The sequence below is a fragment of the Cryobacterium sp. M25 genome (genome assembly GCF_002929635.1).
Classification (GTDB): Bacteria; Actinomycetota; Actinomycetes; order Actinomycetales; family Microbacteriaceae; genus Cryobacterium; species Cryobacterium sandaracinum.
Window position 1 is genome coordinate 1 of the sequence record NZ_PJJU01000033.1, and the last position, 50,463, is coordinate 50,463.

The 50,463-nt window shown below is 68.1% G+C and carries 49 protein-coding genes, 1 tRNA gene, 2 pseudogenes and 1 riboswitch; of the genes and pseudogenes, 30 read left to right on the forward strand and 22 right to left on the reverse strand.

All coding sequences use genetic code 11. From position 1 onward, the window contains the following. Positions 1–241: 241 nt before the first annotated feature. Positions 242–1,459 carry an MFS transporter gene (locus CXY81_RS02320; RefSeq protein ID WP_233193931.1) on the forward strand — a complete coding sequence of 406 codons (1,218 nt, stop codon included), beginning with the start codon at positions 242–244 and terminating at the stop codon, positions 1,457–1,459. A gap of 97 nt (positions 1,460–1,556) precedes the next feature. Further along, positions 1,557–3,017, forward strand: coding sequence for a DUF222 domain-containing protein (locus tag CXY81_RS02325; RefSeq protein ID WP_158251981.1), 1,461 nt, complete (start codon positions 1,557–1,559; stop codon positions 3,015–3,017). Positions 3,018–3,265: 248 nt separating this feature from the next. Here CXY81_RS02325 and CXY81_RS16555 read toward each other — a convergent pair whose 3' ends face one another. From CXY81_RS16555 to CXY81_RS02340, 3 genes are all read right to left on the reverse strand, one after another. Beyond that, positions 3,266–3,556, reverse strand: coding sequence for a hypothetical protein (locus tag CXY81_RS16555; protein ID WP_104193844.1), 291 nt, complete (start codon positions 3,554–3,556; stop codon positions 3,266–3,268). 82 nt (positions 3,557–3,638) lie between these two features. Continuing rightward, entirely contained in the window at positions 3,639–3,995 is a 357-nt protein-coding gene (locus CXY81_RS02335) for a YrdB family protein (RefSeq protein WP_233193932.1), read from the reverse strand. A 28-nt stretch (positions 3,996–4,023) separates the two neighbouring features. Beyond that, the gene (locus CXY81_RS02340) at positions 4,024–4,896 is read right to left on the reverse strand and encodes a formyltetrahydrofolate deformylase (protein WP_104171818.1); all 873 of its coding nucleotides are present in this window, start codon (positions 4,894–4,896) and stop codon (positions 4,024–4,026) included. Positions 4,897–5,062: 166 nt separating this feature from the next. Between CXY81_RS02340 and CXY81_RS02345 the strand changes: the two genes are divergently transcribed. Further along, the gene (locus CXY81_RS02345) at positions 5,063–6,379 is read left to right on the forward strand and encodes an MFS transporter (protein ID WP_104193846.1); all 1,317 of its coding nucleotides are present in this window, start codon (positions 5,063–5,065) and stop codon (positions 6,377–6,379) included. Between the two features lie 81 nt (positions 6,380–6,460). Here the strand turns inward: CXY81_RS02345 and CXY81_RS02350 are convergent, their stop codons facing one another. Both CXY81_RS02350 and CXY81_RS02355 read right to left on the reverse strand, forming a co-directional pair. Next, complete coding sequence (locus CXY81_RS02350; protein ID WP_104100180.1) at positions 6,461–6,880, reverse strand: GreA/GreB family elongation factor; 420 nt, start codon at positions 6,878–6,880, stop codon at positions 6,461–6,463. A 106-nt stretch (positions 6,881–6,986) separates the two neighbouring features. Continuing rightward, positions 6,987–8,582: an amino acid permease gene (locus CXY81_RS02355; RefSeq protein WP_104193847.1), complete on the reverse strand. Its 1,596-nt coding sequence runs from the start codon at positions 8,580–8,582 to the stop codon at positions 6,987–6,989. Positions 8,583–8,701: 119 nt separating this feature from the next. Between CXY81_RS02355 and CXY81_RS02360 the strand changes: the two genes are divergently transcribed. The 8 genes from CXY81_RS02360 (at position 8,702) to CXY81_RS02395 (ending at position 17,437) form a co-directional block, all read left to right on the forward strand. Continuing rightward, positions 8,702–11,617 carry a Na+/H+ antiporter subunit A gene (locus CXY81_RS02360; protein ID WP_104193848.1) on the forward strand — a complete coding sequence of 972 codons (2,916 nt, stop codon included), beginning with the start codon at positions 8,702–8,704 and terminating at the stop codon, positions 11,615–11,617. Continuing rightward, on the forward strand, positions 11,614–12,102 hold the full coding sequence (locus CXY81_RS02365; protein WP_104193849.1) for a sodium:proton antiporter: 489 nt from the start codon (positions 11,614–11,616) through the stop codon (positions 12,100–12,102). Before CXY81_RS02360 ends, CXY81_RS02365 begins: the two co-directional genes overlap by 4 nt. Beyond that, positions 12,099–13,658 carry a Na+/H+ antiporter subunit D gene (locus CXY81_RS02370; protein WP_104193850.1) on the forward strand — a complete coding sequence of 520 codons (1,560 nt, stop codon included), beginning with the start codon at positions 12,099–12,101 and terminating at the stop codon, positions 13,656–13,658. Before CXY81_RS02365 ends, CXY81_RS02370 begins: the two co-directional genes overlap by 4 nt. Beyond that, positions 13,655–14,281, forward strand: coding sequence for a Na+/H+ antiporter subunit E (locus tag CXY81_RS02375; protein ID WP_104193851.1), 627 nt, complete (start codon positions 13,655–13,657; stop codon positions 14,279–14,281). The genes CXY81_RS02370 and CXY81_RS02375 overlap by 4 nt, the downstream gene beginning before the upstream one ends. Continuing rightward, positions 14,281–14,544, forward strand: coding sequence for a monovalent cation/H+ antiporter complex subunit F (locus CXY81_RS02380; protein WP_104100174.1), 264 nt, complete (start codon positions 14,281–14,283; stop codon positions 14,542–14,544). The genes CXY81_RS02375 and CXY81_RS02380 overlap by 1 nt, the downstream gene beginning before the upstream one ends. After that, entirely contained in the window at positions 14,541–14,879 is a 339-nt protein-coding gene (gene mnhG / locus CXY81_RS02385) for a monovalent cation/H(+) antiporter subunit G (RefSeq protein WP_104171824.1), read from the forward strand. Before CXY81_RS02380 ends, mnhG begins: the two co-directional genes overlap by 4 nt. A gap of 6 nt (positions 14,880–14,885) precedes the next feature. Then, positions 14,886–14,975, forward strand: a riboswitch (ZMP/ZTP riboswitch). 42 nt (positions 14,976–15,017) lie between these two features. Then, entirely contained in the window at positions 15,018–16,316 is a 1,299-nt protein-coding gene (glyA, locus tag CXY81_RS02390; protein WP_104171825.1) for a serine hydroxymethyltransferase, read from the forward strand. Between the two features lie 236 nt (positions 16,317–16,552). Next, positions 16,553–17,437: a bifunctional methylenetetrahydrofolate dehydrogenase/methenyltetrahydrofolate cyclohydrolase gene (locus CXY81_RS02395; protein WP_104171826.1), complete on the forward strand. Its 885-nt coding sequence runs from the start codon at positions 16,553–16,555 to the stop codon at positions 17,435–17,437. A 172-nt stretch (positions 17,438–17,609) separates the two neighbouring features. Here the strand turns inward: CXY81_RS02395 and CXY81_RS02400 are convergent, their stop codons facing one another. Beyond that, positions 17,610–18,158 (reverse strand): gamma carbonic anhydrase family protein, encoded by a 549-nt coding sequence (locus tag CXY81_RS02400; RefSeq protein WP_104100170.1) that lies wholly within the window; start codon positions 18,156–18,158, stop codon positions 17,610–17,612. A gap of 49 nt (positions 18,159–18,207) precedes the next feature. On the opposite strand from CXY81_RS02400, the gene CXY81_RS02405 reads away from it, so the two are divergent. After that, on the forward strand, positions 18,208–18,684 hold the full coding sequence (locus CXY81_RS02405; RefSeq protein ID WP_104171828.1) for a YbaK/EbsC family protein: 477 nt from the start codon (positions 18,208–18,210) through the stop codon (positions 18,682–18,684). 200 nt (positions 18,685–18,884) lie between these two features. Next, on the forward strand, positions 18,885–19,781 hold the full coding sequence (locus CXY81_RS02410) for an ABC transporter substrate-binding protein (protein WP_104171829.1): 897 nt from the start codon (positions 18,885–18,887) through the stop codon (positions 19,779–19,781). A 178-nt stretch (positions 19,782–19,959) separates the two neighbouring features. Here the strand turns inward: CXY81_RS02410 and galK are convergent, their stop codons facing one another. Together galK and galT are read right to left on the reverse strand one after the other, a co-directional pair. Then, complete coding sequence (gene galK, locus CXY81_RS02415) at positions 19,960–21,120, reverse strand: galactokinase (protein WP_104193852.1); 1,161 nt, start codon at positions 21,118–21,120, stop codon at positions 19,960–19,962. Then, positions 21,117–22,328: a galactose-1-phosphate uridylyltransferase gene (galT, locus tag CXY81_RS02420; RefSeq protein ID WP_104193865.1), complete on the reverse strand. Its 1,212-nt coding sequence runs from the start codon at positions 22,326–22,328 to the stop codon at positions 21,117–21,119. Before galT ends, galK begins: the two co-directional genes overlap by 4 nt. An 84-nt stretch (positions 22,329–22,412) precedes the next feature. Here galT and CXY81_RS02425 point away from each other — a divergent pair, with 84 nt between their 5' ends. Beyond that, complete coding sequence (locus tag CXY81_RS02425; protein WP_104193853.1) at positions 22,413–23,327, forward strand: DeoR/GlpR family DNA-binding transcription regulator; 915 nt, start codon at positions 22,413–22,415, stop codon at positions 23,325–23,327. A gap of 9 nt (positions 23,328–23,336) precedes the next feature. After that, positions 23,337–24,320 (forward strand): aldose 1-epimerase family protein, encoded by a 984-nt coding sequence (locus CXY81_RS02430; protein WP_104171833.1) that lies wholly within the window; start codon positions 23,337–23,339, stop codon positions 24,318–24,320. Positions 24,321–24,408: 88 nt separating this feature from the next. On the opposite strand, the gene CXY81_RS02435 is transcribed toward CXY81_RS02430, so the two are convergent. Both CXY81_RS02435 and CXY81_RS17355 read right to left on the reverse strand, forming a co-directional pair. Next, positions 24,409–25,761, reverse strand: a complete 1,353-nt coding sequence (locus tag CXY81_RS02435; RefSeq protein ID WP_104193854.1) for an APC family permease — start codon at positions 25,759–25,761, stop codon at positions 24,409–24,411. 11 nt (positions 25,762–25,772) lie between these two features. Beyond that, positions 25,773–26,616, reverse strand: a pseudogene (locus CXY81_RS17355) (aldehyde dehydrogenase). Positions 26,617–26,644: 28 nt separating this feature from the next. Here CXY81_RS17355 and CXY81_RS02445 point away from each other — a divergent pair. The 3 genes and pseudogenes from CXY81_RS02445 to CXY81_RS02455 form a co-directional block, all read left to right on the forward strand. Then, a pseudogene (locus CXY81_RS02445) lies at positions 26,645–26,967 on the forward strand (histamine oxidase); the annotation flags it as partial. Positions 26,968–27,036: 69 nt separating this feature from the next. After that, positions 27,037–28,371, forward strand: coding sequence for a DUF445 domain-containing protein (locus tag CXY81_RS02450; protein ID WP_104193855.1), 1,335 nt, complete (start codon positions 27,037–27,039; stop codon positions 28,369–28,371). A gap of 64 nt (positions 28,372–28,435) precedes the next feature. Further along, on the forward strand, positions 28,436–29,194 hold the full coding sequence (locus tag CXY81_RS02455) for a GAF domain-containing protein (RefSeq protein ID WP_104193856.1): 759 nt from the start codon (positions 28,436–28,438) through the stop codon (positions 29,192–29,194). 8 nt (positions 29,195–29,202) lie between these two features. On the opposite strand, the gene CXY81_RS02460 is transcribed toward CXY81_RS02455, so the two are convergent. After that, positions 29,203–29,640, reverse strand: coding sequence for a hypothetical protein (locus CXY81_RS02460; RefSeq protein ID WP_104171837.1), 438 nt, complete (start codon positions 29,638–29,640; stop codon positions 29,203–29,205). Positions 29,641–29,809: 169 nt separating this feature from the next. Continuing rightward, positions 29,810–29,882 (reverse strand) — tRNA-Lys (locus CXY81_RS02465). A 119-nt stretch (positions 29,883–30,001) separates the two neighbouring features. Here CXY81_RS02465 and CXY81_RS02470 point away from each other — a divergent pair. The 4 genes from CXY81_RS02470 to CXY81_RS02485 all read left to right on the forward strand — a co-directional run bounded on the left by CXY81_RS02470 (position 30,002) and on the right by CXY81_RS02485 (position 33,273). Further along, on the forward strand, positions 30,002–30,631 hold the full coding sequence (locus CXY81_RS02470) for a DNA-directed RNA polymerase subunit beta (protein ID WP_104100162.1): 630 nt from the start codon (positions 30,002–30,004) through the stop codon (positions 30,629–30,631). A 246-nt stretch (positions 30,632–30,877) separates the two neighbouring features. Next, entirely contained in the window at positions 30,878–31,462 is a 585-nt protein-coding gene (gene sigK / locus CXY81_RS02475) for an ECF RNA polymerase sigma factor SigK (protein WP_104193866.1), read from the forward strand. Beyond that, on the forward strand, positions 31,459–32,301 hold the full coding sequence (locus tag CXY81_RS02480; protein ID WP_104193857.1) for an anti-sigma factor domain-containing protein: 843 nt from the start codon (positions 31,459–31,461) through the stop codon (positions 32,299–32,301). Before sigK ends, CXY81_RS02480 begins: the two co-directional genes overlap by 4 nt. A 69-nt stretch (positions 32,302–32,370) precedes the next feature. After that, positions 32,371–33,273: an aminodeoxychorismate lyase gene (locus tag CXY81_RS02485; protein ID WP_233193934.1), complete on the forward strand. Its 903-nt coding sequence runs from the start codon at positions 32,371–32,373 to the stop codon at positions 33,271–33,273. A 178-nt stretch (positions 33,274–33,451) separates the two neighbouring features. On the opposite strand, the gene pstB is transcribed toward CXY81_RS02485, so the two are convergent. The 8 genes from pstB to CXY81_RS02525 all read right to left on the reverse strand — a co-directional run bounded on the left by pstB (position 33,452) and on the right by CXY81_RS02525 (position 42,480). Continuing rightward, positions 33,452–34,231: a phosphate ABC transporter ATP-binding protein PstB gene (pstB, locus tag CXY81_RS02490; protein WP_104193859.1), complete on the reverse strand. Its 780-nt coding sequence runs from the start codon at positions 34,229–34,231 to the stop codon at positions 33,452–33,454. A 41-nt stretch (positions 34,232–34,272) separates the two neighbouring features. Beyond that, positions 34,273–35,373, reverse strand: coding sequence for a phosphate ABC transporter permease PstA (gene pstA / locus CXY81_RS02495; RefSeq protein ID WP_104171841.1), 1,101 nt, complete (start codon positions 35,371–35,373; stop codon positions 34,273–34,275). Continuing rightward, the gene (gene pstC, locus CXY81_RS02500; RefSeq protein ID WP_104100157.1) at positions 35,373–36,317 is read right to left on the reverse strand and encodes a phosphate ABC transporter permease subunit PstC; all 945 of its coding nucleotides are present in this window, start codon (positions 36,315–36,317) and stop codon (positions 35,373–35,375) included. The genes pstA and pstC overlap by 1 nt, the downstream gene beginning before the upstream one ends. A 144-nt stretch (positions 36,318–36,461) precedes the next feature. Continuing rightward, positions 36,462–37,550 carry a phosphate ABC transporter substrate-binding protein PstS gene (gene pstS, locus CXY81_RS02505; RefSeq protein ID WP_369828329.1) on the reverse strand — a complete coding sequence of 363 codons (1,089 nt, stop codon included), beginning with the start codon at positions 37,548–37,550 and terminating at the stop codon, positions 36,462–36,464. A gap of 176 nt (positions 37,551–37,726) precedes the next feature. Next, positions 37,727–38,665: an NUDIX hydrolase gene (locus tag CXY81_RS02510; protein ID WP_104171843.1), complete on the reverse strand. Its 939-nt coding sequence runs from the start codon at positions 38,663–38,665 to the stop codon at positions 37,727–37,729. Further along, a complete protein-coding gene (locus CXY81_RS02515; RefSeq protein WP_104100155.1) occupies positions 38,662–40,836 on the reverse strand; it encodes an RNA degradosome polyphosphate kinase in 2,175 nt (724 codons plus the stop codon). Before CXY81_RS02515 ends, CXY81_RS02510 begins: the two co-directional genes overlap by 4 nt. 56 nt (positions 40,837–40,892) lie before the next feature. Further along, a complete protein-coding gene (gene mshD / locus CXY81_RS02520) occupies positions 40,893–41,813 on the reverse strand; it encodes a mycothiol synthase (protein ID WP_233193935.1) in 921 nt (306 codons plus the stop codon). Beyond that, positions 41,788–42,480: a response regulator transcription factor gene (locus CXY81_RS02525; RefSeq protein WP_104193861.1), complete on the reverse strand. Its 693-nt coding sequence runs from the start codon at positions 42,478–42,480 to the stop codon at positions 41,788–41,790. Before CXY81_RS02525 ends, mshD begins: the two co-directional genes overlap by 26 nt. A 74-nt stretch (positions 42,481–42,554) precedes the next feature. On the opposite strand from CXY81_RS02525, the gene CXY81_RS02530 reads away from it, so the two are divergent. From CXY81_RS02530 to CXY81_RS02545, 4 genes are all read left to right on the forward strand, one after another. Beyond that, positions 42,555–42,818 carry a hypothetical protein gene (locus CXY81_RS02530; protein ID WP_104171846.1) on the forward strand — a complete coding sequence of 88 codons (264 nt, stop codon included), beginning with the start codon at positions 42,555–42,557 and terminating at the stop codon, positions 42,816–42,818. 206 nt (positions 42,819–43,024) lie between these two features. Continuing rightward, positions 43,025–43,639, forward strand: a complete 615-nt coding sequence (locus tag CXY81_RS02535; RefSeq protein WP_104171847.1) for an FABP family protein — start codon at positions 43,025–43,027, stop codon at positions 43,637–43,639. Between the two features lie 66 nt (positions 43,640–43,705). Beyond that, a complete protein-coding gene (locus CXY81_RS02540; protein ID WP_104193862.1) occupies positions 43,706–44,893 on the forward strand; it encodes a folate-binding protein YgfZ in 1,188 nt (395 codons plus the stop codon). A gap of 67 nt (positions 44,894–44,960) precedes the next feature. Further along, on the forward strand, positions 44,961–45,713 hold the full coding sequence (locus CXY81_RS02545) for a phosphoglyceromutase (RefSeq protein WP_104100149.1): 753 nt from the start codon (positions 44,961–44,963) through the stop codon (positions 45,711–45,713). An 86-nt stretch (positions 45,714–45,799) separates the two neighbouring features. On the opposite strand, the gene phoU is transcribed toward CXY81_RS02545, so the two are convergent. Continuing rightward, the gene (gene phoU, locus CXY81_RS02550; RefSeq protein ID WP_104193863.1) at positions 45,800–46,456 is read right to left on the reverse strand and encodes a phosphate signaling complex protein PhoU; all 657 of its coding nucleotides are present in this window, start codon (positions 46,454–46,456) and stop codon (positions 45,800–45,802) included. A 180-nt stretch (positions 46,457–46,636) separates the two neighbouring features. Here phoU and CXY81_RS02555 point away from each other — a divergent pair, with 180 nt between their 5' ends. Both CXY81_RS02555 and CXY81_RS02560 read left to right on the forward strand, forming a co-directional pair. Beyond that, the gene (locus CXY81_RS02555; RefSeq protein ID WP_104171849.1) at positions 46,637–47,791 is read left to right on the forward strand and encodes a cell wall metabolism sensor histidine kinase WalK; all 1,155 of its coding nucleotides are present in this window, start codon (positions 46,637–46,639) and stop codon (positions 47,789–47,791) included. Further along, positions 47,788–48,468, forward strand: a complete 681-nt coding sequence (locus tag CXY81_RS02560) for a response regulator transcription factor (RefSeq protein ID WP_104100146.1) — start codon at positions 47,788–47,790, stop codon at positions 48,466–48,468. The genes CXY81_RS02555 and CXY81_RS02560 overlap by 4 nt, the downstream gene beginning before the upstream one ends. 70 nt (positions 48,469–48,538) lie before the next feature. On the opposite strand, the gene CXY81_RS02565 is transcribed toward CXY81_RS02560, so the two are convergent. Continuing rightward, positions 48,539–49,015 (reverse strand): hypothetical protein, encoded by a 477-nt coding sequence (locus tag CXY81_RS02565; protein WP_104193864.1) that lies wholly within the window; start codon positions 49,013–49,015, stop codon positions 48,539–48,541. 165 nt (positions 49,016–49,180) lie between these two features. On the opposite strand from CXY81_RS02565, the gene CXY81_RS02570 reads away from it, so the two are divergent. Together CXY81_RS02570 and CXY81_RS02575 are read left to right on the forward strand one after the other, a co-directional pair. After that, positions 49,181–49,663, forward strand: coding sequence for a CarD family transcriptional regulator (locus CXY81_RS02570; protein ID WP_104171851.1), 483 nt, complete (start codon positions 49,181–49,183; stop codon positions 49,661–49,663). Between the two features lie 198 nt (positions 49,664–49,861). After that, positions 49,862–50,463 (forward strand): 2-C-methyl-D-erythritol 4-phosphate cytidylyltransferase (locus CXY81_RS02575; protein ID WP_158251982.1); only part of this gene is annotated, 602 nt, incomplete at its 3' end.

The window sequence follows — 50,463 nt, forward strand, 5'->3', positions numbered from 1 at the left end:
ACCACAGACCCCATACCGGCATCGGCGGCAAATCACCCATCAACCGTGCTCACAACGTCAGTGGGAACAACAACTAGCCCGCTGCGTCCGGCGTCGAACCAATTCGACGGAGATTTTGCGACACGAGGCCGCTTGCGAGCTGTTTCGAACCCGTTTTGGGCAAAATCTCCGTCGAATTCGTCAGGGGTGCGGTTCTGGGCGGGCGGCGGACGGACACCGAGCGAAGGCTTACCCTGAGGTAATGCGATTCGCACGAATGCGCCGAGGCGGCGAGACCCTCGGCGTGAGCCGGCCGCGGCTGTCCCGAGAGGTCTACGTGCTCGGCGTGATCGCGTTCTTCGTGATGGTGGGCTTCGGCGTCGTCGTGCCGGTGCTGCCCGTCTACGTGCGCAGCTTCGGGGTCGGCTACCTGGAAATCGGCGCCGTCGTCTCCGCGTTCGCGCTGATGCGCTTCGTCTCCAGCCCGTTCACCGGGCGCCTGATCGACTGGGCCGGCGAACGCGTGATCCTCGCCTCCGGCATCGGGATCGTCGCCGTTTCCAGCGGGCTGGTCGGCGTGGCCCAGAACTATCCGCAGCTGCTGCTCCTGCGCGGAGCCGGCGGCGTCGGTTCGGCCATGTTCACGGTTGCGGCCATGACTCTCCTGCTCGGCTCCACGGCACCGGGATTCCGGGCCAGGGCCATCGGGTTCTACCAGGGTGGGTTCCTGCTCGGCGGGATGGCCGGCCCCGCGCTCGGCGGACTCCTCGCCACGATCTCGCTCACCGCGCCGTTCTTCTTCTACGCCGCGACGCTCGCCGTTGCCGGCATCCTCGGGCTCGTGCTGCTGCGCCCGGTGCGGGGTGGGGTCGTCGCCGCGGCCGGCCCGGCGCCCGAGCGCATCCCGTTCCGAACGGTGCTGCGGGACACCCGGTTCCGCGCGGCGTGCATCGCCAACTTCTCCACCGGCTGGAACTCGTTCGGCGTGCGCAACGCGCTGATCCCCGTGCTGGTCGTCGAGGTGCTGCGGGGTCCGACCGTCTGGACCGGCATCGCCTTCGCCTTCGCGGCCGTCGCCCAGACGGTGGCACTCGCGCCGGCCGCGCGGTTCGTCGACACTGTGGGCCGTCGCCCGGCCATCATCGGGGCATTCCTGGTTGCCGGGCTCACCATCCTCGCGGTCCCGTTCGCGCCGAACATCATCGTGCTCACGGCGCTGCTTTGCCTCTACGGCGTGGCCTCGGCGTTCATGGGCACCGCCCCGGCCGCATCCGTCGGCGACGCGGCCGGCGCCGGTGGCGGTCGACCCGTGTCGGTCTTCTCGATGTTCTCCGACCTGGGTGCCATCGTCGGCCCGCTCGCGGCCGGCTTTCTTGTCGACAGCGTGTCCTATCCGGTAGCCTTCGGCGTCGGCGCCTTGCTGTTCTTCGCGACCTCTGTCTACGCGCTGCGGATGCCGCGGCAGGCCCACCCGGCGTAGTCCCGCCCCGAGAGGGGTCGAATGCAGCTACGAAACTGTCACCAATAAATAGTGACAGACACTCGACTTCATGTGCGCAACGAGGTATCCTCGTAACATGACGAACCTCGCGGAAGACTTCAGGCAGGCGGCCGACGCCGTCGCGCTGTTGGGTTCCTCGAGCGCCGACCTCGCAGCCCTTCCCGACGCCGAGGCGCTGGCCGGTCAGAAGCGAATCGCATGCGCCCGCCGTCTGCTCGACACCTATGCCGCGTTGATGGCCGCAACCATTGCTGACCGTTCGCGGCCGGAGCTCGGCCATTCGGGGTTGGCCGCGCAGCAGGGGTACTTGTCCCCGGAAGCCCTGATCCAGAACTGGACGGGCTCGTCCAAAGGTGACGCCTACAAACTGGTCGCAGTCGGCACGATGATGGCCGACACCGAGGCGGCCGAGAAGCTGGTCGAGGAGGTGCTCTCGTCGCCCGACACGGATGCCGTCGAGGTCGCCGAATTCGTCGCGAAGGTGCCGTGGCAGGCGCCGATCGCCCGGGCCGTCACCGCCGGCACGCTCTCGGTCGACGCGGCCGAGTCGATCCGCGCCGGCCTCGGCCAGATCGACGCCGCCGTCACCGCCGAGAAGCTCGGAGCGGCGCTGGAGTCCCTGCTGGCCGAGGTGTCAACGTTGAACGCCGACGAGGTCTTCAAACGCGCAAGACGGATGCGTGACCACCTTGACGAGGCCGGCATCGCCGCCCGGGAGAAGCAGGCCCACGACGACCGCTACCTGAAGGTCTACCGGTTCAGCAACGGGAACGTGCGCCTGAACGGCCTCTTCGCCCCCGAAGACGGCGAGTTCGTGCTTTCGACCTTTGACTCCATCACCGGCCCGCGCCGCGGCGGGGTGCGATTCGTCGATAAGGAGCGGGCCGCCTGGGCCGAGAAGATGCAGGACGACCCGCGCAGCAACGCGCAGATCAACGCGGACTCGCTCGTGCAGCTGCTCACGATCGCCGGCGAGGCCGACCCCGGCCGCGTGTTCGGCGGGCGACGCCCCTCGGTGCGCGTGATCGTGACCGAAAAGGCGCTCAAGACGGGGCAGACGGTGCAGGCCGGGCAGACCGGGCCGGATCAGGCGGCCGAACCCGCCGCGCACGGGCAGATCGAGGGCAACCCCGTCCCGATCTCGCAGGACACCATCGACCGGTTGCTCTGCGACACCGGCACCCGTGGCATCAAATTCGACGAAGACGGTCAGATCATCAACGTCGGCCGTGACGAACGACTCTTCACCGAGGCACAGCGCGCCGCGATGGCAGTGCGTGACGGCGGATGCCTTTGGGTCGGCTGCGACCGATCACCGGCCTGGAGCGAGGCCCACCACATCAGTGAGTGGCTCACGGACAATGGGTACACCGACCTCGCCAACGGAGTGCTGCTGTGCCACCCGCACCATTTGCTGCTGCATAATCAGCACTGGAAGATAACCCGCACCAAAACCCAGTACTGGCTGCGTCCACCGGCGGAAGTCGACCCGGAGCAGACGCGTATTGTGTTACAGAGCAAGAGAACAGGGCTGTAGGGCGGGGGTCTGGCCTTTGGTCTCGACAGGCTCGATCAGCGTCGCGGGAACCTCCGGAGGACCGGTCGCCGGGTCTTGACAAGCTCGACCAGCGTCGGGGAACCTTGGGAGGGTTCGTCACCTGGTCTGACAAGCTCGGCCGGCGTCAGGGGAACTTTGGGGCCGGGATCCTCCCGGCTCAACCCGGCTCAACCCGGCTCAACCCGGCTCAACCCGGCTCAACCCGGTTCAACCCGGCTCAACCCGGCTCAACCCGGTTCTGCACGGTCCTGCCCGATGCGGCCGCCAGCGCCAGCGCACCGACTCTCCCCGAGCAGTTCCCGGTGCAGCATCGCGGTTGCCACGTTATCCTTCGGGAACCTCATCTCGGCCACGGCGCCGAGCACGACCAGGGAGACTCCGGTCCTCTCGGCAAGCAGGATGGTGCCCAGCGGGAGGGCGGCGAACTTCGCCAGGAGCAACTGGCAGCGCCCGATCGGGTTAGAGACCAGGAGGTCAATGGTGCCTCGGGCATCGGCGCCTGCCCGGACGTCGGCCACGGCATGCCCAACAGCAACCGGATGGTCGTCGTCTTTCCGGCGCCGTTCGAGCCAAGGCAGCCTGACTGTGCGGCGGCCGTCCTCAGCGCAGTTCTGCGCGGCCCGAGATGACGCCGCTGACCGTGGCCACCAGGGCGAAGATCACGGCGACCAGCGGCAGGCCGAGGTCCCACCAGGCCAGCGCGGCGGCCCCGAAGACGCTGATCTCGACGATGGCCTTGCCGAACGGGTCGAGGCGGAAGACCGCCTTGGGCGAGCGGAACAGCGCCCAGAGCACAATGGCGAAGGCAGGGGCGAGGATGCCCATGAGCACGCCCGGCCACGGCAGCGGCCACGCGGTGAAGCCCCAGATGCCCAGGCTGATGAACGCGAACAATTCGAGCAGGAAGCGCACGATGTCGTTGGGGCTGGTGCTGGTCGTCGCGCTCGTATCGGTCACTCGCCCCATCCTACCGAGAGGCGGGAGGCTACCTGAAGATGATGGTGCGGGCGCCGTCGAGCAGGACCCGGTGCTCGGCGAACCAGGTGACCGCCTGGGTCAGGGTGCGGCTCTCCTCGTCCTGTCCGATGGCGACGAGTTCGGCCGGGCTGCGCGAGTGGTCCACCCGCACGACGTTCTGTTCGATGATCGGACCCTCGTCGAGGTCGCCCGTGACGAAGTGGGCCGTCGCCCCGATCAATTTCACCCCGCGGGCGTGCGCCTGCTTGTAGGGGTTGGCGCCCTTGAACCCGGGCAGGAAGGAGTGGTGGATGTTGATGGCGCGGCCTTCCAGCAGCGTGCAGAGTGCGGGGGAGAGGATCTGCATATACCGGGCGAGCACCACGAGCTCGATGTCGTGCTCGGTGATGGCATCGACGACGCGAGTCTCGAAGGCCGCCTTGCCGGCGGCATCCGTCACCGGACGCGACTCGAACGGCACCCCGTAGAAGCCGACCAGGTCGCGCAGCGTGCCGTGGTTGCTCAGCACCAGCGGAACCTCGATGGGCAGCTGGCCCCCGCGCTGGCGGAAGAGCATGTCGTTGACGCAGTTTCCGGCGGTCGAGGCCAGGATCAGGGTGCGCTTGGGACGCCCGACGACATCGATGACGGATTCCATGGCGTATCTGCGCACGACCGGGGCGAGCTCGTCCTCGAGATCAGCCTGGCTCGCCGCGGATTCCACCTGCAGCCGCATAAAGAACCGGCCGGTGTCGGCGCTGGTGAACTGCTGGCTCTCGGTGATGTTGCCGCGCGCCCGCACGATCGCGCCGCTGACCGCGTGCACGATACCCGGCTGGTCGACGCAGACGAGAGTGATCACCCAATGGTGGCGCGGGTTCGGTGCAAGGGAAGAGGTCATCGGACTAGGTTACCGGCCCCCTGCCGCACACTCGGCCCGTCGGCTAGGCTGGATAGCGGTCGGCGCAGCACGCCGGCCCCGGGCGCGCACGTCGGCGCGCAGTCGATCCGGACCGGCCCGCGGCACACCCGCGCTGCCCCTGTTCCCGTCTGTGAGCCACAGAGCCATGTCATTCACCGCACCTATCAACCTGCCCTCGCTGGAAGCGGCGGAAGCGCCGCACGCGCCGGAGAGCATCGCGGCCGCCGCCCGACCCTTCCCCTGGGTGGGCCTGCTCGCCCTGGCCGCCGCCGTCTTCCTCTCCGTCACCTCCGAGATGCTTCCGACGGGCCTTCTACCCGACATGAGCCGGGCGCTCGGGGTCACCGAGGGACAGGTCGGCCTGCTCGTTTCCTGGTTCGCGTTCACCGTGGTGCTCACGAGCACCTCGCTCGCCCACCTCACCCGCCGCCTGCCGCGGCACGGTCTGATTGTGCTCGTGCTCGTGGTGCTGGCGATCAGCAATGTGCTCACCGCCATCGCCCCCAACTACGCCTTCATGGTCGGCGGGCGCATCATCGGCGGAATGGCCCACGGCCTATTCTGGGCCGTCGTCGGCGCCTACGCCGCGCACCTCGTGCCGCGGGAACAGATCGGCCGCGCCGTGGCCATCACCGTCTCGGGCGGCACGCTCGCCTTCGTGTTCGGGGTGCCCATCGCCACCGCCGCCGGGCACCTGCTCGGCTGGCGGCTGTCGTTCCTGGCCCTCGCCGCCCTCATGCTGATCGGCGCGGTCGTCGTCTGGCGGTTCCTGCCGCCGGTGTCGCACTATGGTGCTCGCGTGACGGATGCCACGGCAAGCGATCCGACCGCGGCCGGCAACGCGGGGGCCGCCGCCGCACATACCGCCACTGCTATCGCTGAACCGCGTCGCGACCCGACCATGCGCTCCGTGATCCTGCTTTCCGTGATCACCGGCCTGACCATGGTCGGGCATTACACGTTCTACACGTACATCGCCCCATTCCTGATCGACGAGATGGGCGTGGACTCCGGCGCGGTCGCCCCGCTCCTGTTCGCCTATGGGATTGCCGGCGCGGTCGGCCTGGTGCTCTCCGGCACGGTCTTCGGCCCCCGGCCGCAGCTCGGGCTCGTCATCGGCATCGCCGTGTCGGCGCTGAGCGTGACCGTGCTGGCCCTCTTCGCGGCGACGCTGCCGGTTGCCATCACCGCCTTCGTGCTCTGGGGTCTGGCCTTCGGCATGCTGCCGCCGCTGCTGCAGACGCGGCTGCTGCGTACGGCCTCGCTCCGCATCCGTGACACCGCCAGCGCCATCTACACGACCGCGTTCAACGCCGGGATCGGCGGTGGCGCCCTTCTCGGCGCCGCGCTTCTCGGCTCGGCCGGAATGCAGGCCGTGCCGCTGGTCTACGTCGGAATCCTGGTGCTGGCCTTCGTGCTGGTGATCGTCAGCGACGTCGTCGTGCGCCGCCGGGCGGCCTGACCGACGGCGTGTCGACCTGAAACGGCTGAGACGACACGATTGAGGGGCGCGGAAGCATCCGCACGCCTCAAGCGTGTCGGTTCACCGGCCGCCGGTGTACGGGACCGCTGCGAGGATCTCGATCTGGATGCTGACGTTGGTCGGCGTCGTGTACGCGACGGTGTCGCCGACGTGGGTTCCGATGATGGCCTGGCCGATCGGTGACGAGGGGGAGTACACGTCTACCTTCACCTCAGGGTCGAGGGAGACAAGTTCACGCTCGCCGAGGAGGAACACGGTCGCCCGGGTGTCGCCGGAGAGCATCGCGGTGATCCTCATCCCGGGCTCGACCAGGCCGTCGTCCGGTTTGACCGAGGCCTCGGCCTGGCGGAGGGTCGTGCGCAGCTCCCGGATTCGCTCGGACGTGGCCGCGTTCGGGGTGGGGTCGCTGCCCAGCACAGCGAGTTCCTCGATCAGGAGGGCGAGCGAGCGGGGTGGCAGCCACACCGATTCGGTGGTCATAGAGTTCTCCGTAAATCGCGAGGCAATCTGCCGCGCAGTGATCAATCGGCCATGCTAGCCGCCCCGGCTCCACGCATGGGGGAATCGGCGATCGGTGGCGTGGCGGCTACTCCTCGCGGTCGGTGTCCTTCCGGTCGGCGCCCCGCAGCTGGTCCGACAGCGGGCGGCTGGGGAGGATCGGCACCTGGCCGGTGAACCCCTCGCGGGCGCTCGCGATCTCGAGAATGCGGCCGCGGCAGGCGTACCAGCCCACGATCAGCAGCGGGATGATGATCACGAGCGAGCTGATCGTGAGCGTGCCGACCGGCCAGTCGAAGGCCATCAGCACGAGCACGGCGACGAGGAAGACCAGGCTGGCGTACCCCGTATACGGTGCTCCGAACATCCGGAACGCCGGTCGCTGCAGGATGCCGAGCTTCGACCAGGCGTGCAGGCGCAGCTGGCAGAGCACGATCATGCCCCAGGCGCTGATGATGCCGATGGCGGCCATGTTCAGCACGATCTCGAAGGCCTTGTCGGGCACGACGGCGTTCAGGGCGACGCCCAGCAGGGTGACCACGCCGGTGAGCAGGATGCCGCCGAACGGCACACCCGTGCGGCTCACCTTGCCGGCGAAGCGCGGCGCCGATCCCGCCAGCGCCATCGACCGCAGGATGCGCCCGGTCGAGTACAGGCCCGCGTTGAGCGAGGACAGGGCCGCGGTGAGCACAACCAGGTTCATGATCACGTCGACGCCGCCGACGCCGATGGTGCCGAAGAACGTGACGAACGGGCTCTCGCCGGCCTTGTACGCGGTGTAGGGCAGCAGCAGGGAGAGCAGCAGGATCGAGCCCACGTAGAAGACGGCGATGCGAATGATGACGGTGTTGATCGCCTTCGGCATCACCTTCTCCGGGTTCTGGGTCTCCCCGGCGGTCGTGCCGACCAGCTCGATCGAGGCGTAGGCGAAGATGACGCCCTGCACCACGAGAACGGATGCGATCAGCCCGTTCGGCAGCCAGCCCCCGTTGTCCCCGATCAGGCTGAAGCCCGTCTCCTGGCCGGGGATCGGCGTGCCGAAGATGACCATCCAGGTGCCGACCAGCAGGAAGGCCACGATGGCGAGCACCTTGATCAGCGCGAACCAGAACTCGAGTTCGCCGAACACGCTCACTGACAGAAGGTTCAGGGAGAGCACGACGGCGAGGGCGGCGAGCGCGTACAGCCACTGCGGCACATCACCGAAGGGTGCCCAGTACTTCGCGAAGAAGTTCATGTACAGCGCCACGGCCGTGACGTCGACGATGGCGGTCATCACCCAGTTCAGCCAGTACAGCCAACCGGTGACGAACGCCGTCTTCTCGCCGAAGAACTCGCGGGCGTAGGAAACGAACGAGCCCGACGAGGGGCGGTGCAGCACGAGTTCGCCGAGCGCGCGCAGGATCAGGAACGCAAAGAAACCGCAGATCGCGTACACGAAGACGAGGGAGGGCCCGGCGATGGCCAGGCGTCCGCCTGCCCCGAGGAACAGGCCGGTGCCAATGGCCCCGCCGATGGCGATCATCTGCACCTGGCGGGCCTTGAGGCCCTTGTGCAGCCCCTCATCCTCGTGCACATTGAGGGCGTCCGAGATGTGCTCGAACGGCGTCTCCACGCCACGACCGTGGTATTCGGGGTGGTCAGGTTTAAGGGGGAGTTGTGGCTTCCGGCTTGCTCGCGTCATGGGGCTCTTCCGATAGATCCGGTTTTGGCCAACCCTAGCCGCCCCCGCACGGGGCCGGCGTCCACGGCCTCCGGTAGACTGAATTCGACATTCTGACTTCACGAGAGCCGGGAGGCCGCATGGCGACAATCCTCCTGACTTTTGCTGCCCTGTCCGCGCTCACCCCGATCCTCACGCGGTGGCTCTCGCTGCGTGTTTTCTACGTCATCGCATTGCTCCCCGCGGCCGTCTTCGGCTATACCCTCACCCAGACCCGGGCCGTGTCGACCGGCGGAGCGATCACCGAGAGCGTCCCGTGGATTCCCGCGTTGGGTATCTCGCTCTCGTTCCGCGTCGACACCCTCGCCTGCCTGCTCGCCCTCGTCGTGACCGGGGTCGGCGCCCTCGTGCTGGTCTACTGCGCCCGCTACTTCAGCGCCGACGAGCCGGCGCTCGGGCGCTTCGCCGCGGTCCTGCTGGCGTTCGCCGGCGCGATGTACGGCCTGGTGACATCCGACGACATCGTCGTCATGTTCATCTTCTGGGAGATCACGAGCGTGCTCTCCTACATTTTGATCGGGCATTACACGTTCAAACGGGCGAGCCGCGGCGCCGCCCTGCAGGCGTTGCTGGTGACCACCTTCGGCGGGTTGGTCATGCTGGTCGGGGTCGTCATCCTCGCGGTGGAGGCCGGAACCACGTCGCTCGCAGCGATCGTCGCCGACCCCGTCACCGGCCCGGCTACCACCTGGTCGGTGCTGCTCATCCTGGTCGGCGCGCTGTCTAAGTCCGCGCTCGTGCCCTTCCACTTTTGGCTGCCGGCCGCGATGGCGGCGCCCACCCCGGTGAGCGCCTACCTGCACGCGGCCGCGATGGTCAAGGCCGGCATCTACCTGGTGGCGCGCCTCGCCCCCGGCTACGCCGACACTCCGGGCTGGATGCCGGTGCTCGTCACCCTCGGCGTCGTCACCATGCTGGTCGGCGCGTGGCGTTCGCTGCGCCAGTACGACCTCAAGCTGGTGCTCGCCTACGGCACGGTCAGCCAGCTCGGGTTCCTGATGGTCGTCGTCGGCTTCGGCACCCGGGATTCCGCGCTCGCCGGGGTGGCACTGCTCCTCGCCCACGCCCTCTACAAGTCGGCGCTGTTCCTGACCGTCGGCATCATCGACCACCGGGCCGGCACCCGCGACTGGCGACAGCTCTCCGGCGTGGGGCGCAACGCGCCCGTGTTGGCCGTGATCGCCCTGCTATCGGTCGCATCTATGGCCGGTATCCCGCCGCTGCTCGGCTTCGTCGCCAAGGAGTCCGTGTTCACGGCATTCCTCGAGGCAGGCCTGGCCGGCGACGGATGGGGCTGGGTGGCCCTGGTCGGCACCGTGGTCGGCTCCGTGCTGACGGTCGCCTACAGCACCCGCTTCTTCTGGGGTGCCTTCGGCACCCGGGTCAGCCTCGCAGACACCGCCCTGCACCCCGCCCGCTGGGACTTCCAGCTGGCGCCGGGACTGCTCGCCGTGGCCACCCTCCTGCTCGGCCCCCTCGTCTTCCTGCTCGACCCGGTGCTGGCCTCCTACGCCGACACCGTTCCCGGCGGCGGCGACTACCACCTCGCACTCTGGCACGGCTTCGAACCGGCGCTCGCCCTGAGTGCCGTTGTTCTCCTGCTCGGTGCCGTGCTGTTCTGGAAGCGGCCGGGCGTGGCCCGGCTGCAGGGCACGGTGCCGGCCTACATCGACGCCGGTCAGGGCTACGGCTCCACCGTGCGCGGCATCGACCGGGCCGCGGCGCGCATCACCCACTTCGCCCAGCAGGGCGGGTTGCCGCAGTACCTGTCCACCATCCTCGTCGTCTTCGTGCTGGCCCTGGGCTTCGCGGCCTTCGTCAACCGCAGCTGGCCCGAGGAGGTCGTGCTCTGGGACTACCCGGGCCAGGTCGTGATCGCCCTCATCATGGGCGTCGCGGCGGTGATGGCGGCTCGCGTCGGTGAGCGCATCACTGCCGTGCTGCTGGCCGGCGTCACGGGCTACGGCCTCGTCGCGTTCTTCGCCTTCCACGGCGCTCCCGACCTGGCCCTGACGCAGGCCCTGGTCGAGACGATGACCATCGTCGTCTTCGTGCTGGTGCTGCGCCGGCTGCCGCAGAAGATCGCCCAGCACAACCGGCCGATGCACCGGCGGCGGCGCGTGCTGATCGGCGTGCTGGTGGGCGCCGTGATGGGCACCATCGGCGTGATCGCGCTCGGTGCACGGGAGGCCCCAAGCATCGCGGCGGAGCTTCCGCGCCTCGCGGTCGAGGAGGGGCACGGACGCAACATCGTGAACGTGATGCTCGTGGACATCCGTGCCTGGGACACGATGGGTGAGATCTCCGTGCTGATCATGGTGGCCACCGGCGTCGCCAGCCTCCTCTTCGTCTCGGGCCGCAACGCGGTCGTGCCCCGGCTGCGCGATTCCCGCAAACGCCGGTCGCTGCCGCACCGTCGCAAGGTCGTCGCCGACCCGGCCGCGTCCTCCGAGGGGCATGCGGTCACTCGCCAGTCCTGGCTCCTGGCCGGCCGTACGGTTGCCGAGAAGGACCGGTCGATCATGCTCGAGGTGCTCGTGCGGCTGCTGTTCTACCCGGCCATGATCGTCTCCGTCTACCTGCTCATCGCCGGCCACAACGCTCCCGGCGGCGGCTTCGCCGGTGGCCTGATCGCCGGGCTGGCGCTCGTCTCCCGCTACCTCGCGGGAGGCCGCTACGAGCTGGGCGAGGCGGTACCCGTCGATCCCGGCAAGATCCTCGGGCTCGGCATCGTGCTGGCGGTCGGGATGGCCGTGGTCTCGCTCTTCTTCAGCGGCATCCCGCTGGAATCCGCCTACTTCGAAACCACGGTACCCGTGCTCGGCCCCCTCTCTTTCGGCACCTCCACCATCTTCGACATCGGCGTGTACCTGGTCGTGGTCGGTCTCGTGTTGGACATCCTGCGCAGCCTCGGCAGCGAGGTCGATCGACAGCAGGAAGCCGGCGAGACCGAGCCGCACCCGCAATCCGAGCAGGGCGCGGTGGTAGCCGGATGAGCGCCTCCCTCACCCTCGTGATCGTGATGGCGGTCCTGTACGCCGCCGGCGTCTACGTGATGCTGGAGCGCAGTCTCACCCGGGTGCTGATCGGATTCCTGCTGGTGGGCAACGCCACGAACCTGCTGATCTTCATCATGAGCGGCCGCCCCGGCAACGCGCCCATCGTCACCGGCACGGCCGCCGACGCTGCGATGGTCGACCCGGTGCCCCAGGTGCTCATGCTCACCGCCATCGTGATCAACTTCGGCATCACGGCGCTCATCCTCGCACTGATCTACCGGTCCTGGTGGCTGGCCCGGCTGGGCGACGAGGGTGACACGGTCACCGACGAGCATGCGGCCGAGACCATGGCAAGCACGGAGAAATCCTTCCGCTCGGTCACCGAGGACGAGGCAGCCAGCCAGGAAGACCTCGACGCGAGCGAGCGCGAGAGCGAGTTCGGTGCTCCTGCCAACGCGCCGGGCAAGGGGATGAAGCTATGAATCTCCTCGTTCCTCTGGTCGTCACGATCCCGCTGCTCGGAAGCGCTCTGACCCTCGCCCTCGGCCGCCGTCGCCCCCAGCAGATCGTGGTCAGCGTGATCGCCCTGACGCTGGTGGCGATCATCGGCGCGGTCCTGCTGGTGCAGGTCGATCAGACCGGCCCCGCCGTCGTGCACGTGGGCGGCTGGGATGCGCCGTGGGGCATCGTGCTCGTCGTCGACCGGCTCTCGGCGATCATGCTTCTGGTCTCCGCGCTGATGCTGCTCGGCGTGCTCCTGTTCGCCGTGGGGCAGGGCATCGTGGACGGAGACCGGGAAACCCCGGTTTCGATCTTCCATCCCACCTATCTCGTGCTGGCGGCCGGGCTGTTCAACGCGTTCATCGCGGGGGACCTGTTCAACCTCTACGTTGGTTTCGAGATGCTGCTCTCGGCCAGTTACGTGCTGTTGACGCTCGGCGGAACGGGTGCGCGCATCCGTGTCGGTGTCACCTACATCGTGGTGAGCCTGGTCTCCTCCATCCTGTTCCTCAGCTCGATCGCCCTGATCTATGGGGCCACGGGCACCGTCACCATGGCGTTGATCGCCGAGCGGGTGGCGGACCTCCCGCCGGACGTGCAGCTGATCCTCAACCTGCTGCTCCTGCTGGCCTTCTGCGTGAAGGCCGCCGTGTTTCCGCTGTCGTTCTGGTTGCCCGACTCCTATCCCACGGCCCCGGCACCGGTCACGGCGGTGTTCGCGGGGCTGCTCACGAAGGTCGGCATCTACGCGATCATCCGCACCCAGACCCTGCTCTTCCCCGAGAGCCCGCTGTCGGTGCCGCTGATGGTGGTGGCGTTGCTGACCCTGATCGTGGGCATCCTCGGGGCGCTCGCGCAGGCGGACATCAAGCGGCTGCTGTCGTTCACGCTGGTGAGCCACATCGGCTACATGATCTTCGGCATCGCGATGGGCACGCCGCTGGCGATCGCGGCCACCATCTTCTACGTCGTGCACCACATCACGGTGCAGACGACCCTCTTCCTCTGCGCGGGGCTGATCGAGCGGGTGGGCGGCACCACCTCGCTGGCCCGGCTCGGCGGACTGTTGACGGCGGCGCCGTTCGTGGCCTTCCTGTTCTTCGTTGGGGCGCTCAACCTCGGCGGCATCCCGCCGTTCTCGGGCTTCCTCGGCAAGATCGCCCTCTTCCAGGCCGGCGCGGACATCGCCGAACCGGTGACCTACATCCTGATGGGCGCCGGCGCCGCCACCTCGCTGCTCACGCTCTACGCCCTGGCCCGCGTCTGGAACATCGCGTTCTGGCGGGGGGCCGGCGAGGTCGAGGACTACGAGTCGCCGATGCTCGATGCGCTCCTGGTCGACCCGGACGACGAGGGCACGGTCACGACGCGCACCATCTCGCCGCTGATGACCGGCGCGACGACGGCGCTGCTGCTGCTGACCGTCTCACTCACCGTGTTCGCCGGGCCGGTGTTCGCGTTCACCACCCGCGCGGCGGCCAACATCGAGAACCCGGCCACGTACATCGACGCCGTCTTCCCGAACGGCACGCCATGAGCACCCCGAAGCAGCGCCTCGCCGCCATCGCCAACCAGGCGCCCCTGTTCCTGGGTCTCGTGCTGCTGTGGATGCTGCTCTGGGGCTCGTTCTCCTGGCTCAACCTGCTCACCGGCACGCTGCTGGCCACCCTCGTCTCCGTGGGCTTCTACCTGCCGGCCGTGGAGCTGGGTTTGCGCCTGAACCCGTGGTACACCGTGCTCTACCTGATCCGGCTCGGGTTCGACATCGTCCGGGGCTCGCTGCAGGTGGCCGTCCTCGCGCTCTCCCCGCGCTACACACCCAGCAACGCGATCGTGGCCGTGCACCTGCGCACCCGCAGCGACTTCATCCTGACGCTGACCGGGGTGTCGACGTCCATCGTTCCCGGGGCGATCGTGGTCGATGTGGACCGGGTGCAGTCCACCCTCTATCTGCACGTGCTGAACGTGGCGCATCCGGAACAGGTGGAGCGGTTCCGGAACGGCGTGCTGGCCGAGGAGCGCCGGATCGTGATGGCCCTCGGGTCCCGGGAAGACGTGGAACGGCTCCACCGGGTGAGCGGCGAGGACCGGAGTGAAAAAGACCAGCGCGCACGCGACCAGCATGCGAATGAGAAACTGAAGCGGGGAGGAACCGCCTGATGCATATCGTTGCCGTCATTGCCGGGGTGCTGTTCGGGGCCGGTGCCCTGTGCGCCCTCTATCGAATCGTGCGGGGACCGACCGTGCTGGACCGGGTTATCGCCTCGGATGTCCTGGTCGCGACCGTGATCTGCGCCATGGGTGCGGAGATGGCATTCAACCGGCACACCGACACGCTGCCGGTGCTGCTGGTCCTCGCCCTCTTCGCGGTGCTCGGCTCGCTGAGCGTCGCCCGCTTCCTGCCCGTGCGGGACACCGAATGAGCGATGAACTGCGCGACGTGATCTCGGCTGTCCTGGTGCTCGCCGGGGCCGTGATGTGCCTCGCGGCCGGAATCGGCGTCATCCGTTTCCCCGACGTACTATCGCGGCTGCACGCCGCCACCAAACCGCAGATCTTCGGCTTCATGGCGATCACGGCCGACGTCGCCCTAAACAACTTTACCGTGGGCACCGTCACCCTCGTCATGGCCATCGTCGTGTTCCAGGCGTTGACCGCCCCGGTCGCAGCGCACATGGTGGGCCGGGCCGCCTATGACACCCACCATGTGCGCGTCGACGTGCTCATAATCGATGAGCTCGGCACCCGGCCCGACTGATAAGATCGACCCTGTCGCGACTGGCGTAGCACGAAAGATGGGTCACCATCGGGGAGCGACTGACACGGTTAGTGACCGCACGCCTGGGCCACGACGATTGATCATCACGTCGTTAAACAAGAAGTCTGAGGAGACCCCGTGCCCGAATCCGTGCCATCCACCGTTCTGCGGTCCACATTCAACGAGCCCCTTGAGGTCGTCGACCCCGAGATCGCCGCCGTTCTCGAGCAGGAGCTCGGACGCCAGCGCGACTACCTCGAGATGATCGCCAGCGAGAACTTCGTGCCGCGCGCTGTGCTGCAGTCGCAGGGCTCCGTGCTCACCAACAAGTACGCCGAGGGCTACCCGGGACGCCGCTACTACGGCGGCTGCGAATACGTGGACGTCGCCGAACAGCTCGCCATCGACCGGGCCAAGTCCCTCTTCGGCGCCGCCTACGCCAACGTGCAGCCGCACTCCGGCGCCACCGCGAACGCCGCCGTGCTCTCGGCCATCGCGACGCCCGGCGACACCATCCTCGGTCTGGAACTTGCCCACGGCGGCCATCTCACCCACGGCATGAAGCTCAACTTCTCTGGCAAGCTCTACAATCCCGTCGCCTACGGCGTCGACCCGACCACCTTCCTGGTCGACATGGACGTCGTGCGCGAGACGGCACTCGAGACCAAGCCCAAGGTCATCATCGCCGGCTGGTCCGCCTACCCGCGCCACCTCGACTTCGAGGCCTTTCGCAGCATCGCCGACGAGGTCGGCGCCCTGCTCTGGGTCGACATGGCCCACTTCGCCGGACTCGTCGCCGCCGGCCTGCACCCGTCGCCGGTTCCCTACGCGGATGTCGTGTCCACCACCGTGCACAAGACCCTCGCCGGTCCCCGCTCCGGTCTCATCCTCTCGCGCGACATGGTGCTGGCGAAGAAGCTCAACTCCAACGTGTTCCCCGGCCAGCAGGGCGGCCCGCTGATGCACGTGATCGCCGCCAAGGCGACCGCGTTCAAGCTCGCGGCCGAGCCCGAGTTCAAGGAACGTCAGGAGCGCACCCTGCGCGGTGCCAGCATCCTCGCCGACCGTCTGATGGCGGATGACTCGCGCGCCGGCGGCGTCGACGTGCTCACCGGCGGCACCGACGTGCACCTCGTGCTCGCGGACCTCCGCAACTCGCCGATCAACGGCCAGCAGGCCGAGGACGCCCTGCACGCGGTCGGCATCACGGTCAACCGCAACTCGGTGCCGTTCGACCCGCGCCCGCCGATGGTCACCAGCGGCCTGCGCATCGGAACCCCTGCCCTGGCCACCCGTGGCTTCGGCGACGAGGAGTTCACGGTCGTCGCCGACGTCATCGCCGAGGCGCTCAAGCCCGACGCCGACATCGAGGGCCTCCGCGCCCGCGTCAAGGTGCTCACCGAGGCCTTCCCGCTGTACCCCGGTCTGCAGCAGTAACGTCCGCCGCGCACCCGGCCGCCCTCGACCCGGGTGTCATCGCCGCAGGCTCCGCACCCTGGCGTACGGCCTGCGAACGAATTCGACGGAGATTTTGCTGCGAAAGCCCGCTGGAAGCATCCGTCACCGGCGTGTTGCCCAAAATCTCCGTCGGATTCGCACGTGCCTCCGGCACCTGCGCACCTGCGCACCGGAGCACCTCTAAACGTCAGAACGACCGACTGAATGGATCCACAATGACGGCAATAACCCTCGACGGAGTCACGACCGCCTCCGTGGTCAAGACCGAGCTCATCGACCGGATCGCGGAGCTCCGCGCGCACGGGATCGTGCCCGGGCTCGGCACGCTCCTGGTCGGCGATGACCCGGGCTCGCGCTCGTATGTCGCGGGCAAGCACCGCGACTGCGCCGAGGTCGGCATTGAATCGATCCGGGTCGACCTGCCCGCGTCGGCGACCAGCGCCGATGTGCGCGCCGCAATCGCCGACCTGAACTCCGCCCGCGAGGTGACCGGCTACATTATTCAGCTGCCGCTGCCGGTCGGCCACAACGACAACGCCATGCTCGAACTGATCGACCCGTCGAAGGATGCCGACGGCCTGCACCCGACGAACCTCGGCCGATTGGTGCTCGGCATCGAGGGCGAGCTGGACTCGCCGCTGCCCTGCACCCCGGCCGGCATCGTCGAGCTACTGCGCCGCTACGACGTGCCGATCGTCGGCCAGCGCGTCGTCGTCGTCGGGCGCGGCCTCACCGTCGGGCGCCCGCTCGGACTGCTGTTCACCCGCAAGGGTCTGGATGCCACCGTCACCCTGACGCACTCCCGCACGGTCGACCTGCCCGGCGAGGTGCGGCGCGCCGACATCGTCGTGGCCGCCGTCGGCGTGCCGCACCTGATCCAGGCGGACTGGGTGAAGCCCGGCGCCGCCGTGCTCGACGTGGGCATCACCCGGGTGACCGACCCGATCACCGGCAAGGGCACCCTGACCGGTGACGTGCACCCGGATGTCGCGAACGTCGCCGGCTTCCTGTCCCCGAATCCGCGCGGCGTCGGCCCGATGACCCGCGCCATGCTGCTGTGCAACGTGGTGAAGGCAGCCGAGCTGTCGCTCAGCAGGTAGCCGGGCGCCACGGGCGGTCGCCTCGTGACGGTCGCCTCTCGGGGCTCGCGCAGGTGGCCGTGCGGGCGAGGCTCGGTGGTGCCGCCGTCGCGGCGCACGCTGTGGAAGCCGGCGCACGGTATTCCCTGCGCCGTGAGTCGTAGCCCGCGCCGCGAGCGTGAGGCAGGCCGGCTCAGCGCTGCGGCAGCGCCGTCACCGAGGCGTGCAGGGCGCAGTGGCGCAGATACTCCGCTGCGTTGTGGCCGAGGCCGGCCACCTCCTCATCCGTCAGGGGCCGCCGCACCTTGGCGGGAACGCCGGCGACCAGCGACCTGGGCGGGATGACGGTGCCCTCGAGCACGACAGCTCCGGCGGCGACGAGGGACCCGGAACCGACGACGGCGCCGTTCAGCACCGTCGCCATCATGCCGATCAGCGAGCCGTCCTCGACCGTGCAGCCGTGCAGCACGGCCCCGTGCCCGACGGATACATTCCGGCCGACGATCAGCGGGAATCCGTGGTCCACGTGGCAGGAGACATTGTCCTGCAGGTTGGAGCCGGGGCCGATCCGGATGGGTTCCGCCTCGGCGCGCAGCACGGCGTTGTACCAGACGCTGGCGTGTTCGGCCAGTGTGACGTTGCCGACGACCACGGCGCCCGGGGCGACGTAGGCGGTCTCGGCCACGACCGGTCCGGGTCGGTCGGGCAGGGTGATGATGCGGGCGGCGCTGTCGGCAGTCATACGCGTCAGCCTATCGGGCTGCCTCGTGCGCAGGCTCTAGGATTTCGGCATGGTCAATTCCGCGCATCCATCCGTCGACCGGGTTCGGGAGGCTCTCCGCGCCCACGGCCTGGACCCGGAAATTCGCTGGTTCGACGATGCGGCCACAACCGCGGCCGCCGCCGCGGAGGCGCTCGGCATCTCGCGTGGCGCCATCGCGAATTCGCTCGTCTTCACCCTCGATGGTGAGCCGCTGCTCGTGCTCACCTCGGGGGCTCACCGGGTCGATGCGGCGTGGCTGGGGGACAGACTGGGCGGCACGATCGGACGCGCCTCGAAGGATGTCGTCAGGCAGGCCACCGGTCAGGTGATCGGCGGGGTCGCGCCGCTGGGACATCCGTCGCCACTGCGCACCCTGGTCGACGTCGCCCTCGCCGAATTCCCGGTCGTCTGGGCGGCTGCGGGCCACGCGCACACCGTGTTCCCGACCACGTTCGACGAACTCGTGCGGATCACCGGCGGCGAGCCCACCGCAGTCGCGCCCTAGATCCCGACGGCCTCATCTCCGCCACTCGCGCACCGCCGGGCCGGGAGAATGGCTCCCTCGCCGGTGGGCAAAGTCACAGTTCGGCGGCGTACGGCGACGGATGCCCGGCACGTCCCGGGCGTGACCGGCACTGAACATAGACTCGGCAGAGTTGCACCTCTGATCACTTCGATGGCGAAAAATTCACAAAGGATGCTCAAATGCGCGCTCGACATGCTCTTCCGGCCCTGGCCGCCGTGGCCGCCCTCCTGCTTACCGCCTGCGTGGACAACTCCACTCCGACGACTGGCGTCACGGAGGGATCCGCGGCCGAGGTGGTGACCACCGACGAGGAGGCCGCCGCGCTCCTCCCGGAAACGACCGCGACCCCGGGCAAGCTCGTCTTCGGCACCAGCCCGAATTACGCGCCGAACGAGTTCAAAAACGACGCCGGCGAACCGATCGGCTGGGCGATCGACCTGAGTGATGCGATCGCCGCCAAGCTCGGGCTCGAGGCCCAGTACACGGTGGCCAAATTCGAGAACATCATCCCGAATGTCGTCGGCGGCAAGATCGACGTCGGCATGTCGTCCTTCACCGACACGGCGGAGCGTGAAAAGCAGGTCGATTTCGTGAACTACTACCTCGCAGGCATCCAGTGGGCCTCGCCCGCGGGCACGACCGTCGACCCCGACGATGCGTGCGGCCTCAAGGTCGCCGTGCAGTCCACGACCTACCAGGACACCGTCGAGATCCCGGCGAAGAGTGACGCCTGCGTCGCCGCCGGCAAACCGCCGATCCAGAAGGTCCCCCTCGACACGCAGGATGCCGCGGCGAATGCCGTCGCGCTGGGCCAGGCCGACGCCTTCAGCGCCGACTCCCCGGTCACCCTCTACGGGATCGCACAGTTGACGGGCAAGCTGCAGACCGCGGGAGAGACGTTTGAGGCGGCACCATACGGTATGGCCGTGCAGAAGGATTCCGGGATGGCCGAGGCCGTGCAGGCCGCGCTGCAGTCGCTGGTCGACGACGGCACCTACGAGGCGATTCTGGACGACTGGGGGGTCGTCGACGGCGGCCTCGACACGATCACACTCAACGCCGGCGCGAGGGGCTAGGCACGTCGCCGCCGCTGCGCGCCGCCTCGACCCCGGGCACCGATTTCGGCCGTCGCGTGCGTGGCTAACTCAGGAGATCCCCGCCGAACCTCGTTCGCACCCGCACAGGTCTGGGGATGCGCACGGGGGGCGGCACGACTTCTCCTGAATTAGCCACGTGGGGCGAGTTCCCGCTGCGTTACTGCTCCCGCGCCGCCCCGTCCGCCGCGCGCACCACGAACAGGTCCGGGACCGCGAAGCCCCGGGCTGCGAACGCGGCCGTGACCGCCGCCGTGACCGCGGGGATCAGGGCGCGCGGGGTAAGGGCGATGGCGGCGCCGCCGAAGCCGCCGCCGGTCATCCGGGCGCCGATCGCTCCGGTGCCGCGCGCGGTCTCCACGGCGAGGTCGAGTTCGGGCACGGAAATCTCGAAGTCGTCCCGCATTGACAGGTGCGAGGCGTCCAGGAGGGCGCCGATCGCGGTCGGTCCCTGCTCGCGCAGGGTGCGCACGGTGTCCTGCACGCGCTGGTTCTCGGTGACCACGTGCCGCACCCGGCGGAACGTCTCGTCGTCGAGCACGTCGGCGGCCCGGCCGAGGTCGTCCACGGTGAGGTCGCGCAGGGAGGGGACCCCCAGCATCCGTGCACCCAGTTCGCAGGATGCCCGGCGCGAGGCATACCCGCCGGTCGAGTGCGCGTGGCTCACCCGCGTGTCGATGACCAGCAGGTCGAGGCCGGCCCCGTCGAAGCCGAGCGGGATCACCTCGGCCTCAAGGGTGCGGCAGTCCAGGAAGACGGCGGAGTCGGCCTCGCCCAGCAGGGACGCGGACTGGTCCATGATGCCGGTGGGAGCCCCGACGGCCCGGTTCTCGGCCAGCTGGCCCACCCGGGCGAGCATGCGCCGGTCGAGTCCGAGCTGCCAGAGGTCGTTCAGGGCCACGGCAACCGCACTCTCGATCGCGGCGGAGGACGACAGTCCGGCCCCGATCGGCACGTCAGAGTCGATGAACACGTTAAATCCGGGCAGGGTGGCCAGGTCGGCGCCGAACTGGCCGAGGGCCCATGCCACGCCGAGCGGGTACGCCGACCAGCCGGCTAGGTTCTCCGGAGTCAGGTCGTCGAGGGAGAGCTCCACGGTTTCCGCGGCGAACGAGCTCGCCACCCGCAGCTGGCGGTCGCCGCGCAAGCCGAGCCCGACGAGCGTGCGCCGGTTGATCGCGAAGGGAAACACGAACCCGTCGTTGTAGTCGGTGTGCTCGCCGATCAGGTTGACGCGGCCGGGGGCCGACCAGAGTCCGGCCGGGGCCGCGTCGAAGCGGCTCGTGAAGCCATCCGTCACGGTCTGGATGAGATCGGTCATGCGTGGGCCTGCCCTTCGAGTGTGGTGCTGATAGCGGGAACGGATGCCGCGGCGCCGGCCGCCGCTTCGGTCGCGTCCGTCCCGGCGGAGCGTTCGACCGCGCGGCGAATGTTGTCGGCCGCCTGCTCGGGCGTGACGTCTCCGATCCATGCGCCCATGGCGGCCTCCGACCCGGCCAGGAACTTCAGCTTGTCTGCGGCTCGGCGCGGACTCGTCACCTGCAGCATCAGCCGGATCTCGTCGCGGCGCACCGAGACCGGGGCCTGGTGCCAGGCCGCGATGTACGGCGTCGGGGTGTCGTAGAGGGCGTCGATGCCGCGCAACAGCCGCCGGAAGAGCACGGCGAGCTCATCACGCTCAGCCAGGCTGGTCGCCGCGAAGTCGGGCACGTGCCGGTGCGGCAGCATGTGCACCTCGATGGGCCAGCGCGCGGCGAACGGCACGAAGGCGGTCCAGTGCTCGCCGGTCAGAATGACCCGGCCCCCAGCCTGCTCGCTGGCGAGGATGTCCGCGAACAGGTTTGGTCCGTACTGGTCGAGGGAGGCGATCACGCGCTGGGTGCGCGGCGTGACGTAGGGGTAGGAGTAGATCTGGCCATGCGGGTGGTGCAGCGTGACGCCGATCGCCTCGCCGCGGTTTTCAAACGGGAAGACCTGTTCCACGCCGGGTAGCTGTGACAGGGCGTACGTGCGCTCGGCCCAGGCCTCGATCACCGTGCGGGCGCGCACGACCGACAGGCTCGCGAACGAGCCCTCGTTCTCGGGGCTGAAGCAGACGACCTCGCAGCGGCCGACCGAGGTGCGGACGCGGTTCAGTCCGATGGTGTTCAGGTCGTCGAGCCCGGCGGGGGCGTCGGCGTCGGTGAGGAGGGGCCCGAACGAGGGCGACTTGTTCTCGAACACGGCCACGTCGTAGTTGCTGGGCACCTCTGACGGGTTCCCCGGCGTCGACGGGGCGAGCGGGTCCAGGTGCGCGGGCGGCAGGAACACGCGGTTCTGGCGGGCGGCGGCGATCGAGACCCATTCGCCACTGAGCGGGTCCTGGCGCATCCGGGCGGTGGCCGGGCGCGGGTCGAGTTCGCGCAGGTCGGCCGCCCGATCCGGCGGCAGGCTGGACTGCGGGTCATCGAAGTAGATAAGGTCCCGACCATCGGCGAGGGTGTGGCGGTGACGGATGATGCCGGTGTCGGCTACAAAGTCTGTGTTCATGGCGAAAGCAACGTTATCTGATTTGCACATGTGAAACCAGATCTTTCAGGTTGAAAACCAAAGTAAACTAAGTGAAGATTAGGCATGGCTTCTCGCGAATCGACCGAATCGACCGAATCGACCGAATCGACCGAATCGACCGAATCGACCGAATCGACCGCCACGGCCGACCTCATCGACGTGAGCGACGGGCCCGGCGACCGCGACACGCTCCCGGCCCACCAGCGGCGAGAACAGATCCAGCGCCTCGTCGGGGAGCGCGGTTTCGTACGAGTGCGCGAGTTGCGCGAGGCGTTCGGAGTGTCCGGCGTCACGGCGCGGGCCGACCTCGACGTGCTTGAGTCTGCCGGGACGGTGCAGCGCGTGCACGGCGGGGCGGTTCCGGCCGCGCCACCCAGCGGCCGCCCGCTGCGGGAGTTCTCCTTCGAGGAGGCCCTCGCGTCATCCGTGCTGCCCAAGCAGCAGATCGGCGTGCTCGCCGCGGCCCTCGTCACGAGCGGGCAGAGCATCCTCCTCGACGTCGGCACGACCACCCTCTCTGTCGCCCACGCGCTGCTGGCCCGCACCGATCTGACCGACGTCGTCATCATCACGAACGGGCTCAGCATCGCCCTCGCCCTCGAGCCGGCCATCCCGCGGTTCACCGTGATCGTCACGGGCGGTTCGCTCCGCCCGCTGCAGCACTCCCTGGTCGAGCCACTCGCACGGACGGTGCTCAGCCAGGTTCACGTCGATTTGGCTTTCATCGGCTGCAACGGCGTCGATGCCGGCTATGGGGTCACGAACATCAACCTCCCCGAGGCTGGGGTCAAAACGCTCATGCTGGCCGCCGCGACCCGGGCGGTCGTCGTGGCCGACGCCTCCAAGCTCGGCCAGGTGCACCTCGGGCAGGTCGGCCCGCTGCGCGCGTTCGACACCCTGGTGACGGATGCCGCGGCCGACGAGGTCATGCTGGCGCCCCTCCGCGAGGCCGGTCTGACCGTTCTGCAGCCGGAGTAGGTTGACACTATGCGCGCTGCAACGGGTTTCCAGTATGAATTGAGGGTAGCCACGCCGAGTGGGCCTGCGTTGGCGATCGTCACCGAGGTGGCCGCCGGCCTCCGGCTGTATTCCGTGGACGGCATAGACCTCGTCGAGCCGTTCGCGCCCGAGGCCACCCCGCCGTGGGGCGCCGGCATCGTGCTGATGCCGTGGCCCAACCGCATCCGGGACGGCCTTTGGCGGCACCAGGGCGTCGTGCAGCGCCTGCCGCTCACCGAGCCGGAACAGCAAAACGCCATCCACGGCCTGCTTCGGTATTCGTCCTATCGCATGCTCGACCGCAGCCCGAGTTCGGTCACTCTGGCCGCCACGGTCTTCCCGCAGGCCGGATACCCGTTCCTGCTCGACACGACCGTGCGGTATGCGCTCAACGACAACGGTCTTGCGGTCACCCACACGGTGCGAAACGTGGGCCGGGACGCGGCCCCGGTAGCGCTCGGCGCGCATCCGTACCCGAAGATCGGCGGCGTTCCCACCGAGGACCTCGTGCTCACGATCGCGGCGCGCACCCATATCGACGTCGACGACCGGCAGAACCCCGTCGGGGAATCTTCCGTCGTCGGCACCCGGTTCGACCTGCGCACGGGGTGCCGGGTGGGTGACGTCGATCTCGACGACGGCTTCGGCGGGGTGGGGCCTGAGGCTCCCGAGGTGCGGTCCGACGTGACCGGCGAGGAGTCCGGCACCCCCAGCGTGGCCTCGTTGACCGCGCCTGACGGCCGCAGCGTCACGATCTGGGGCGACCGGAACATCCGCAACGTTCAGGTCTTCACGCCGCGCAACTTCCCCTTCCCGGGGCCGGGCGGCCCGTTCCTGGGCCTGGCGGTGGCGATCGAGCCGATGACGGCCCCTGCGAATGCCTTTAATTCGGGCGCGGGGCTGCGCTGGGTCGAACCGGGGGAGTCCTGGTCTGTGCGCTGGGGCATCCGCCACCAGGGATTTCGCCTCTGATCCGGCATCACCGCGCCCATCACGGTCCGCCGGGCAGAGAGACGGGGTGTCCGCCTCGCGGCGGTCACCCCGTTTCACGGCTTGCCGGCTACGAGAGGACGTCCTTGACCAGGGCCTCGTTCTCGGTGTGCGACCAGAGCGAGTGCAGGTAGCCGACGAGCAGGAGCACGAAGGGCAGGGACACGAGCACCCAGCCGATCGGGCTCAGGCCCCACGATGACATCGTCGGGTCCACGCCCTCGGCCACCGTGCCGGCGAGGAGCCCGAAGCGGCTCATCAGGAGGTACTCGCCGAGGATCAGACCGATGGTGGCCAGCACCGGGGCGATGATGGTCTGGACCACGTTCTCGCTGCCCGCATTGCGGCGGAAGAACGCGATCACCGCGATGCAGACGAGGATCTCGATCAGCACGATCGCCACCACGGCGAGGCCGCTGAACCAGTAGAACATGTTGAGCACCGGGTCGAGCCGGAAAACGGCGAAGGTCACGATGACGAAACCCGTGAGGACCGACGTGGCGAGGGAGGCGGTGCTCGGTGCGCCGCGACCGTTGACGTGGCTGAGCGGCGCGGGCAGCGCGCCGCCGCGGCCGAGGGCGAAGAGGTACCGGCTGGCCGCGTTCTGAAAGGCCAGCAGTCCGGCGAACAGGCTCGAGATCACCAGGACGCCCATCACGGTGGCCATCCACGGTGCCACGTACTGGGTCGCGAGGGAGAAGAGCACCGCGGCCGGGTCGGCCAGGGGAACCCCGTCGAGACTCGACAGCTCCACGGTCTTCTCGACGACCGAGGATGCACCCATTCCCGTGACCATGGCGAGCGCCGTCAGGGCGAACAGCGCCGTGATCACTCCGACCGCCAGGTAGGTGGCGCGGGGGACCACCGTCTTCGGGTCCTTGGATTCCTCGCCGTAGATCGCGGTGGCCTCGAAGCCGATGAAGGACGCGAACGCGAAGGCGAACGCGATGCCCGCCGAGCCGGCCAGCCCGCCGGCGAGGATCGCGGCCGGGTTGAACGAGGCCCAGAAGTTCAGGCCCTCCGGCCCGCCGTCGGCCAGGATGGCGACCGAGGTGACGACCAGTGCCAGGAGTTCGAGCAGCATCAGCACGCCGAGCACCTTGGCGCCGACGTCCACGCTCAGCAGCGAGAGCAGCGTGACGGTCGCCCAGGCCAGCAGCGCCCACGCCCACCAGGGGAGCAGGCCGACCTGGGCGCCGAGCAGTCCGCCGAAGAACCCGTAGATCGCCAGCTGGATGGCGAGGTAGGCGCCCGGGGCGGCCGCGCCGTTACCGAGAACGATCGCGACCGGGACCGCGCCGGTCATGCCCACGAGCGGTGCGGCCGCCGCGACCACGAAGAAGACGATGCCGATCACACCGAGGCGTCCCGTGCGTAGGGTGGTCTGGGAGTCGGACTGAGGGGTACTGCGAGTGGTCGTCATGGGTTTACTCCTCATTGAGTTGACGATTGCGTGAGTTGACGATTGCGTGAGTTGACGAGTGCGTGAGTTGACGAGTGCGCGAAAACGAACGGATGCCGCGATAAACCCGTGCGGCTAGCTGCCGTAGTGCATCCAGACGCCCTTGACCTGCGTGTACGCGTCGATCGAATACGGACCCATCTGTTGCCCCAGCCGCTGGTCTTGAACCCGCCCCACGGCGCGGCCATATCCGGCACCGGTGGCATGTTCACGAAGATCGCACCGGCACGGATGCCGTTGGCCAGGCGGTGTGCCTTCTCGAGGTCCTTCGTCCAGACCGTGGCGGCGAGCCCATAGTCGGTGTCGTTGGCCCGGTTGATGAGCTCCTGCAGGTCGTCGTCATCGTCGTAGGACATGATCGAGAGCACCGGCCCGAAGACCTCGTCGGTCGCGATGGCCATGTCGTCGCGCACACCGGCGAACACCGTCGGCTGGAAGAAGAAGCCGACCTCGCCGGCCCGGGCGCCACCGGTCACGAGTTCCGCGCCCTCGGCACGGCCGACCGTGACCATCCGTTCGACGTGGTCGAGGTGTTTTGAGAGACCAGAGGACCCAGCTGGGTCCTGGGGTCCATCCCGGCGCCAAGCTTCATGCCGGAGACCCCGGCCGCCATTTTCTCGACGAATTCGGCCTCGCGCTTCTTGTTGACATAGAACCGCGTGTAGGCCGCGCAGACCTGCCCGGAATTGAGCATGCCGCCCGCCAGGTTGCAGCCGGCGGCCGCGTCGATGTCGCCGTCCGCAGTGATGATGAAGGGGCCTTGCCCCCGAGTTCGAGGGTGATCTTCTTGAGGTTCGAGGCGGCGGAACCGGCCACGATGGAGCGGCCGACGGCGGTGGAACCGGCACGAAGGGCGGCCTTCGCGACTAAGGACCTGTGGGTGACCCGGTACGCCGAGGACGAGCGCTACCCGACCGGCGACTTCGTCAATCAGCACGCGGGCGGCGCCGGCCTGCCTACATCGAAGCCGACCGCGACATCGACGGCCAGGACATCGTGCTCTGGCACACGTTCGGCCTCACCCACTATCCGCGCATCGAGGACTGGCCGATCATGCCCGTGGACACCGCTGGTTTCAAGCTGAAGCCCGATGGCTTCTTCGACCGCAGCCCGGTGCTCGATGTGCCGCCGTCGACGCCCGTCGAAGAGGGACACTGCCACTGCTGAGTGTGCAGCGCGCCGGGGTCGAGGGAAGACGGGTTTCCCTCCCCGGCCCCGATCCGGCAGTCTGGGAGGATGGCCGAGAAGAAGAGGCAGAGCAACCAGACCGAGACCGGTCCACGTGCAGCACGGGCGGCAGCCGCCGCCCGGCCGCCGCTGAGCCTGCCGGACGCCGTGCGCCTGACGGCCCTGATCCGCATGAAGCGGCTCGCCATCGGACTGCTCCTCCTGATGGCGGTGGTGTTCGCCACCTCGTTCGCGCTGCAGGAGAGCTACCCGTGGCTGCAGTACGTGCGCGCCGCGGCTGAGGGCGGCATGGTCGGCGCCATAGCGGACTGGTTCGCCGTGACGGCCCTGTTCCGGTACCCGCTGGGCCTGCGCATTCCGCACACGAACATCATCGCCAGCCGCAAGGACGAGATCGGGGCCAGCCTGGGTGAATTCGTCGAGACGAATTTCCTCTCCGAGGCGGTCATCCGTGGCAAGCTCGAATCGCTGGGTGCGTCCCGTCGGCTCGGCGCGTGGCTCTCCCAGGAGGAGAACGCGCGCCGGCTCACCGACGAGGTCGCGGTGGCGGGCGCCGGTCTGCTCAACCTGCTCAGCGACGACGCGATCCAGGAGCTGATCGAAACCGTGGCCCGCGAGAACCTGCTGAAGCCGGAGTGGGGTCCGACAATCGGGCACGTGGGGGCGCGGCTGGTCGAGTCGGGGCAGCAGCACGCCGCCGTCGACCTGCTGCTGGAACGGGCCGAGGGCTGGCTGTTGGAGCATCCGGAGGCCTTCGGGCGGGCCGTGTCCCAGCGCCTGCCGACCTGGCTCCCCGGTTTCGTCGACAAGCTGGTCGACGACAAGGCGCACCGGGAGGTGCTCGCCTTCGTGGCCACCGTGCGTGCGGATGCCGCGCATCCGCTCCGCCAGGCCATCGATCGTTACCTCGTCGAGGTGACCGACGACCTGCAGCACGAGCCGGCGATGATCGAACGGGTGGAGGCGCTCAAGCTCGAACTGCTCGACAGCGCCCGGCTGCGCGATTTCGCGAGCAAAACCTGGGAGGCCGTGAAGGTCTCCCTGACGGCGGCGCTGAACGACCCCTCGAGCGGGTTGCGCACGGGCATCCGCTCGACCGTCATGGAGGTCGGCGGGAGACTGTCCACCGACCCGGCCCTCGGCACCCGCGTCGACCGGTGGCTGGCCGACAGTGCAAGCTACATCGTGCGCCGGTACCGGCACGAGATCGCCGAGGTGATCACCGAAACCGTCGCGCGGTGGGACGCGGCCGAGACGGCCGAGAAGATCGAACTGCAGATCGGAAAGGACCTCCAGTTCATCCGCATCAACGGCACCGTGGTGGGCGCGCTCGCCGGCCTGGTCATTTTCGCGCTCGCCCAGGCCGTTGTGGCACTGGTGTAACGCGGCCCTGGACTCCCGCCCCGAATGGGGAATACTTGGAATCCAGCCCATCCGGTCGATCCCGGTGTACGATTCCAGGCTCGGAAATCTGGCGGACCACCACGGCCGGCTCCTGAACCGGGTGACGGTACGGCTCGTCGCCGACAGCAGCGACGGGGTCGCGTTCGTACCGTCCAGTGCGGCGCCGACGCCGCCGCCGGGCCGATACCGGTCCACGGATACGTATGCGCACTGGGCCGACGTTCTCGCCTCCCGGATGGCGCCGCTCCTCGGCGCCGACCGGGTCGCGACCCCTGACGCCGAACCGGTGCCCTCCGACGACCAGGCGAGGGCGAAGGAGGCGCGGCGCCAGCTCGCGGTCGACCAGCTCGGGATCGTCGACACCCCGCCCGAGGAGCGCTTCGACCGCATCGCGGCACTGGCGCGCACCCTGTTCGGCACCCAGTCCGCGGCGCTCACGGTGATCGATGGCGATCGCCAGTGGCATAAGGCCCGCATCTGCGTGGCCGATGCCGAGTCGCCGCGGTCCAATTCGTTCTGCGCGGTCACCATTACGGGCACCGCGGCTATGGTGATACCGGATGCCCTTCTCGACGACCGCTTCCGAGACAATCCACTCGTGGTGGGCGAGCCAAAGTTCAGGTTCTACGCCGGATTCCCGATCGAGTCGCCGTCGGGGGAGCTCATCGGGGCCCTCTGCGTGTTCGACTCGGAGCCGAGGGCGGCAGGAACCGTCGACCTCGTGCTGTTGCGCGAGTTGGCGCTGATGGTGCAGCGAGAACTCGCAAGCCCGTTCACCGCCGAGTGGCGGACGCGCCCGTAGACGCACCCCTAGGCGGCGTGGGCGACACCGGCGGGTGCCGATCCGGGCGACAGGCGCGTGCGCGGGGCCGCGCCGATCACGGCGTTGTCCGGAACCCGCAGATCGCGTTCGACGACCGCTCCGGGGCTGAGCCGTGCCCCGCGACCGATCCGCACATAGCTGCCCAGCCGCGTGGCGCTGCCGACGACAGCGTCCGCGCCGACGTGCACGTTCTGGCCGATGAACACGTGAGAACCGATGACCGCGTCCTGGTCGATCCAACTGCCGGGGCCGATCCACGCCTCCGCCCCGACCCGCGCGCCGCTCTCCACGTAGGCGGTTCGGGATACGAACGCCTCGGGGTGCACGCGTGCGCTGGGGGACACCAGTCCGCGTCCGTTGGGGTGACGCCGGTACCGGGTGATGATCCCGGTCTCGATTTCAACTTCTTCATTCACTCTGCCCACGGGGCCTCCTTCTCAGGTCGCCGGCATCGGGCATGCCGGCACCATGTCAGAGAAGTATGGAGCAGCTACCCGAACGCCGCCCGAATCATCGCTGGGTGCTCGCCGGGAGTCCGGAGTCGATGCTGGGCCCGGGCGAGACCCGGGTCTGCACCGACGCTGATCCTGTGAGTGGGCCCCGTCGGGCTCGAACCGACGACCCAAGGATTAAAAGTCCTTTGCTCTACCAACTGAGCTAGAGGCCCGCGGTTAATAATGTACAGGGGATTTTGGATCCGTTTTTCTAGGTACCGTGGGAGAGGGTTTTCTGCAGACGAGACGGATGTGCCCACAGCGAACACGAAACCGAGCCCAGGAGGATGCCATGGCCGAGAATTTTCACAAGCCGACCCAGTTCTCCGGCAGCAAATTCGAGTCCTTCCAGGGGGGCGAAGACCCGGCACTGATCAGCCGGGTGGCGCATGAAACCGCGCACGCGCTTCTGGCCCGCGTGCGCAGCGACCCTGACCCCGACATCGTCGAGCGGCTCGTGACCTACACCGACGAGAACGGCGTCGACGCGGTGGCCGAACTCTGGTCGCGTGCAACGCCGCGCAGCCTGCCCGGGGCGCTCTGGCGGATCTACCTGGTGCGGTTGCTCATCCGCCAGGATCCCGAGGGCACGGCGTTCCTCTACCAGCGCGGAACCGAAGTCACGGTTGCGATCGACCCGGTCATCGCCGGGGCCGCAGTGCCCACGGGCACGGCGGAGATTATCGTCCTGGCCGACCAGATCCTGCGGGGGATCTTCACCGGGGATTTCGCCGTGGCACTCGACCGCGCGGCGGCGTTCTGCCGCGTCATCTCCGTCGGCTGCACCAGCGTCGCGGACGACCTGGAGACGACCGAACCGCTCCGGTCCACCGAACTGACCACCCGCGCCCTCCGGTTCTCCACCACCGCCCAGGAATTCGGCTCCTGCGCCCGGCTCTGGCGCAGTGACTCGCTGGACTGACCTGTCTAACTGATCGGCTGCGAGCCGTCCCGCCGGGTGCGCGATCCGCATCCGGGTCGTTTACACTGGACTCTGGTCGGGCCGCAGTAACCCCGGGCTCCAATATTCGCCGCTGTGAGCGGCCTCGCGCCGAGAGGCGTTCTGCGGTCCGGCCTTCACTCTTCCTCCGCCTGTCGTGACACACCAATCCGATTCGGTCTCCGCGCCGAACCATGGACGTGGACAAGACCTGAGATGCTTGTTCTCATGAGTGCTGAATTCAACGTCAACCGGGAGGGGACTGTTCCTGTCTCCCATGAGGAATTGCTGGGCCGGGTGGCGCAGGGAGACGAAGGAGCATTTGGAGAGCTGTATGACCGGATGGCCTCGCGTGTTCTCGGTCTCGTTCGACGTCTTCTGGTTGACCCTTCGCAGTCGGAGGAAGTGACGCAGGAGATCTTCCTGGAGATCTGGCTGACGGCGACGAGGTACGAGGCCCAGCGCGGCGGGGCGTCGACCTGGATCCTGACCATGGCGCACCGCCGGGCGATCGACCGGATTCGGTCGTCGCAGGCCAGCCGCGACCGGGATATCAAAATCGGCATCCGTGATCTTGCGGTTGCCTACGACGAGGTGTCCGAAACGGTCGGAGTACGAATCGAGCACGAAAGAGTGGAAAAGGCGATGTCCAGATTGACGGAACTGCAACGCCAGGCGATCAGCCTCGCCTACTACGGCGGCCTCAGCCAGAGTGAAGTCGCCGAGCGGTTGCAGATCCCTCTCGGAACTGTGAAAACGAGGCTGCGCGACGGCATGATCCGCCTGCGCGACGAGTTGGGAGTGGCGTCATGAGCGACAACACCCGGAATGACGACCCCCGCAACGCCGCCGGGCAGAACCCGGGCGAGCTCGCCGGCGCCTACGCCCTCCACGCCCTGGGCGCGGAAGAGGCCGCCGTCTATGAGGAGCACCTCAAGGCGTCCGAGCCGGCCCGCATCGAGGCGGCCGAGCTGAGTGACACCGCGGTGGCGCTGGGCCTTGCCGCCGCCCCCGTTCAGCCCTCGGCCGGACTCAGGGCCTCCCTGATGGCAGGACTTGCCGCCACGCCGCAGCTCGCGCCCCTGCCGGCCGATCAGACGGCACCGGCCACCCCCGCGCCGCGCGTCGATCCCGCTCCGATCCAAGGCGCCACCGCAGCGGGCAGCGCCTCCGAGCGCGCCCGCCTGCGCTGGTTCCAGCGGCCCGTCGGCGTTCTCGCGGCGGCCGCCGCGGCCGTCGCCCTCTTCGCGGGCGGCACCTTCGTCGGCCAGTCCCTGGAGTCCGACCAATTCGAACAGGACCAGGCGGCCGGTCTCGTGCAAATCACGGCGGCCGCTGACATCCAGCGCGCGTCGGCGACCACCGCCGACGGTCAGGAAGCCACCCTGGTCTGGTCCGAAGAGAGCGGACTCTCAGCGCTCCTGGTCGACGACCTGCCGGACTTGCCGTCCGACCGGGACTACCAGCTCTGGTACATCGGCGGCTCCGGCGCGGTTCCCGCCGGAATCTTCGACTCGCCCGGCACCGGCACCGTCTGGCGCGTGCTCGACGGCAGCCTCACCGCCGGCGACACGATCGGCGTCACGGTCGAGCCGAAGGGTGGCTCGGAGCAGCCCACCAGCGACCCGATCCTCGCCATCCAGAGCTCCTGAGCTGCTTGATCTGAGTCGATCCCGACCTGATCCTGACCTGCTCCTGACCCGATACTCTATGCTCGTCAAATGACTGTTCGGCGAATGACGCTGCCCTTCACCCTGCTCCTCGACCCGGTTCCCGCCGACGCGCCGCAGACGGAATTCGACGACACGTTCCACGAGGTGGACTCGGATGCCCCGGCGTTGCGGGTGGGGGAGTTGAGCGCCCAGCGGGGCGACGGCGTCTTCGAGACACTTGGCGTGGTCGGCGGCCACCCTCAGGCGGTCGGCCCTCACCTTGCCCGGCTGGGCACCTCGGCCGCGACCTGTGAGCTGCCCGAGCCGAACACGGCTCAGTGGCTGGCCGCGATCGCGCACGTGGTCGACCGCGTCCCGCACGAGGGCGAAGTTGTGCTCAAGCTCGTCTACAGCCGCGGCGTCGACTCCGGCCCGGCACCCACGGCCTGGCTTCACGCGACCCCCGCGCCCGACTTCGCCGTCGTCCGCGAGGACGGCATCCGGGCGGTCACCCTGGACCGCGGCTACCCGCACGGCGTCGCAGAGCAGGCGCCCTGGCTCCTGATGGGCGCGAAGACGCTCAGCTATGCGGTCAACATGGCCGCCCTCAGGGAGGCCCGCCGCCGCGGCGCCGACGACGCGATCTTCCTCACCCACGACGGCTTCGTGCTCGAGGGGCCCACCTCGACCGTGATGCTCTGCAGGGGCGACGTCTACGTCTCTCCCCTGCCGAGCGGAGCAATCCTGCACGGCACCACCCAACAGAGCGCGTTCGAGCACCTTCGGGCGGCAGGGGAGCGCACGGAATACCGCGACATGAGCGTCGACGAGCTACGGTCGGCGGATGCCGTGTGGCTGCTCTCCAGCCTGCGCCTGGCCGTGCACGTGACCGAACTCGATGGCAGACCAATGCCCGTCGACTCCGAGCGCACCCGCACCCTCAACGCCGCCCTGCTCGCCCGCACCGTCTGACGCCCCACCCGCGGCCCGTCGCCCCGCAGCCCGCTTGCTAACCAATTCGACGGAGATTCTGCTCCAATCGTGCCGTTTCACGCGTAATCGGCGCGTTCAGGGCAGAATCTCCGTCGAATTCGTTCGGGGCACGGAGCCAGGGCGCAGTGCTGTCCGCGCGCCAGGCACGGAACCGGGCTTAGCCGAAGCGGCCGGAGACGTAGTCCTCGGTGGCCTGCTCGCTCGGGTTGGAGAAGATCGTGGTCGTGTCGTCGTACTCGATCAGCTTGCCGGGCTTGCCGGTGCCGGCGATGTTGAAGAATCCGGTGCGGTCGGAGACCCGGGATGCCTGCTGCATGTTGTGAGTGACGATCACAATCGTGTAGTCGGCCTTCATCTCCTCGATCAGGTCCTCGATCGCCAGCGTCGAGATCGGGTCGAGGGCCGAGCACGGCTCGTCCATCAGGATGACGTCGGGCTGCACCGCGATCGCGCGTGCGATGCAGAGGCGCTGTTGCTGCCCTCCGGAGAGGCTCGAGCCGGGCTTGTCGAGGCGGTCCTTGACCTCTTTCCAGAGGTTCGCGCCCTGCAGCGACTTCTCGGTCAGGTCGTCGGCGTCGGACTTGGCCATCCGGCGGTTGTTGAGCTTCACGCCGGCCAGCACGTTGTCGCCGATCGACATGGTCGGGAACGGGTTCGGGCGTTGGAACACCATGCCCACCTGGCGGCGCACGAGCACCGGGTCGACGCCCTGAGCATAGAGGTTGTTGCCGTCGATGAGTACATCGCCCGTGACGTACGCCCCGGGGATGACCTCGTGCATGCGGTTCAGCGTGCGCAGGAACGTGGACTTGCCGCATCCGCTGGGCCCGATCAGGGCCGTCACGGTTCGAGGCTCGATCACCAACGACACGTCTTCGACAGCCAGAAACTTGCTGTAGTAGACGTTGAGGTCGTTGACTTCAATGCGCTTGGACATGCATTCCTTTGGATCAGACGGCCGAGGCCGGGAGGTGGAGCCTAGCGGCCGAGCTTGGGGGAGAAGATTTTGGCGATGACGCGCGCGCCCAGGTTCAATAGCATCACGATCAAGATGAGCGTCAGGGCGCCGGCCCAGGCACGGTCGAGGTAGGACTGGGTGTCTGCGCCCTGGTTGGCGTACTGGGTGTAGACGAACACGGGCAGGGTCATCATGCGCTCGTTGAACAGGTCGTAGTTCATGCTGGCCGTGAACCCGGAGATGATCAGCAGCGGGGCCGTCTCACCGATCACGCGGGAGATCGAGATCATGATCCCGGTCACGATCCCGGCGAGGGATGTCGGCAGCACGACCTTGACGATGGTCAGCCATTTCGGCACACCGAGCGCGTACGCCGCCTCGCGAAGCTCGTTGGGAACAAGCTTGAGCATTTCCTCGCTCGAACGAACGACGACGGGGATCATCAACACTGTGAGGGCGATGGCGCCGCCGAATCCGAAGCGGATGCCGGGGTCGTTGAACAGGAGAGAGAACAGGGCGAACGCGAAGAGTCCCGCGACGATCGACGGGATGCCGGTCATGACGTCGACGAAGAACGTGATCGCCCGAGCCAGCCGGCCTCGGCCGTACTCGGTGAGGTAGATCGCTGCCAGGAGGCCGATCGGCACCGAAATGAGCGTGGCCACACCGGTGATCAGCAGCGTGCCGATGACGGCGTGCAAGGCGCCGCCGCCCTCGCCCACGACGTTGCGCTGGGATTGGGTGAAAAAGCTCGGGGTGAGGAACGCCGGCAGTCCGTTGACCAGGGTGGTTATGACGAGCGAGAAGAGCGGCAGCAGGGCGACCGCGAAGGCCACGGTCACGAGGGCGGTGACCAGGCGGTCCTTGGCCTTGCGCACGCCCTCGACGAAGTACGAGAGCAGGTAGATGGCGACGCAGTAGACGACGGTGCCGAAGAAGAGCGTTCCGACGACGTTGAATCCCTCGGCGGCGCCGGAGAGCATCACCACGAAGAAGAACGCGCCTGTGACCAGCCAGCTGGCCAGGAGCACGGCCAGAGAGGTGTGCCGAGGAAGCTTGCCCGCGGTGAGGGAGTTAGTCAGGGGCGCGGCCGTGTTCGTGGCCGTGGTCGTCAGGCTCATCAGTTCGCTCCGGAGAATGCCTTGCGGCGGTTGATGATGACGCGGGCGATCATGTTCACCACGAGCGTGATGACGAAGAGGATGAGGCCCGTCGCGAGCAGAATATTGACGCCGACGCCGTGCGCCTCCGGAAAGTTGAGGGCGATGTTCGCGGCGATTGTGGTGGGGTTCTGCGAGGTCAGGAGCTGGAAGATGACGTCCCGGCTGGGTGAGAGCACCATGGCGACGGCCATGGTTTCACCCAGGGCCCGGCCGAGGCCGAGCATCGAGGCGGAGATGATCCCGGCACGGCCGAAGGGCAGCACGGCCATGGCGATCATTTCCCAGCGGGTTGCGCCGAGGGCCAGTGAGGCCTCCTCGTATAGCACGGGGGTCTGCAGGAAGATCTCCCGGGACAGCGCCGTGATGATCGGCAAGACCATGACAGCCAGCACGATGGCGACCGTGAGCGTCGTGCGCCCGGTGCCGGAAACCGGGCCGGCAAAGAGGGGGATCCAGCCGAACCACTCGACCAGGTTCGTGTAGAACGGCTGCACGAGCGGCGCGAGCACGCCGATGCCCCACAGCCCGAAGACGACGGAGGGCACGGCGGCGAGAAGGTCGATCAGGTAGCCCAGGCCCTGCGCGAGCTTGCGGGGGGCATAGTGCGAGATGAAGAGCGCGATGCCGATGGCGACGGGCACGGCCATGATCAGCGCGAGGAACGCCGCCCAGAGTGTGCCGAACGCGAGCGGCCAGACATACGACCAGAAGTTGGTGGTGTCGCCCTTGAACTCCTCCGGGTCGGCGAGAAAGGCCGGCAGGCTCTGCACGAGCAGAAAGGCCGCGACGGCGGCGAGAATTGCCAGGATGAGGCTGCCGGCCACAATCGTGCTCGTGGCGAAGATGCGGTCGCCGGGGCGTTCCTTGGCCTTGAGCGAGGGTCGCTCTACTGCGGTCGTCATGCCGGGTATCTCCCTGGGAAGGTTGGGGCAAAAGCTAAGAAAGAGAGGTTCAGGTCACAGGCCACGAACCCCAGTCTGCCCGACCCGGTGCTCGCAAGCCATGCGAGTCCCGGATCGGGCAGCTGAGGAACGGCGAAACAGGAGCTACTTGATGGTATCGAGAACCGCTGCGACCTTGTCCTGAAGTTCGGTCGTCATCGATGCCGCGCCGGCGGATGCTACCGCTTCGGCCTGGCCCTCGGCGCTGGCCATGTAGCCGACGTAGGCCTTGACGAGCTCAGCCTGGGCGGGGTCGGCGTACTCGGTGCAAACGATCGCGTAGCTGACCAGGACCAGCGGGTACTCGGCCGGGTTTTCGGTCATGCGGTTGAGGTCGAACGCGAGGTCGTTGGCTTCGCGGCCCTCGACGAGAGGAGAACCGTCGACGACGGCGGCGGCGGCTTCGGCGCTGTACGCGACGAACTCGTCGCCGACCTTGAGCTTGGCGACCCCGAGGTCTCCGGCGCGCGACGCGTCGGCGTAGCCGATCGTGCCCACGCCGTTGGTGACGGCGTCGACGACGCCCGAGGTGCCCTGCGCACCCTCACCGGTCTGGAACGGGAAGGCGTCGGAAGCCTTCTCGGTCCACACGTCCGGGGCGTTCTGGCCGAGGTAGTCCGCAAAGTTCTTCGTGGTGCCCGAGTCATCCGAGCGGTGCACGGCGGTGATCGCGGTCGACGGGAGCGAGACACCCTCGTTCAGTGCGACCAGGGCCGGGTCGTTCCAGGTGGTGATGGCGCCGGAGAAGATCTTGGCCAGCGTGTCGGCGTCGACGTTGAGGTCGTCGACCCCATCGACGTTGAAGATCACAGCGATGGGGGAGATGTAGACGGGCAGGTCGACCGCGGTGGTGTCCGCTGCGCAAGAACCGAAGGTGCCGGCGAGCTCGTCGTCGCTCAGGTAGGAGTCGGAGCCTGCGAAGTCGGAGCCACCGGCGATGAACGCCTCCCGACCTGCGCCGGAACCGGACGGGTCGTAGTTGATGGTGACGTCCGGGTTCGCAGTCTGGAACGCTGAGATCCAGGCTTCCTGGGCTGAGCCCTGGGAGGACGCGCCACCGGCGTTGATCGTGCCGGTGAGGGCGCTGGCGGAGTCGGACTCCGGAGCGGCGCCTTCGTTCGCGGCGCAGGAAGACAGTGCCAGTGCGGCGACGACGGCGATGACCGCGGGTCGGCCAAAACGCATGAAATTCACAGATATCCCTTTCGAGGGTTGACTTCATAACAAGTGACTGCAGGTTCGAGACCGGTGCTGGCCTCACCGTGACCATATTCCGCCTGGTTAACGACACCCCTGCGAAAAGGTTAACGGAAAGTGAACGCGGCGGGGCAGGCCGATAGAAGCAGCGGGGTATTCACTGAATACCGTGGTCAGAGGGCAGGCGAGTGTGTTTCGATCGCGACGATTCCCGCGCTCGGATTGTCGGCGGAGAGGTGCACCACCGAGAACGACCCGGTTTCGAGGGCCGCCGCGTCGGAGATGTACGCACCGTGGGTGGTGCCGGTGGCCAGGGCGATCTCGTGCAGGATCTCGGGGAGAACCGGCCCGTGGCTACAGATCACAGCAGTCTTTCGCGACCGCACCCGCTTGCCGATGCCGGAACGGACATCCGCCAGGCCCTGCTCGAACGCGTCCTGGCTGTAGCGTTCGGTGCGCTTGATCTGGATGCCGGTGGCCGCCGCGAGCGGGGCCACGGTGGTCACGCAGCGGGTCGCCGTGCTCGACACGATCCGCAGGGGCTGCCAGGCGGTGATCGTGGGCACGATGGCGGCGGCCTGCTTGACGCCGCGCTCGGTCAGCGGCCGGCTGCAGTCGGGGCCGTCCCAGTTGCCGGGCTGCACGGCCTTGCCGTGGCGGAGCGCGATCAGGGCGAAGGTGCGGGTGACACCGGTGTCGACGAGCTTGGCGAACGCGTCGATGATCTCCACGTCGGGCGTGTAACTGAGGTAGGTGCGGGCCTTCTTGATGGTGACCCACTCGATCGCCGCGACCTCGCCGTTGGGCACGAAGGTCGAGTGCTGGATGGCCTCGGGCGTGATCTCTGCGGCCCAGTAGTGAACGATCTTCTCGCGGCCGTTGAGCAGCGAGTAGGCGGAGATGCCCAGTGGCACGCCGAGGGCCACGGCCAGACCGGTTTCCTCCCCGATCTCGCGCACGGCCGTCTGCGGCAGGGTCTCGCCTGGGTCGACCTTCCCTTTGGGAATGGTCACGTCGCCGTACACGGTGCGATGGATCAGGAGAACGTGGATCTTGCCGTCGATCAGGCGCCAGCAGACGGCGCCCGCAGCGTAGATGGCAGGGTCGCTCATCGGCGCCCCGCCGGGCGCTTGCGGAGGGAGATTTGTTGCATGAGCCTGTTCTGCATGTCGTCGAGCGGATGGCCGGAGCCGTCCAGGTGGTGGCGCGTCCATTCGCCCGAGCTGTCCAGCCACCAGGATGAGGTGCGGTCGTCCATGGCCCGGGTGAAGAGGGCGTCGATTTCGGTCAGGTGGTCAGGGTCGACGAGGCGCACCAGCGCCTCGACCCGGCGGTCGAGGTTGCGGTGCATCATGTCGGCGCTGCCGATGTAGACCTGCGGGTCACCGTTGGTGTGGAACGAGAAGATCCGGGAGTGCTCCAGGTATCGCCCGAGAATCGAGCGCACCTTGATGGTCTCGCTCATCCCGGGGACCCCGGGCTTCAGGCTGCAGATGCCGCGCACCCAGATCTCGATCGGCACGCGCGCCTGGCTGGCCCGATACAGTGCGTCGATGATGGCCTCGTCGACCATGGAGTTCACCTTGATCCGGATGCCCGACGGCTTGCCGGCCTGGGCGGCCGCGGTTTCCGTCGCGATGCTCTTGAGCAGGGCGCGGCGCAGGTGCAGCGGCGCCACCAGCAGGCGCTTGAATTTCTTCTCGATCGCGTAGCCGGAGAGTTCGTTGAACAGACGGGTGAGGTCCTTGCCCACCTGCGGGTCCGCGGTCAGGAGCCCGAGGTCTTCGTAGAGGCGGCTGGTCTTGGGGTTGTAGTTGCCGGTGCCGATGTGGCTGTAGTGGCGCAAAACGCCGTCTTCGTTCCGCACCACGAGCGCGAGTTTGCAGTGCGTCTTCAGGCCCACGAGGCCGTAGACCACGTGCACGCCGGCCTTCTCGAGCTTGCGGGCCCAGGTGATGTTGGCCTGTTCGTCGAAGCGGGCCTTGATCTCCACCAGGGCGAGCACCTGCTTGCCCGACTCGGCGGCTGCGATCAGCGCCTCGACGATGGGGCTGTCGCCCGAGGTACGGTACAGGGTCTGCTTGATGGCGAGCACGTCCGGGTCGGCCGCGGCCTGCTCGAGGAACGCTTGCACGCTGGTCGCGAACGACTCGTACGGGTGGTGCAGCAGGATGTCCCGGCGCGAGATGGCGCTGAAGATGTCCGGTTCCGCGTTCGGTTCCGGGGCGAGCAGCTGAACGGCCGTCGTCGGCACGTGCTTCACGTAGCGCAGGTCCGGGCGGTCGATCCGCAGGTCGAAGAGGCCGCCCAGGTCGAGCGGGGCCGGCAGGCGGTACACTTCCTGATCGGTGACGTCCAGCTCGCGCACGAGCAGGCCGAGGGTGACCTCGTCCATGTCTTCGGTGATCTCGAGACGGATGGGCGGGCCGAACCGGCGGCGCAGCAGCTCCTTCTCGAGGGCCTTGATCAGATTCTCGGTCTCGTCCTCTTCAATCTCGACGTCTTCGTTGCGGGTGACCCGGAAGACGTGGTGCTCAAGGATGTCCATGCCCGGGAACAGGTCTCCGAGATGGTTCGCGATCAGGTCCTCGAGCGTGATGAAGCGTACGCTGTCTGCCTTCTCGCGGCGGTCCACGCGCACGAAGCGGGGGAGCATGGTGGGCACCTTGAGCCGGGCGAACTCCTGCTTGCCGGTTTTGGAGTTGCGCACCCGGACCGCGAGGTTCAGCGAGAGCCCGGAGATGTAGGGGAATGGATGCACCGGGTCGACCGCGAGGGGCATCAGCACCGGGAAGATCTGGTTCGAGAAGTAGTCGCGCAGGGAACGGCGGTCGGCGTCGTCCAGGGTGTCCCAGTTGACGATGTCGATCCCGGCTTCGGCGAGGGCCGGGCTGACGAGGTCCTGGAAGGCGTGGGCGTGCCGGGCCTGCAGAACGTGGGCCGTGGTGGAGATGTCGGAGAGGGCGTCCTGCGGGGCGCGCCCGATGTTGGTCGGCACGGCCAGCCCGGTGAGGATGCGGCGCTTCAGGCCGGCGACCCGCACCATGAAGAATTCGTCGAGGTTGCTGGCGAAGATGGCCAGGAAGTTCGCCCGTTCCAGAGCCGGGAGATCGGGGTCCTCCGCGAGCTCGAGCACCCGCTGGTTGAAGGCCAGCCAGCTCAGTTCCCGGTCGAGGTAGCGCTCGGTAAGGAGCGCCGGATCGTTCACGCCGATCAGGGGATCGAAATCATCGTCAAAGTCGCTGCCCAGGCCCGAGTCGGTCTGAATGTTATCGCCGTCCATTCAACCATCTTGACACTGCGGACCGCGCGAATGCGACGATCTTGGGTGAACACTGGTCAACGCGGGCTCCGGCGGTACTGCACATCGATCGTTCGCTCGGTGAACCCGAGCGAACGATACAGGGCCACCGCGGCGGCGCTGTCGGCCTCCACATACAGGTCCGCGGTTCGGCACCCGCGTTCGCGGAGGCGGTCGAGCCCGGCCAGCATGAGGCGGCGGCCGACGCCGCGACCGGCGGCATCCGGGTGCACGCCGACGACGTAGATCTCGCCCACCGGGGAGCCCGACTCGATCTTCAACCAGTTGTAGCCGACCATCCGACCGGTGCCAGTGCCGGCGTCGCGGGCCACCAGGAAATCACCGGCCGAGAACCACGGTTCGGCACAGCGGGCGGCCAGATCGCTCGCGGTCAGAGCCCCCTGCTCCGGGTGCGCGGCGAACACCAGCGCGTTCAGCGCCACCCACTCCGCGTCGTCCGTCCCGGGCCGGAACGCGTCGATCTGGATGGCGGCACGGATGCCGGTGCGGGCAGGGGCTCCGGGCTCGGCCGGCGCGCTGCCGGCTGTCTCCTTCGACAGGTCCAGCCGCAGCTGCAGCAGAGTGCGCTCGGCCGTGAAAGCGAACCGATCGGCGAGCGCCCGGGCAGCGGGGTGGTCGCCGTGCGACCAGATCGTCAGCTCCCCGGGCGCGTCGGCCAGGATTTCGGCCAGGGCGGCCGCGCCGTACCCGTGCCGGCGTCGGGCCGGGTCGACGACGAGGTCGAGTTCGCCGGCGCCGAGGATGCCCGCACCCACGACGACGTTCCCGTCCTTCTCCACGACCAGGAACGGGGCGCGGTGCCCCGCTGCCACGTCGAAAAGGGACTGTTCGTTGAACGGCGCGTAGCCGTCGCCCTGTGTGGCGGCGGCGCTGACCCGGTGGAACTCGGCCGCGAAGGCGGCATCCGTCAGATCAGGCGCAAACCGGATGAATGCCACGGGTGCCGTCCTGTTCCTGCACATTGAAGCGGTAGCCCACGTTGCGCACGGTGCCGATCAGGGACTCCTGGTCGCCGAGCTTGGCCCGCAGTCGCCGCACGTGCACGTCCACCGTGCGGGTGCCGCCGAAGTAGTCGTAGCCCCAGACCTCGCTGAGTAGCTGTTCCCGGGTGAAGACCCGCGACGGATGCGCGGTGAGAAAGCGCAGGAGCTCGAATTCCTTGTAGGTGAGGTCCAGCGGCCGGCCGTGCACCTTGGCGGAATAGCTGGCCTCGTCGATGATGACCCCGGCGGCGCGGATGGTGGCGGATTCCTCAGTGCGGGGCACGCGCCCGACGGCGAGGCGGATGCGCGCATCCACCTCGGCCGGCCCGGCCGTCTCGAGGATGACGTCGTCGACGCCCCAGTCCGTGCTCACCGCGGCCAGGCCGCCCTCCGTGATCACGAGCAGCAGCGGAACGGTGTTTCCCGTGGTGCGCAGAATCTGGCAGAGCGACTTGGCCGCCATCAGATTGGAGCGGGCATCGACGAGCATGAGGTCGGCGTCGGGCGCCGTCACGAGCTGGTCCGGCTGGGCGGGGATGGTGCGCGTGCCGTGTGACAGCAGGGCGAGGGCGGGAAGAACGTCACTGTTGACCGCCGAGGTCAGGATCAACAACTGGGCCACACTCACCCTCCAAGGATTGTGCGCCCAATCCTAGCGTGCCGCGGAAAGGGTCCCGGGCAGGGCAGAATGAGAGGGTGAGCTGGCAGTGGAAGAGCGTCGTCGTGGTGTGGTTGTTCGCGTTCGCGTGCGCCGTGCTGGCCGGATGGCTGTCGCTGCCCGGCCAGCATCTGATCTGGATCAGCCTCTCCTTCGCCGGCTGCACGATCGGAACCCTGAGCGTACAGCTCGCGACCGGACGCAAGGAAGGCTACGTGGACCGGGTTACGACCAGCCTCGTCGGTGCCGTGGCCGTGCTCGCCGCCGCCACCGGAATCTTCGCTCTCGCCGGGCTCCTCTGACTCTGATCTGAGTCAGCCCGTGCTCGTGTTGTTCTGCTGAGGCGTGCCGAGGGGTTATCGCGCGCGAGCGGGCTAGAGTAAGGGGCATGTCTATCCTCGCTATCGAAATCTTCTTCCTGGGGCTGCTCGCGCTGGCGAGCCTGTCGATCGCCTGGGTGTCCGGCTTGGTTCTGTTCAAGCTGTACCGGGGGCAGCGGTAGCCCTCGATGTTCGAGCTGCCCCCTCAGCTTCCCTCCGAACTGGTGCCGCTGTCGTGGCTCCTCGGGGTGTGGGAAGGTTCGGGAGTCATCGACTATCAGATCGGCGAAGAGTCCGTCAGCCGGGAGTTCGGTCACCGGTTGAGCTTCAGCCACGACGGCCTGCCGCACCTGAATTACAACTCCTACACCTGGCTCGAGCCCACGCCCGACGCCGACGGCGGTGAGTCGACGCCGCTGATGACGGAAACCGGGTACTGGCGGCTGAGCCGTGCCCAAGGGCTCGGCGATCCCGGTCCGGGTCTGCTGCCGGCCGTGGGTGAGCATCCGTTCGTCACCGCTGCGGCGGTCGAAACCCTCCGCAACGCCGACAACGGCTTCGATATCGACGTGACCATCGTGCACCCCGGCGGAGTCGCGGAAATCTACCTCGGCCAGGTCAAGGGTCCGCGCATCGACCTGGCGACGGATGCCGTGATGCGCACCCAGGGTGCCAAACCCTACTCGGCGGCGACGAGGCTCTATGGTCTGGTCGACGGCCATCTGCTCTGGGCCTGGGACATGGCCGCCTTAGGTCAGAGCCTGCGCACCCACGCGTCCGGCCGCCTCAAGCGCGTCGAATAAACCGGGCATCCCTGCGCCTCACATCCAGGCGCCCCGGCGCCGAACCGTCCGTTGGAAAGAGCTCCCATGACCGATGCACCCGTGTCCCTTCTCCCGTCCTCGCCGCTCAGATCCCCGCTGCTCGAACTCGACGGCGCGGTGCAGGCCGAGGGCATCGACGCCGGCGTGGCCGCGCACTACGGCGGACCTCTCACGGAGCAGCGCCGGCTTCTCGCCGGCGGAGCCGTCGTCGACCTGTCCCACCACGGCGTGCTGAGCGTCGCCGGACCGGACCGGTTGACCTGGCTCAACTCCATCTCCAGCCAGGAGCTGCGCCGCCTGGCGCCGGGGGAGTCCACCGAGACGCTCCTGCTCGACCCGAACGGCCACGTCGAATACGCCATGGCGGTCATCGACGACGGGGTGGAGACCTGGCTGCTGGTCGAGGCAGCCCAACTGCCCGGGTTGCACGCGTGGCTCGACACGATGCGCTTCACACTGCGGGTGCAGGTCGTCGACCACACTCTCGCCTACGCCGTGATCGGGTCGATGGGTGACCCTTCGGTGTTGCCGCTCACACCGGCCGCGCCGAGCGGAGTGCCTCTGGTGTGGCACGACCCCTGGACCCAGGTCTCCGCGGGCGGATACCAGTACGCGCCTGGACCGGCGCATCCGGCCGCCGCGTGGCACTGGACCGAGACCCTCGTCCCCCGCGCGTCCCTGCCGGCTCTGCGCGACGCCGTGCGGAACGGAGGGGTCGCCGCGGCCGGCCTTCTCGCCGTCGAGGCCCTCCGGATCGCGGCGTGGCGCCCGCGCCGGGCCACGGAGGTCGACGAGAAGAGCCTGCCGCACGAACTCGACTGGCTGCGCAGCGCCGTGCACCTGAACAAGGGCTGCTACCGCGGCCAGGAGACCGTGGCCAAGGTACACAACCTCGGGCATCCGCCCCGCCGCCTGGTGCTGCTGCACCTGGACGGCTCCGACGCGGTGCTCCCCGTGCACGGGGACGAAGTGCAGGCCGTGAAGCAGCTGGCCGATGGAACCACCGAGCACCGCGGTATCGGCCGGATCACCTCCAGCGCCATCCATTACGAGCTGGGCCCGATCGCGCTCGCCACGGTGAAGCGCACCGTTCCCGCCACGGTCACTCTGTACGTGGCCTCCCAGGACATCCTCGTCGCGGCCGCGCAGGAGGTCATCGTGCCTCAGTCGGCGGGCTCGGTGGCCGATATCCCGCGCCTGCCCCGGCTCGGCATCCGCACGCCCGGCCACTGACGCCGGTCACTGACCCGGGCCGCCGACCCAGCCCCGGCGCGCTCGCCACGTCGGTAGAGTTGGACTCATGTCAGATGCATACAATCTCATCCTTCTCCGTCACGGCCAAAGCCTATGGAACCAGGAAAACCTTTTCACCGGCTGGGTGGATGTCAGGCTGAGCGAGCAGGGCGCGGGCGAAGCCAAGCGCGCCGGCGAGCTTCTCGCCGAGTCGGGCCTGCTGCCCGACATCCTGCACACCTCATTACTTACCCGCGCCATCCAGACCGCGAACATCGCTCTGGAAGAAGCCGACCGGCTGTGGATCGACGTCAAGCGCTCCTGGCGGCTCAACGAGCGCCACTACGGCGCCCTGCAGGGTCTCGACAAGGCGGAGACCCTCGCCAAGTTCGGGCCCGAGCAGTTCCAGCTGTGGCGCCGCTCCTTCGACGTTCCGCCGCCCGTGCTGGCCGACGATTCCCGCTGGTCTCAGGCGCACGACCCGCGTTACGCGGCGCTCGGCGACGACCTGCCCCGCACCGAGTGCCTCAGCGACGTCGTCGACCGGATGCTGCCCTACTGGGAATCCGACATCACCCCCGACCTGCGTGCGGGCAAGACGGTTCTCGTCACCGCCCATGGCAACTCGCTGCGCGCGCTGGTCAAGCACCTCGATGGCATCAGTGACGCGGACATCGCCGAGCTGAACATCCCCACCGGCATCCCGCTGGTCTACCGCCTCGGCGCGGACATGATGCCGCTCGGCCCCGGCCGTTACCTTGACCCCGAGGCTGCCGCCGCCGGTGCCGCCGCCGTCGCGGCCCAGGGAAACAAGAAGTAGCGTCCAACCCACCAGGAACGAGAAAGCCCCGGAAGCGACTGCTTCCGGGGCTTTCTCGTTCCTGGCGACGCCGGAACGCCTGGACTCTAGGCGTTCGTGTTCTGCTGCCAGGCGCCGGTGCCGAGGTACTGCACCTTCTTCGCGATCGAGACCGCGTGGTCGGCGAAGCGCTCATGGTAGCGGCTGGCGAGGGTGGAGTCGACCGTGTCGGCCGCCTGGCCCTTCCAGGTCGCCCCGAGCACGGCGTCGAACACGCTGAGGTGCAGCGCGTCGACCTTGTCGTCTTCGTTGCGGATGGTTTCGGCCAGCTTCATGTCCTCATTGGTCAGAAGCGCGGTGAGCATGTGCGCGATTGCCGTGACGAGCGTGCCCATCTCGGCGAAGGTGGCGCGCAGGCTTTTCGGCACGACCTTGTCGGGGAACCGGTAACGGGCCAGCTGGGCGATGTGCGTGGACAGATCGCCCATCCGTTCGAGCGACGCGCTGATGCGCAGGGCGCTGACGACGATGCGCAGGTCGCGTGCGACCGGCTGCTGGCGGGCCAGGATCGTGATGGCCAGCTCATCGAGTTCGATGGTCAGCTCGTCGATCTTCTCGTCTTCGGAAATCGCTTCGTCCGCCAGACCGACGTCGGACTCGTTGAAGGCGCGCGTCGCCTTGTCGATGGAGATCGCCACGAGTCGGGAGATCTCGACAAGGCGATCCTGCACTTCGGCGAGTTCCTGCTGGAATACTTCACGCATGGTGTGTGGTCCTTCCTGGGCGCGCGTAACACGCAGACGCGTGAGACCCACCTGGCCCCACCGAATCATGGGGGAGGGAGGTTAACGGCAGGTGCCGTGGTCTTGAACTCTACCTAAAGTAGTCTGCGCGCCGGGACGGCCCCGTCACCCACCCGGAATAAACGTCAGTATTCTGGATGAATGGAATCGACAGGGCTTGTGCTTCTGGCGCTGGCCCTCGGCCTGACTGTCGGGGCCGGTTTCATGACGCTGCTGCACGTGGCCGAGCGTCACGGTCGGCGCGCCGCCGAGGTCGTCAACCCGGCCGTCCCCGACGGAATCGACCAGGTGCTCGACGCGCTGGAGACGGCCGGTGCCGTCGTCGACCCGTCCAACAACGTGATCAAGGCATCCCAGGCCGCGGTGTCGATGGGACTGGTCTGGAACCGGCAGCTGGTGCACTCCGAGCTCCTGAACCTGATCAGCCAGGTGCGCCGTTCCGGCGAGCCGATCTCGGACCACCTGGTCCTCTCCCGCGGGCCCTTCGGTGATGCCAGCATGCGGGTGCGGGTGCGGTTGGCCCGGCTGGGAACACGGTACGTTCTGGTGCTGGCGGAGGACCGCACCGAGGCTTTCCGGCTCGACGAGGTGCGCCGGGACTTCGTCGCCAACATCAGCCATGAGTTGAAGACGCCCATCGCCGCCGTGGGGCTGCTGGCCGAGGCGCTCACCCAGGCGGCGGACGAGCCGGTGCAGGTGCGCCGCTTCGCGAACCGCCTTACCACTGAGTCCGGTCGCCTCAGCCGCCTGACCCAGGAGATCATCGAATTGTCCCGCCTACAGGCGCAGGATTCCCTGACCGAGCCCGAGATCCTCAACGTCGACGTCATCGTGGCCACGGCGGTGGACCAGAGCCGGGTCACCGCGGAGGCGGACCGGATCACGATCGCCCTCGGCAAGAAATCGGGGGCCGAGGTGAGCGGCGACGAGCGGCTCCTCGTGATGGCCGTGCACAATCTTGTGGCCAACGCCGTGAACTACTCAGCAGAGGGTTCCCGCGTCGGGGTCGGGGTGCGCAAGAACGCCGGAGTCGTCGAGATCAGCGTCACCGACCAGGGCGTGGGTATCGAGGAAGCCGATCTCGATCGGATCTTCGAACGCTTCTTCCGGGTCGACCAGGCCCGCTCGCGGCACACCGGCGGTACGGGGCTCGGCCTCGCGATCGTCAAGCACATCGTTCAGATCCACGGCGGCGACATCCGCGTCTGGTCGCAGCCGGGCAGCGGTTCGACCTTCACCATCCGCCTCCCGGAGGCGCCGCACCCCGCTTCGGCGGCGATAGGAGACACCCCATGACCCACATCCTTCTAGTCGAAGACGAGAGCGCGCTCAGTGAGCCGCTGAGCTTCCTGCTCGAGCGGGAGGGGTACGAGGTCACCGTCGCCGAAGACGGTCCGAGCGCCATCAGCGAGTTCGACCGCACCGGCGCAGACCTGATTCTGCTCGACCTCATGCTCCCCGGCATCCCGGGCACGGAGGTGTGTCGGGAGATCCGCACGCGGTCGTCTGTGCCGATCATCATGCTGACCGCCAAGGACTCCGAGGTGGACATCGTGGTCGGGCTCGAGCTCGGCGCCGACGACTACGTCACCAAGCCGTATTCGACCCGGGAACTGCTCGCCCGCATCCGTGCCGTTTCCCGGCGCCGCACCGACGAGGTCGGGGAGGACCTGAGCCTGCTGTCGGCGGGCACAGTGCGGATGGACACCGAGCGGCACACCGTGACAGTGTCCGGCGAGATCGTGAACCTGCCGCTGAAAGAATTCGAGCTGCTGGAGTTCCTGCTCCGCAACGCCGGCCGGGTGCTCACCCGAGGTCAGCTGATCGACCGGGTCTGGGGCAGCGACTATTTCGGGGATACCAAGACCCTGGACGTGCACATCAAGCGGATCCGGTCGCGGATCGAAGCCGCCCCCTCGGATCCGACCATGCTGGTCACCGTGCGCGGCCTGGGCTACCGCTTCGACGCCTGAGGCCGGGCGCGACGGAGGGCGCCCGCGCGGGAATGCGTGCCGCGATCCGGAGTGGCCAGTCGGCCTCGCCCTACGGGGCGGAGGTCGGCAGCAGCGTCGAGTACTCCTCGAGTGAGCCGTCGAGCACCGGGACGAGAACTTCGACGCCGGTCTCGTTGCCGTACTGGAAGAAGACGGGGAACAGCGACCCCGGCGCGACGTCGGCCGTGACGGTGACGGTCGGGGCATCTGGTGTGCCGAACGTGACGCTGGAGTTCGCGTCCACGTTCACCTCCTGGGTGAACTTCTCGGTGCCGTCGTCGTACTGCACGTTCAGGCTGTGTGCCGAATCGCCCGAGTTGACGACGGTGACCACGAGGTTGGCGATGTTGCCGTCGTCCGACAGGAGCATGGCGTTGCGGATGGCGAGGTCGCCGACATTGCCGCTGACTCCGTCGCTTGCGTCGTATTTCGCGGTCGTCGACTGTGGTGCCAGGAGATTGCAGCCGCTGGTCCCCAGAAGGATGCCGGTCGCCACAACGACGGACACGATGATACGAGCTTTCACAACGCCTCCAACAGATCACCGTTCCGCCTGACGGCCAAACGCTGCAAATTTAGCTTTCCCCTTCAGCCTACCGGCTCCCGTCGGGCTGGGCCGCGCGCGCCCGGGCGCGGCGCACCTTACCACTGGCGGCTGTGGTATCCTCGACGTTGCTGAAGGGATACACATATGCTGTTTGAGGTTGGCGAAACTGTCGTTTATCCCCACCATGGTGCTGCGACGATCACCGAGGTGAAGACGCGCATGGTCAAGGGTGAAGAGAAACTGTACCTGAAGCTGAATGTCACCCAGGGCGATCTGACCATTGAGGTTCCCGCCGAGAACGTCGACCTGGTCGGCGTTCGCGACGTGATCGGCCAAGAGGGTCTCGACAAGGTGTTCGAGGTGCTGCGCGCTCCCTTCACCGAAGAACCCACCAACTGGTCCCGCCGGTACAAGGCCAACCTGGAAAAGCTCGCATCCGGCGACGTCATCAAGGTGTCGGAGGTCGTTCGTGATCTGTGGCGTCGCGACCAGGACCGGGGCCTGTCCGCCGGCGAGAAGCGGATGCTGGCCAAGGCCCGTCAGATTCTTATTTCAGAGCTGGCCCTGGCGGAGAAGACCGACGAAGAGAAGGCCTCCACGTTCCTCGACGAGGTCCTGGCGTCCTAACCGGCACAGCCGGAACCGGCAGAATCAGAACCCACGTAACCAGACTTGCTTTCGATGGAGGGCGGCGCCGCGAGGTGCCGCCTTTCGTGCTTCCGGCGCCCGCACCGACGCGGTCTTTTGCCGCAGTACCTCCCGCACCACTTCGTACTCACCGTCTCGCGTCCATTCGTCGCCGACCTCACCAGATAGCCTCCAGATATGACTGAAACCCCTGCGCCCCAGGTCGCAGTCATCGTCGTCGCCGCCGGGAGTGGCAGCCGGCTCGGGCACGCCGAGCCGAAGGCGTTCGTCTCGCTGGCCGGACGCACGCTGCTCGAACGCGCGCTTGCCTCTGTGTTCGGGATGCGGGACCCGGTGCAGGTCATCGTTGTCGCGCCCGACACCCACCTGGCCCACGCCCGCCGGGTCGCCTCGAGGGCGGGCGGGGCAGCATCCGTCGACGTGGTGGCCGGCGGCGCCACCCGACAGGAGTCGGTGAACCGCGGCCTGGCCGCGCTGCACCCCGGCGTGCGCACCGTCCTGGTGCACGACGCCGCGCGCGCCCTCACGCCCGCCGCGCTCTGCGACGCCGTCGTCGACGCGGTGCAGTCAACCGGTCACGGCATCGTTCCCGGCCTGGCCGTAGTCGACACCATCAAGAAAATCTCCGCTACCGGCGAGATCCTGGGCACGGTGGACCGCGCCGCACTCTCGGCCGTGCAGACCCCGCAGGGCTTCCCGAGGGAGATGCTCGCCGCCGCGGCCGCCGCGGCCGCCGCGGCCGCCGCGGCCGCCGCGGCATCCGCCGGCTCGTCGCTCGA

Bases quoted from the DNA above. Each gene is read 5' to 3' on its own strand.
- CXY81_RS02480 (WP_104193857.1), top strand. From the start codon at position 31,459: ATGAGCGACAACACCCGGAATGACGACCCCCGCAACGCCGCCGGGCAG.
- sigK (WP_104193866.1), top strand. From the start codon at position 30,878: ATGAGTGCTGAATTCAACGTCAACCGGGAGGGGACTGTTCCTGTCTCC.
- galT (WP_104193865.1), bottom strand. From the start codon at position 22,328: ATGAACACAGACTTTGTAGCCGACACCGGCATCATCCGTCACCGCCAC.
- galK (WP_104193852.1), bottom strand. From the start codon at position 21,120: ATGACCGATCTCATCCAGACCGTGACGGATGGCTTCACGAGCCGCTTC.
- CXY81_RS02375 (WP_104193851.1), top strand. From the start codon at position 13,655: ATGAGCACCCCGAAGCAGCGCCTCGCCGCCATCGCCAACCAGGCGCCC.
- phoU (WP_104193863.1), bottom strand. From the start codon at position 46,456: ATGCGTGAAGTATTCCAGCAGGAACTCGCCGAAGTGCAGGATCGCCTT.
- CXY81_RS02365 (WP_104193849.1), top strand. From the start codon at position 11,614: ATGAGCGCCTCCCTCACCCTCGTGATCGTGATGGCGGTCCTGTACGCC.
- pstC (WP_104100157.1), bottom strand. From the start codon at position 36,317: ATGACGACCGCAGTAGAGCGACCCTCGCTCAAGGCCAAGGAACGCCCC.
- CXY81_RS02510 (WP_104171843.1), bottom strand. From the start codon at position 38,665: ATGAGCGACCCTGCCATCTACGCTGCGGGCGCCGTCTGCTGGCGCCTG.
- CXY81_RS02425 (WP_104193853.1), top strand. From the start codon at position 22,413: ATGGCTTCTCGCGAATCGACCGAATCGACCGAATCGACCGAATCGACC.
- CXY81_RS02435 (WP_104193854.1), bottom strand. From the start codon at position 25,761: ATGACGACCACTCGCAGTACCCCTCAGTCCGACTCCCAGACCACCCTA.
- CXY81_RS02325 (WP_158251981.1), top strand. From the start codon at position 1,557: ATGACGAACCTCGCGGAAGACTTCAGGCAGGCGGCCGACGCCGTCGCG.
- pstB (WP_104193859.1), bottom strand. From the start codon at position 34,231: ATGTCCAAGCGCATTGAAGTCAACGACCTCAACGTCTACTACAGCAAG.
- CXY81_RS02450 (WP_104193855.1), top strand. From the start codon at position 27,037: ATGGCCGAGAAGAAGAGGCAGAGCAACCAGACCGAGACCGGTCCACGT.
- CXY81_RS02395 (WP_104171826.1), top strand. From the start codon at position 16,553: ATGACGGCAATAACCCTCGACGGAGTCACGACCGCCTCCGTGGTCAAG.
- CXY81_RS02470 (WP_104100162.1), top strand. From the start codon at position 30,002: ATGGCCGAGAATTTTCACAAGCCGACCCAGTTCTCCGGCAGCAAATTC.
- mnhG (WP_104171824.1), top strand. From the start codon at position 14,541: ATGAGCGATGAACTGCGCGACGTGATCTCGGCTGTCCTGGTGCTCGCC.
- CXY81_RS02535 (WP_104171847.1), top strand. From the start codon at position 43,025: ATGTTCGAGCTGCCCCCTCAGCTTCCCTCCGAACTGGTGCCGCTGTCG.
- CXY81_RS02340 (WP_104171818.1), bottom strand. From the start codon at position 4,896: ATGACCTCTTCCCTTGCACCGAACCCGCGCCACCATTGGGTGATCACT.
- CXY81_RS02555 (WP_104171849.1), top strand. From the start codon at position 46,637: ATGGAATCGACAGGGCTTGTGCTTCTGGCGCTGGCCCTCGGCCTGACT.
- CXY81_RS02350 (WP_104100180.1), bottom strand. From the start codon at position 6,880: ATGACCACCGAATCGGTGTGGCTGCCACCCCGCTCGCTCGCCCTCCTG.
- CXY81_RS02370 (WP_104193850.1), top strand. From the start codon at position 12,099: ATGAATCTCCTCGTTCCTCTGGTCGTCACGATCCCGCTGCTCGGAAGC.
- CXY81_RS02560 (WP_104100146.1), top strand. From the start codon at position 47,788: ATGACCCACATCCTTCTAGTCGAAGACGAGAGCGCGCTCAGTGAGCCG.
- CXY81_RS02410 (WP_104171829.1), top strand. From the start codon at position 18,885: ATGCGCGCTCGACATGCTCTTCCGGCCCTGGCCGCCGTGGCCGCCCTC.
- CXY81_RS02485 (WP_233193934.1), top strand. From the start codon at position 32,371: ATGACTGTTCGGCGAATGACGCTGCCCTTCACCCTGCTCCTCGACCCG.
- CXY81_RS02430 (WP_104171833.1), top strand. From the start codon at position 23,337: ATGCGCGCTGCAACGGGTTTCCAGTATGAATTGAGGGTAGCCACGCCG.
- pstA (WP_104171841.1), bottom strand. From the start codon at position 35,373: ATGAGCCTGACGACCACGGCCACGAACACGGCCGCGCCCCTGACTAAC.
- CXY81_RS02355 (WP_104193847.1), bottom strand. From the start codon at position 8,582: ATGACGCGAGCAAGCCGGAAGCCACAACTCCCCCTTAAACCTGACCAC.
- CXY81_RS02540 (WP_104193862.1), top strand. From the start codon at position 43,706: ATGACCGATGCACCCGTGTCCCTTCTCCCGTCCTCGCCGCTCAGATCC.
- CXY81_RS02345 (WP_104193846.1), top strand. From the start codon at position 5,063: ATGTCATTCACCGCACCTATCAACCTGCCCTCGCTGGAAGCGGCGGAA.
- CXY81_RS02360 (WP_104193848.1), top strand. From the start codon at position 8,702: ATGGCGACAATCCTCCTGACTTTTGCTGCCCTGTCCGCGCTCACCCCG.
- CXY81_RS02515 (WP_104100155.1), bottom strand. From the start codon at position 40,836: ATGGACGGCGATAACATTCAGACCGACTCGGGCCTGGGCAGCGACTTT.
- CXY81_RS02545 (WP_104100149.1), top strand. From the start codon at position 44,961: ATGTCAGATGCATACAATCTCATCCTTCTCCGTCACGGCCAAAGCCTA.
- CXY81_RS02405 (WP_104171828.1), top strand. From the start codon at position 18,208: ATGGTCAATTCCGCGCATCCATCCGTCGACCGGGTTCGGGAGGCTCTC.
- CXY81_RS02570 (WP_104171851.1), top strand. From the start codon at position 49,181: ATGCTGTTTGAGGTTGGCGAAACTGTCGTTTATCCCCACCATGGTGCT.
- CXY81_RS02320 (WP_233193931.1), top strand. From the start codon at position 242: ATGCGATTCGCACGAATGCGCCGAGGCGGCGAGACCCTCGGCGTGAGC.
- CXY81_RS02380 (WP_104100174.1), top strand. From the start codon at position 14,281: ATGCATATCGTTGCCGTCATTGCCGGGGTGCTGTTCGGGGCCGGTGCC.
- CXY81_RS02400 (WP_104100170.1), bottom strand. From the start codon at position 18,158: ATGACTGCCGACAGCGCCGCCCGCATCATCACCCTGCCCGACCGACCC.